Source organism: Gulosibacter sp. GYB002, assembly GCF_036577665.1.
GTDB lineage: Bacteria > Actinomycetota > Actinomycetes > Actinomycetales > Microbacteriaceae > Gulosibacter > Gulosibacter hominis.
Map to the genome: position 1 here is coordinate 115,344 of NZ_JARBDD010000016.1, position 44,095 is coordinate 159,438.

Sequence of the window (44,095 nt, forward strand, 5' to 3'; positions counted from 1 at the left end):
CGCTCATCGTGCTGGTGGTGTGGGGCATCACCATCGACTGGCTATCGGCGGTGCTGCTACTGGTATTCGTGGCACTCGTGCCGGTGATCATCGTCGCTGCCGGCAAACTGCTGCGCGGCTCCAACGCCGAATACCGCCGCCGCGAAGCCGCCGCCACCGCCCGCTACCTCGAAATGCTTGAGGGCATCGGCACTTTCAAAGTGCTCGGTGCCACCGACCGCATGATCGCCGCGTTCGCCGCATCCGCCCGCGAATCGATGCGCGAACTATCGCGATTGCTGGTGCGCAACCAGCGGATGATCATCGTCAACGACATCGTGTTCAGCTGGTTGATGGGCGTCACCGCGGTGGCGCTACTGCTTTGGCGGTTGCTTGACGGGGCGATCGATATTGGTGCCGCCTTCGCGGGCCTGCTGTGCATCCCGCTGCTGCAAGAACCGATCGACCGCGTCGGCCGCAGCTTTTATGTGGGGCTTGCCGGCCGCGCGCGACGCGATCAGATCGCATCCGTACTCGAACAGCCACTCAGCGACGAGCCCACGGCAGACGTGCCCGCACACGTGCTCGATAACCGAGCCGGTCGAGAACTCGAATTGCGGGATGTGTCGGTGACGGTTGACGGCGAATCGCTTTTACGCGACATCAACCTCAAGATTCCCGGCGGTGCACATATCGCCGTGGTCGGGCCATCCGGGGCAGGCAAATCAACCCTGCTGCGGGTGCTTGGCGGGCTGCAAGATCCAAGTGCCGGAACACTGCTGCTCAACGGTCACCCGGTCACCCCGACCGTGCTGCGCGACCGCTCGTCGACGGTGTCACAGCAGCCGGGGATGCTCGCCAGCACCATCGCCGACAACCTGCGCTTCGCCAAACCCGGCGCCGATACCGACGAACTGCAGCTGGCACTGCACCGCGCCGGGCTCGCCGACGAAATTGCCTACCTCCCCGACGGAATCGACACCGAGGTTGGCGACCGCGGCGAATTTCTCTCAGGCGGGCAGCGGCGGCGTATCGCCGTTGCGCGGGCGTTGCTTCGCGACCGCCCGGTGCTGCTGCTCGATGAGCCCACTGCCGACCTCGACCGCGTCACCGAAGCGCGCGTGCGCACGAGCCTCGCAGCCGCATCGGTGGGACGCACCGTGGTCACCGTCGCCCACCGGCTCGACACAATCATGGAGGCAAACTGGGTGATCGTGCTCGAAAACGGTGCCATTACCGCGCAAGGAACCCCCGCCGAACTGCTCGAACACAGCGAGTATTTCGCGACCGCGCTCGCGGCATCGCAGCAGCCGAACAAAACCGGTGTGGCCGCATCCGACAAGGTGGTTGAATGATGACCGCCAAAAAACATGAGGGTACCTGGCCACAGGTGCGCTGGCTGCTGCAATTTGCCGGCGCCGCCACGCGCCAGCTCGCCGGCTCAATTGCCGCACGAATCATCGGTCAGCTGCTGGCGGTATCGCTACTTGCGGTGCCGGCCAGGAAGCTCGGCGAAATCTGGGTGAGCGGCACCGAGCTTGCCGCCGGCGAACTGCTGCCCGTGGTGGTGACAGTGGCGCTGCTGGCGATCGTGAAAGCCGTCGCGCGCTATGTTGAACAGCTGCTCGGGCATCTTGCCGCGTTTTCACTCATGGCCGAGGTGCGGGTGTGGCTGCTGCGGCGGCTCGTGCCGCAAGCGCCGGCCATCACCGACGGCCAGGGGGCGGCGCGCATCCAAACAACCGCGATCCGAGACGTCGACCGCGTGGAGGTGTTTTTCGCCCACACGATCGCCCCGGCGGTTTCGCTCGTGGTGGTGCCGCTGGCGGTGACTATTGCCGCGGGCGTTTTGAGCGGGCCGCTGCCGGCGCTGGCCGTGGCCGTGGTGATGCTTGCGGGGGCAGGCATCCCGTTTTTGGCGCGCACCCGCGGTGCGGATGCGCGACGCACGGCACAGCTGCGGGCAGACACCGCCCAGCACATCGCCGACACACTGCGATTGCAAGAAGAGGTGCGCGCATATGCTGCCGCCGATTGGCGTGCCGACCAGCTTGCCCACATTGACGAACAGCTTGCTGACCAGCTGCGCACCGGTGGCCGCCGCACCGGCATCCGCAATGCGGCAACCTCGCTGCGGGTGTGGCTCGGTGCCACGCTGGTGGCGCTGGCCTGCATCCCGACGCTCGTCGCCGACCGCGCCAACCTTCCCGGTGTGCTCGTCACCGTTTCGTTCGTGTTCGGCACCGTCGGAGTGTTTGACACGGTTGAACGGTTGGCAACTTCGCTGCCGGCGGGGCTTGCCGCCACCCGCCGCATCCGCGAACTCGCCGGTGGCGAGCCCACCGTTATCGAGCCCCAAAAACTCACCCCGGTCGAGCCCGCCGGGAACTGCCCGCGAGTTGAACTGCGAGATGTGCATTTCAACTATCCGGGCCGGGATGCGGGAGCACTGCGGGGCGTATCGCTGCAGCTGCCGGCCGGCAGTTCGATCGCGCTCGTTGGCTCGACCGGATCGGGCAAATCGACGATTGGGCGGCTCGTGCAGCGTCACTACGACGTTGACCGCGGCGAGGTGCTCATCGACGGGCACCCGGTGGCGGCGCTCGGATCGGATGCGGTGGCTGCGCGGGTTGCGGTGGCCGACCAGCAGGGGTTCGTGGTGGACGGTACCGTCGCCGACAATTTGCGCGTGGCGGATGCGACGGCAAGCGACGAGCAACTCAGCTGGGCCTGCGAGATGGCCGAGTTTGAGCTGCCGCTCGACACGCCGGTGGGGCGGCGCGGCAGCCGCATAAGTGGCGGGCAGCGGCAGCGGCTCGTGCTGGCGCGCACACTGCTGCGGGCACGCAATGCGCCCGGCGGGCTACAGCAGGCGGTGCTGGTGCTGGATGAGGCCACGAGCCACCAAGACCCGCTCACCCAACAGCGGATGCTTGAACGCCTGGATGGCCTCGGGGTCACCACGCTCGTAATTGCGCACCGGCTCGAAACGCTGCGCAATGTGAACCGTATCTACGTGCTCGAGCGGGGAACCATTGTGGAGTCTGGCCAATATGCTGAGCTGGTGGCCGCGAACGGCCGCTTCGCCCAGCTGCTGGCGGCGACAACCGCGATCACCGACCGGTAGCGCCGCGGGGGAGCGAGCCTCACAGCTGCGGATGCGCAAGAATGACCTGTATGACCAATGCACTGCTGATTGTCGACGTCCAAAATGATTTCACCGAGGGTGGCGCCCTTGCCTGCCCGGGTGGTGCTCGAGTGGCGGGCGAAATCAGTGAATACCTGGCAGCGTGCGGCGCCGAATATTCGGTGATTGCCGCATCCCGCGACTGGCACGATGCCGATAACGACAATGGCGGTCATTTCTCGGCCTCGCCCGATTTCGTTGACACCTGGCCGGTGCACTGCGTCGCCGACACCCCGGGATCCGAGTACCACCCCGACCTCAACACCGAACCCATCGGTCTGCACATTCGCAAGGGCATGGGGCGTCCCGACTATTCGGCTTTCCAGGGCGTTACCGAAACCGGGCAGCTACTCGCGGATGCACTGCGGGATGCGGGCGTCACCCACCTGGATGTGGTGGGTATCGCCACCGATCACTGTGTGCGGGCTTCGGCACTCGACGCGAAGCGGGCCGGTTTTTCGGCGCGCGTGATCGTGCCGCTCACTGCGGCCGTCAACCCTGAAACCGCAGCGCAAGCGCTCGACGAGCTGCGCGCAGCCGGTGTTGACGTGGCCCTCGACTAGCTGCAGCCGTCGCTACTTGCCGGGCTCAAACTTGACTGCTGCGAGCGTTGCGGATAATTTTCCGCGCCATGAGTAGCAACGAAGTTGTGAACGCGAGAAGACCGCTGCAGGCAATCACCCATGCATAAATATCGGGTGCGACGTTGCCGTGGCCAACCGCACCTGAGATAGCGGTGGTGAGAGCAGCCAGTATCGTGCCCAATAGGGTGAAAATACCGCTGACCTGAACGAGGCGGGAATAAGCCCTTCCCGTTTTGGCGTGGTCAATATATTGCTGCAGGATGGGTCCTTGCGAAGCTCCGAAGACCCCGACCGTAATTCCTGTGAGTAGCATAACTAGCGTCAAGGTCAGCGTATTCGGGCCTAGGGAAAAAAGGACATAAAGCCCACCGCACACCAGTAAAGAGGTGTTCAAGACCGATGTGGCGCCGTGTCTATGCACGAGACGCGCACAGACTACCGCCCCAATAAGGCTGCCGACAGCGAAGGCTCCGGTCACTAGGCCAAATTGTGCAATCTCAATTGAACGTGTTCTCAGAACATACAGTGGCAGGGCCTGGCTTGTTGCTCCCGCTAGCAGACCATAGATGGACGCAAGCATGAAGAGCAATTTGACTGCATCATGCTGCGAGGCCAAGTCGAGTCGGTGCGATGAGCGAGAAGTCTGGGAATTAACGTGAAGTGAACTCGCGCGATGATGGTAATGCGGGAAATCCTTCCGAAGGAATCGCAGCGTTACCAGAATCGTTGAGATCTCAAGCACGCTGGCGCTGACCAGTACTCCGACTGCACCAGCGTGCTCAAATATCAGTGGCACCATCGCAGCCGCGATGATCCCCATACTGGATAAGGCAAACATCGACCAGGATGCAACTTCTGGACGGCTTCCTGCCGGGGTGAACGCCTGGGTGAACGCAGCGCGGGTGGCGTTGAAGAACTGCCCAATAGAGAAGCTCACAAAGATGGAAACCACCATGAAGCCACTAATGACTGCGACGTTGAGTGGCCAAATGAGTAATGAGAGAGTGAGAGCGATGAGAGAGATCGCTTTAATAATCGCTGAAATGACCAGCGTGTGATCTTTCCTGCCGAAATCGGCTCGGCGGCCGGCAGGGCCCTGAATAATAATCCGGGGCGCTGTCGAGGCAGCGGCGGCTGCAGCGATCGCCCACGAGGCGGTGGCGCCCGGAACCATGACTGTGATGTAGAGGCGTGCGACACTTTCAAGCAAGAACGAAGCCCCCGCACTACTTGCTTGAGCCAGTATGAGAAGAACGGCCCCTGCTACAGGGTGTCGCTCTTGCCCTTCTCTGGACGAATTCATCATTGAAAAACTACATGCTCATGAGCAGTGTTAGGCGACCCTGGTGCGCATGGGATGGAGACGGATGTGCGTGGGTCGGGAGCTTGAAACGCAATCCTGAGGAAATGGAGCGGGATGATGTCGTCATTGAGGCGGTAAATTTGCTGAGCTTTTGATTCGCTGATGGCTGGAGTCATTCGACATCTGAAGCCAAGCTGTGTGGCGTCGAGGACAATATTTTGGCAAATATTCCCGGCCGCTATTAATGCGGATGCAAATGCCAGATCAGCGGAGGTTGTTAAGTCGGCCATTGTGTAAACTTCGGAGTCGAAGCAGATTAGCAGGGCTAGGCCGGAACCATTCCCCCATGACTGTCCTTGAATTATGTCTGAAAATTCACGCACGTTACCATGCGTGTCTCTAAGGTGTCGGGGTTGGTGGAATAGTGTATAGGTGGAATCTTTCCAGCCTTCGACATTGGTGAGGCCGACGGAGATGCAGATTCCAGGGTGAGGCGTTATGTATTCGTAAATGGATGATAAGAGTGTGCGGAATTTTCCCTGCGGGATAATTTGCTCGGAGGGGACTGTTAAGCTGCGGCGACCTAGGGCACGTGTCGCGTCAAAACCGCTCACGATCGAACTTGATGGAGGGTTGTGTAGAGGAATTGGGTACTGGTCATTATCTATTTTGCTTAGAAATGAAAACGGTAGTTCCCAGTTGTATTTCTGCCAGAGGCTGGGCACGTTCGGTACTAGCGTGCCTGAGAAACTTGCCTGCATTTATCCTCCTCGAAGCTCTGCAGTTATTAGCCGGGGCAATGATTGTTCGGCTACTCCAAGGGTTGTGCCGAAGTTAAGTTTGACATTGATACTGCTGGAGTATTGCCAGTTGCAGTAGGCGGCGAATGTCGCGAGCTGTGCGTCTATATGGCCTATATCTATCAATATTGCTCGAAAGCTCCGTGGATCCCGGTATCTATACATCGCTCGCTGTACGGCAGAGCAGATGTGTAAAGTTGCTCTCCATGGGTGAGGGCTGGCTGAGCTTGTGTCCATTTGCTCTTGCTCAACTTGGTCAGTGCAGAATTTGTCTAGAGTGTTAGCTTTAACGTTGAAGTGATAAAACCCACGCTGAAAGCTCGATGACTGGTGGACTTGTATGAATAATTCAGAGGGATGTCTCGAGCCCCCAGATGGTACCGCTTTCCCGATCAGTTCCTGCTGCCAGTACTGTGTCGTCGGGTCTGTGAATGGGTGCTGGTGTCGCATTTCTCCAAATGCTGCGCCAAGGATATAAGCAAATCGGTAGGTGGGGTCATTGCGTAACTCGTTAATGCCTAAATCAGAGACATGCGGGATAGTGTATGTCTGCTGAATGAGGTCTGGTGGAAACACTTGGTACGGCGAGGGGGCCTGTTCGGTTTCCAGGTAATGGCGCATCAAGTCTGCATCATTCCGACGCGCTTTGGCTCCGGATGACATGTCGAGAAAAGGGTGATCTTTAGTAAGTCTATAGTATTCGCTTAGAGCTTCGTGAATTTGGTCTTGGTGTGTATGTTTTCTGGCTCATCCCAGTCGAGGGTGTAGACGGGGTCTGAACCCGCCGGTCTCGAGCAGGCTCCTGGCGATGTAGTTGGAGAGGTTGCGGAACCCAAGAGCACTGCCGCGGAGGTGTTCGAGGCGGCCGTTGATCGCCTCGGTCGGACCGTTGGACGTGCCGGGGCGGTCGAAGTAGGCGAGCACGTCGTCGGCGCGCTTCCTCAGCGTCCGGCCGAGTGTGGTGAGTTCGACCAGCGCCCTCGGGACACCGCTGCTGATCGAGGCAATCAGGTTGGCCATGAGCTCGCGGCCGTGGTGGCGGTCTTCGTGGCGGTAGGCGGCGATCATCCGCTGGTAGATCCCCCAGGTCGCCTCGACCTCGACATGCTCCTCGGCCCCGAACAACGTGCGGAGTCGAGCGGCCTGCTTGTCGGTCAGCAGCTCGGCGCCGGTGTGCAGGGTCCGCCGCGCGGCATACAGCGGGTCGCCCTTCATCCCGCGGTGGCCGTGGATGGCCTGCTGCACCCGGCGCCGGCACCGGTCGAGCGCGTCCCCGGCGAGGCGGACGACGTGGAACGGATCCATGACCGCCACCGCGTCGGGGAGCTCCTCGGCGGCGGCGGTCTTGAAGCCGGTGAACCCGTCCATCGCGACGACCTCGATCCCGTCGCGCCAGGTGTCGGGTCGGGCGGCGAGCCAGGTCTTGAAGGCCTCCTTCGAGCGACCCTCGACCATGTCCAGCAGCCTGGCGGGGCCAGTCTTGTCGCGGATCGGGGTCAGGTCGATGATCACGGTGACGTACCTGTCGCCGCGCCTGGTGTGCCTCCAGACGTGCTCATCGACGCCGATGACCCTCACGCCGTCGAAGCGGGCCGGGTCGTCGATGAGAACACGTCGGCCTTCAGCAAGCACGGCGTCGTTGGCGGTGTCCCAGGCGACGTCGAGTCCCTCGGCGATCCGGGTGACGGTGAGGTGCTGCACGACCAGCGCTTCGAGCGCCCACCGCAGCCCACGGCGCGAGAGCTTCGACCGCGGCTCGGCCGCACGGGTGGTGTCTTGGCGCCACACGTGCCCGCAGCCGGTGCAGCGGTAGCGACGCACCGCGACCTCCAACACCGTCGGTCGCCACCCCAGCGGCTCGTGCGCGAGCCGACGGATCACGGTGTCCCGAGCAGCGCCTTCGGCGCCGCAGCGTCGACACCACTCGTCCGGGGTCAGGACTCTGCAGGCGAGCACCGCGCGGTCGGGCTCGAGGCGCTGGCCGGTCACGACGAGGTCGAGTTCGTCGAGTCGGCAGAACGTTGTCAGGTCCGGGCGAGCGAAGCGGGCCCGAGCGGTAGCGACAGGCAACGACGTCAGACCTCCGGATGTCAGGCGTGGAACGTCATCTTCCGAAGACCTCGACCACGATCTAGCCACCGTCGCGCCGGAGTCGCTTCGATCAACGAGTACACCTCATCAGAAGCCCGTTGCCAAGGCCTTGCTCCGTTGTGAGCGACGACGTCGTGGGGATGGGGATCTCAGTCAGTGTAGGGCGCCGAGCTCGACGAGAAGAACGCCGGCGATGATGAGTGCGATGCCGCCCATCATGAGCGCGGTGAGCGGCTCCTTGAAGAGGGCTTTGGACGCGACGGCCGTTAGGGCAACTCCGGACGCTGCCCAGATGCCGTAAGCGACACCGAGGCCCAGGCCCTCATTAAGGGCGAGGGTGAGAAACGCGAAGGCCAGGAGGTAGCCGCCGGCGACGGCGGCGTAGTAGGCGCGGACGCCAGTAGCTGCCATGCGCAGCGAGAGGGCAGCGCTGACCTCGGCAATGATGGCTCCGAGGAGGAACAGGTAAGCCATCAGGCGGCTTCTTCGAGGTTCTTGACCGCGTGCTGGGAGCCGAGTTCGACGGTGAGGACGCCGGCAATGATGAGGACGATGCCGACGCCCATGAGTGCGGTGAGGGTTTCATCGAAGATCAGCGACGACATCACGGCGGTGGTGGCGACACCGAGGGCGCCCCAAATGCCGTAGGCGACGCCCAGCGCCATGCCCTGACGCAGAACGAGGGCGAGGAGAATGAACGAGGCGATGTAGCCAGCCGCGACGAGCACGTACAGTCCGGGTCGATCGAGTGCTCCCTTCAGCGACAGCGAACCGGTGACCTCGCTGAGGATGGCCCCCGCGAGCAGTAGCCACTTGGTCATGAGTTCTCCTGGATGAGGTGGTGTGCGAGTGCTCGAATGGCGTCGGTGTCCTCGTCGGATAGGGCGATGCCGTTGCCGGCGGTGTTGAGCCAGATGCCGTCGGCCAAGAGTCGGACGCCGTGGAGGCGGGCCTGCTGGTCGGCCGGAAGGGTCTCGGGGACGTCGACCCAGGCCCCCATGCGGCTGTTCCATCGCTCGGTGAGCGGCTCGCGCAGGCGGGGGTCGGTGAACATGACCAGGTCGCCGTAGTCGAACGGCCCGTCGCAAGCCCAGTCAACGTAGGCGGCGAGGCGTTCGCTGATCGTGGGTACGTTTGGGTTGGTGGTAGCCAGGCGGGCGGCCAGATCCCGCTCGTAGCCGTCGAGGAGGTGGTCGATGACGGCGGTCATCAGTGCTTCCTTGGTTGGGAAGTGGTACATCAGGCCAGCCTTAGTGATTCCTGCAGCGCGAGCTGCGGACACCAGGGAGACAGAGGCGCCAGTGCGGGCCCACGCAAGAGTGCTGGCGAGAACGCCGCCTCGCGCCGACGGTCGGTGGGCAGGTGCACTAGTACTCATATCGACAACTCTACCTACCGGTAGGGTAAGTAACAAACTCATGGTGAGCTGGGCCTCCCGAGCTGAGCGTCAGCATGCTAAGAGCGTGACCGCCCGGCACCTACGACGCCCCGGCCAAGGCGATCAACGGATGACTCGAACACCTCTGTGACTTCCGCGCGTGGGTTCCGAAACCTCATCAACTATCGCTAGGCCACTACTCAAAGCCGGCGACTTCCAGACCGCGACTACACCCTCGATTGGGATGAGCCTGTTTTCTCTTGAGTGCGTCCCATTGCAGTGCGGCCTGTTCTCCTTCAGTTATATCCGGAGGTGAACTCGTTGATGAGTATACTTTTATGGTGTTGCCATCATAGGTGCTAAAAGTCATTATGACGTTTCAAGAGGCAGGTTAGTTCTTTAAGTTACCTCGTTAACGGGTGGTTACTTGTTGATTGTGTTGATGATAAGTCGTTCGGGCTTAGGGGGTTGTGGCAGGTGTTGAGGTATGTCGATAAGATTGCACGTTGATTCCTGCAGAAGTGCAATGTGAACGTTAGTCATTGATCTCTCCTTTGAGGTGTGCTGTCCATTTGGAATAGCGTGCTTAATCAATTGATTGAGCACGTTTAAAGTTACAGAATGGCGTCCTGGGTGGCAAGGGGAAGGGGGGGATCTCCCAGACGGTTTACAGGATTCGTCCAAGCGGCTCTATATGGGTGTTTCCGGGCGCGATTGTGACGAGCGTTTGGGGTGAGAGTAGCGGGCAGGCGTCGCAGCTACGCCAGCAGCTGATGCTGGGCGAGTTCGCGGTATAGCGGCGTCGACTCAACGAGCTCCTCGTGCGTGCCGCGGCCGACTACGCGGCCGTGCTCGAGCACCACGATCTCGTCGGCGTCGATCACGGTCGACAGCCGGTGCGCAATCATCACCATCGTGCGGCCCTGGGCGGCGCGATCAAGTGCATCCCGCATCAGCGCCTCATTGCGGCCGTCAAGCGCCGAGGTCGACTCATCCAGCAGCAGAATCGGGGGAGCGGCCAGCAGTGTGCGCGCAATGGCGAGCCGCTGCCGTTCACCACCCGAAAGCCGCACGCCCGCCTCGCCAACGGCGGCGTCGAGGCCCTCGGGCGAGCGATCGAGCACCTCACCCAGGTTCACCGACCGCAGCGCCGCGGCGCACTCGTCATCGGATGCATCCGGCCGGCCCAGCAGCAGATTGTCACGCAGCGTGCCCGCGAGCGTGGGCGAGTTCTGCTGCACATAACCCAGCTGCGCGCGCAAATCGGCGCGGTCAAGCGAACGCAGATCGGCGCCACCGAGGCGGATCGCCCCCGAGGTGGGGTCATAGAACCGTTCGATTAGCGCGAGCATGGTCGACTTACCGGCACCCGAAGGGCCAACCAGCGCGGTCTTAGTGCCGCGCGGCACCGTAAACGACACCCCGTCAAGCACGAGCGGTGAATCGACCGGGGTCGACTCATCAATTTCAAGCAGCACTTCGCTCGCGCTGCGTGCCCGGCGGCCCGTCTGGCTCACATAGCGATCAAAACGACCGGATGCATCCGCCCGCGCCCGCGCGGCCCGCACCACCCGCTCGGGGTAGCGGAACGACACCTCCGCAAACTCCAGTGCCGGTGCATCCGGTGCCGCATCGGCATTCGCCGGTCCGACAACTGTGAGGCGCGGCTGGAACGCATCATCTGCCGCATCCTCATCGGGCAGCTTCGTAATTTCTTCGATGCGGCCCAGGGCCCCCAGCGCTGAAGCGATCGCCGAGATCGCACCGAAAAACAGCCCCATCGGTACCACCATCATGAACAGGAACATGATGAAGGTAACCAGGCCCGACACCGCCAAATCACCGGCGGCAACCCGCACCCCGCCGATGCCGAGTACCAGCACCAGCGAAAGCTGCAGTGCCAGCGTCGAAACCGGCACCATCACCGCCGAAATCGCCGCAATATCCAGGCCGCGACGGTACGCCTGTTCAGTATCAGCCTCGACGCGCCGCTGTTCGCGCTCGATCGCGCCCGAAGCGCGCAGCGTGCGCATCGCCGAAATGGCGCGCTCGGTGGCGGCAGTCAAATCGCCCACCTTCTGCTGTGCCGCAGCCGACGCCCGCATCACCTGGCGAGAAAGCAGCAGCACCACCACCAGCGAAACCACAACGCAGCTAAACGTCACGAGGAACAGCACCCAGTCGAGCAGCAGCATCGCAATAATTGCGCCGATAAAGGTGATTGCGCCACCGACCGCCTCGATGAGTCCCTGCGTCAACACCGCCCGCAGCATCGTGGTGTCGCTACCGACGCGCGACACCAGATCGCCCGTGCGGCGCGCATCAAACTCGGCGATCGGTAGGCGCATGATTTTTGCGATCAGCGTTCGCCGCGCGCCCAGCACGATGCGCTCACCGGTGCGCTGCAACAAAAAATGCTGCAGACCGCTCAACCCGGCGTCAACAACCACCACGGCCACGAGCACCCAAACAATCCAACCGCTGAGCTGCCCAGCCTCAACCTGCTGGATGAGCATCCCCATCAGCACCGGCTGCGCCAGCGAAAACAAACTGCCGATAATCGAAATCGCGATGATCACGGCCATCATGCCGCGGTCGGCAAAAAGATACGGCCACAACTGCCGCAGTGAGGCGCGCGGGGTGCCGTCCGGGTTGCGGTCGCGTCGACGCCGACCCGATTTGCGTGGCGGCTCACTGCCGGCATGGTGTGCCGAGCCGGCAGAACCAGCGGGCTCGGCGGCAAAATTTTCGGGTACAGCGTCGGATGCAGTCACCCTGCCATTCTCGCCCATGCGAGCAGTCGTTGCACTCGGCGGTACGGGATGCGGGCGCCACGGCCTGGCGGGGAATGCGGGCTGGCGGGGAACAAAAAGTGCCCGCCGACCCAAAAACGGGTCGACGGGCAACCAAGACTCAGCGAGGCGCTAGCTCCAGAGCACCGCGATGCAGATATTGAGCAGTGCGAGCCCACCGACGAGCCAGAGCGCCCACTTCGGCGCGCGCTGCTCGGGCTTGTTACGGAAAGCGAGCAGCAGCACAAAAATCGCCACCAGCACGAGCAGCTTGATGCCGATCTTCATGTGGTTCACCATGCCAAGCTCAGCGCTCATCTCGGTGATCCCAACCAGCAGCACGCCCGAAACCAGCATCAGACCGGCACCGTGCAGCATGCCCGGCAGCATCCGGCCCTCGCCGCGAACGATGTCTTTAATCTGCGAGAACCACACCCCAAACAGTGCGGCGAGACCAACAAAGTGCAGAACGAGCAAGATGCCCTTGAGAATCAACATGCTCGAATTCTATCCAATGCGGGTGTCGGGCTAGCCGTCGAGCAGGTGACCCATCCGCTCGGCCTTCACCCGCAGATACTCGTCATTGACCTCGTTCCGGCCAACCTCGAGCGCAACCCGCTCGCTGACGGTGATGCCATGCTCATCCAAATACTTCGTTTTTTCGGGATTGTTTGTTAGCAGCCGCACCTTGCGGACCCCGAGCTCCATCAGCATCCCCGCAGCCGCGCCATACTCGCGCGCATCAGCGGGCAAACCCAACTCGAGGTTCGCATCCACGGTGTCGAAGCCGTCTTCCTGCAGCCGGTAGGCGCGCAGCTTATTCAGCAGCCCGATACCGCGGCCCTCCTGACCGCGCAGATACAGCACCGCACCGCCATGCTGCTGCACGAGCGCCAGCGCCGCGTGCAGCTGCGGTCCGCACTCGCACTTTTGCGAACCGAATGCCTCACCGGTGAGACACTCCGAGTGCACCCGCACGAGCATCCCATCGTGAGGTTCGCCCACGCACCAAGCCATGTGCAGCTCGCCGGTGGCGAGATCGCTATAGGCACGCACCTCGAACATCCCCAGCTCGGTGGGGATATTTGTGGCCACTTCAAATCGAACGCGTTCCGCAGGTGACACGATCAGCCACCTAACGGCGCGTGGTCAGCGCGACCACGCCACGGGCCCGGTAGCCGATACCCCAGGCCAGCACCCGCCACATCGCCTCAAAAATAATCGATGACGACATTTTGGATGCACCCAGCTCGCGTTCCCGGAAAGTGATCGGCACCTCCACCACGCGGTAGCCGAGCCGTTCAAACATCCAGGCCATTTCGATCTGGAAACAGTAGCCGGCCGAACCGACACCGCCCAGATCAACCTCGCGCAGCGCCGCAGCGCGATAGCCGCGGTAGCCGGCGGTGATGTCGCGGATTTTTGACCGCAACAGCACCCCCGCATAGATGGATGCGCCGCGCGAGAGCAGCTGGCGCGACAGCGGCCAATTTTCGGTGTCGCCACCGCGCACATAGCGCGAACCGATCACCAGATCGGCACCGCCATCCAGCTCTTCGATCATGGCCGGCAAACGCTCGGCAGGATGCGAACCATCGGCATCAAACTCAAACAGATACGCATAGCCGCGCTCATGACCGATCTCAAAACCCTGCAAATAGGCCGAAGCCAGCCCCAGCTTGCCGGTGCGGTGCAGCACCGTGATGCGGTCATCCTGTGCCGCCAGCTCATCAGCCAGTGCACCGGTACCATCGGGCGAACCATCGTCAACCACCAGCACGTCCACGCGCTCACTCTGTGCCAGCACCCGGCGCAGAATAGTTTCGAGGTTTTCCCGCTCGTTATAGGTGGGAATCACCACGAGCGTGTCGCGGCTGATCGGCGCTGCGTGGCGCCCGGTAGTGGAATTGGACATCGTTTCCTTGATTTTGGGGACAGTTCGTTAGTGCGACGACTTCGGGAAGCCGATGCGCTCATGCACGAGTTCAAGCGTTTTATTAGCTCGCTCGGCAGCGCGGTCGGCGCCATCGCGCAGCAGCCGCAGCAGCTCACCGCGGTCGTCGAGCAGCTCGGCCGTGCGGGTGCGGATCGGGTCAAAAGTTGCTTCCACAACCTCGGCAAGCCCCTTCTTCAGGTCACCGTAGCCGCGACCCGCATACTCGGCCGCCACATCATCGACCTCGCGGCCAGCAAGCACCGCGTAAATCGTCAGCAGGTTCGACACCCCGGGCTTTGCCTCGCGGTCGAAACGAATTTCGCCGTCGGTATCGGTGACCGCGCGCATAATTTTTTTGCGGGTCACCTTCGGGTCGTCAAGGATGCGCAACAGCCCCGCATCCGAATCTGCCGACTTCGACATCTTCGAGGTCGGGTCTTGCAGATCGTAAACCTTTGCGTTTGCCTTCGGGATGAATCCCTCGGGAATCGTGAACGTCTCACCAAAACGCGAGTTGAAACGCTCGGCAAGATTGCGGGTGAGCTCGATGTGCTGGCGCTGGTCTTCGCCCACCGGCACCTGCTCGGCCTGGAAGAGCAAAATATCGGCCGCCATCAGCACCGGGTAGGTGAACAGCCCCACGGTCGTTGAATCCGATCCGAAGCGCTGCGATTTGTCTTTGAACTGGGTCATCCGGCTTGCCTCGCCGAACCCGGTGATCGTGCCGAGAATCCATCCCAGCTGCGCGTGCGCGGGCACATCCGATTGCACATACAGCGTCGACTTTTCAGGGTCGATGCCGGCGGCAATGTACTGGGCCGCGGTCGCGAGCGTGCGCTCACGCAGCTGCTCGGGGACAAATTTTGAGGTGATCGCGTGCTGGTTCACCACGCAGTACACCGCATCCGCGTCATCCTGCATCTTCACCCAGTTGGTTAGCGCGCCCACATAGTTGCCGAGGTGGAGCGAATCGCTCGACGGCTGCATGCCCGAAAACAGAACTGGTTTGGTCATAGGTGACGACTTTCTCGTGATGACTCTCGAGTGTGGGTAATCTCACCCATACTAGTTCGCGCACGTTACGAGCGCCGACTTCTGCCGGCCCGGCAGCTCCCAGAGGTTCATACAATGGTGCGCATGACCAAAATTCGTGTGGCTTCGGTGAATGTGAACGGTATCCGTGCCGCAGCTCGTAAGGGGATGCTCGAATGGCTTCCCGAGCGGGGTGTGGATGTGCTGGCGCTACAGGAGGTGCGCGCATCCCACGCCCAGCTCGAAACCGCGCTGGGCATCGAAGCCGTCGACGACGGGATTTTCCGAGCCGCCGACGGAACCCAGTGGCACATCGCCCTCGACGAGTGTTCGGCGAAGGGGCGCGCCGGAGTTGCCGTGCTCAGCCGCATCCCGTTCGCTGAGGTGCGCACCGGCATCGGACCCGACGACTTTGACGCCACCGGCCGGTGGATTGAAACCGACCTGCGAGTGGGCGACGCCGAGCTCACCGTGATCAGCTGCTATGTGCACTCGGGCGAGGCCGAAACCCCCAAGCAGGAAGAAAAGTGGCGCTTTCTCGACGCTATGGCCGAGCGTATGGGCCAGCTGCGCGCCGAACGCGAACTGGTGCTGGTGGTGGGCGACTTCAATGTCGGCCACACCGAACGCGACATTAAAAACTGGAAGGGCAACGTCAAACGGGCTGGCTTCCTTCCCCGAGAACGCGGCTATTTTGACCGGATGTTTGGCGAACTCGCCGCACCGATCGACGCGGTTGACGGATCGGGTGGCGAGGGCCTCGGCTGGGTGGACGTGGGGCGCGCCGCCGCGGGCGATGTTGACGGGCCCTACACCTGGTGGTCGTGGCGAGGCAAAGCCTTCGACAACGACACCGGCTGGCGCATCGACTACCACGCCGCCACCCCGGCGCTGGCCGAGCGTGCATCCAACTACGCGGTCGATCGCGCCGCCGCCTACGACCAGCGCTGGAGCGACCACGCGCCGGTGTTGGCCGACTATCAGCTGTAACAACCGCTGCGGCCCGGTGCCTTCAAAGCCCGGGCCGCAGTGATGTTTGTGCGGGGTTATGGCCGCTCGGCGTTTGATTTGTCGGTGTTCGCTTCGGTGTCGCCTGCTTCGGCGGCGCGATAACCGAGCGCCTCGAGCTCAATCTCTCGCTCTTCACGGTCGAGCGCATGCTGCCGGGCCACAATCTGCTCGTATTGGCGGCGTAGCTTCCGTCGCCGCCAGCGCGGTGTGGTGCTGAGCTCATGCTTCACCTGGATGCTCTGGGTCGCCAGCCGCTCACGAAGAGCCTGGCGCTCAGTGGCGCGAGTGATTTTCTCGGCTTCCTCCACCGTGACCAGTCGCGGCGAAACCGCATTGTCATCCATCGTCACCTTCACCCAGGACGCCGTGATCAGCAGCACCATGCAGGCGAAATTAAAGAAAATCAGCACACCCAGCAGCGCCGCGAATGTTGCTAGAAGCGGGTTCGACGACGCCCCACCGATCAGCATCGAACCGGCCTGCTTCAACAGCTGCAGCAGCACCGCGCCGATGAAAGCACCCTGCCAGAGAATCGGTGCCGGAACGCGCAACCGGCACATCACCTGCAGCACCATCGCCACGATGACCGCATCGAACGCGATACCGATGAGCAGCGAGAGCACACGCACAATGACCCCGATCGCAGCCCCCACATCCAGCTGCAGCACCTCGCGGAACAGCCAGGTGGTGAGGTCAGAACTCGCGGCGGTAAGCACAGCCGAAACCGCGATCATCAGCCCGAAACCGAGCATGAGCAGCAGGTCAATCAGCTTCGTCACCACGAAGTTCGTTTTCGGCTGCGCGGGAAGCTCAAATACGGCGCGGATCGACATGCGGGCACCGTTGAGGAAGTTCATTGCCGTCCAAAGCCCCGAAAGGAGGGCGATCACACCGGCAACAGTGAACGAAGCACTCAAACCGGTGAGCGCATCCGCACTCACCACGCCGTCTTCACCGATGAGCCCCGGAATTGAGTCGGCCAGCGACTCGATAATGGCCTCGGTGAGATCGGGACGATTCGCCAGCACGATACCGGCAACCGAAAAAAACACCAGGATGCCCGCAAAGAACGAGAACAGCGCGGCATAGGCCATACCTCCCGCCAGCAGCGCGCCTTGCGAATCAGTCCAATGTTTCAGGGTGCGCAGCGGGCGCGATGCCTGTAACCAGCCGGCGAACGCCTGCATCCGCTGGATGAATGTCGTGTCGTCAGCAACTTTCGGGAACGCCGGAAAAATAGGCGTGCGAGGTTTGCGATGCGTGCGGTTATCTGTCGAATTCTGTTCGGCCACTCAGACAGGTTAGGCGACGGAGTCAATAGGCTGGTGTAAATAGCATCCCGTCATCGGAAGGGAAACAAAAATGCAACTCAATGGTTATGGAGTGGGAACCCGCACCGCAATCGGCACCGTCGTTCGGATGCCCGACCCGCTTCCGATTCCCAGCGAAGCACCCTTCACCGGAAACGCCGATGAAGAGCAGCAGCGCGTGCGCGACGCTGCGACCCGAGTGCGGGATGCGCTCACCGAACGCGCGGCAACCGCGGCCGGCTCGATGCGGGAGGTGCTCGAAGCGCAGGCAATGATGGCGGTCGACCCGTCAGTACTGCAGCTGGTCGACCGGACGATTGCCGCTGGGCGCAGTGGCGAGCGCGGTGTGTACGAAGCGTTCGCGCAGTATGCCGAGGTGCTGCGCGGAATGGGTGGCTACATGGCAGAACGCGCAACCGACCTACACGACGTGTCGCAGCGCATCCGAGCCGACCTTGCCGGTGTGTCGGTGCCCGAAGTACCGCACCGTGAAGAACCGTTCGTGCTGGTGGCGATTGACCTCGCACCCGCCGACACCGCGAGCCTCGATCTCGACCGCGTGCTGGCCTTCGTCACCCGAGACGGCTCACCGAAGGCGCACACCGGCATCATCGCGGCCGAGCGCGGGCTGCCGGCCGTGGTGGCCTGCAACGGCGCCGACGAGATCGCCGAGGGCGACACCGTGATCGTGGATGCGGCCGCCGGAACCGTGGTCGTGGCGCCCGATGCCGAGCAGCTCGCCGCCGCGCGAGAACGTCTGCGTGAACAGGAGCAACTGGATGCTGAACCAGCTGCGCCCGGTGAACTCGCGGATGGCACCGCGGTGCAGATCCTCGCCAACGTGGGGAAGCCCGGAGATGCCGAGCGTGCCGCGGCAGCCGGTGCCGAGGGCGTGGGGCTATTCCGCACCGAGTTCATGTTCCTCGACCGAGACCAGGCGCCGAGCTACGATGACCAGCTTGCTGACTACACCGAAATGATGCGGCCGTTCGCGGGACGCAAAGTCGTGGCGCGGGTGCTCGACGCTGGCGCCGACAAACCGCTGCCCTTCCTCAACGATGCCGACGAACCGAACCCGGCACTCGGGATGCGGGGGATTCGCATCCTGCGCGAGCGCGAACCGCTGCTCCGCGACCAACTGCGGGCCCTGCACGAGGCTGCCGAAGCGACGGGCGTGGAACTGTGGGTGATGGCACCGATGGTGGCGGATGCGGGCGAAAGCGAATACTTCACCGCGCTCGCGCGCGAAATCGGGATTGACGTGGCCGGGTCGATGGTAGAGGTTCCGTCGGCGGCGCTGCTGGCCGACCAGATTCTCGAATCGAGCGACTTTGTTTCGCTGGGCACCAACGACCTCACCCAGTACGCGCTCGCGGCCGACCGGGTGCTCGGGACGGTGGCGAACTTCCAAGATCCGTGGCATCCGGCGGTACTGCGGCTGATTCAAGCAGCGGGTGAGGCCGGGCTTGCGGCGCAGAAGAACGTTGGGGTGTGTGGCGAGGCGGCGGCCGACCCGCAACTCGCAGTGGTGCTCGTGGGGCTCGGCGTGCGTTCGCTGTCGATGGCACCGCCGGCGATGGCAGCGGTGCGTGCCGCGCTGCGCGAGGTGACGCTCGAGGATGCTCGTGCTATTGCGGCGCGGGCGCTGCGGGCGCGCTCGGCGCAGCAGGCCCGCGAACTCGCCTTCCCCGCGTAGCCCCGCGAGCTCGCCTTCCCCGCGCAGCCCCGCTGCATCCCGGCAAGTGACCCTGTTACCGGCAAGTGACCCTGCTATGGGAGGGTCACTTCGCAATAGCAGGGTCATTTGGTGGTGAAAGTGGTGAGCCGGCAGCCGCCGGTGCGGCGCAGCACGGGCCAGTGCCCCGCACCAGAGCCCCGCACCAGAGCCCCGCACCAGAGCCGCCCGCGTCCCGCATCCAGGGCTTAAGGTAGTCAGGATCCATGCCACCATCCCGCCCACTTTGGAAAGCAGCGATTGGATACGAACCTCACCGCCTCTAAAAGGTCCAACTTGGCTGCGGAACCGAGCCAGCGCTCAGCCCGCATCCGATTGTGGCTGCCTTTCGCAAGCGCGGTCGTGAGCGCAGTAATCTTCTTTCTGCGAACCCCGAGCGCCGCACGCGATGTGATCTGGGCCGAAGATGGGCGCAACTTCATGGTTGGCCACCTCGTTAACGGTTACAGCGGAGTATTTGAGCCATACCAGGGGTACCTGCACGTGGTGCCGCGGCTGCTCGCGGGCATGGTTGTCGATCTGGTATCACCGGCACAGGTCGCGCAAGGGATGACCGTGGCTGCATCCCTTGTGATCGGTGCGGTCTCGGGTGCGCTCGTTTGGTATGCCGCGATGGCGACCGAACGCATCTGAGTTCGCGCGCTCATCGGGCTGGTTCCAGCTCTTGTGCCGACCGGGCCACTCGAAATGGCCGGTAACCTCGCCAACCTGCACTGGTATTTTCTTTTGCTCGGGTTCTGGATGTTCTTGGCCGTGCCACACAATTGGGTGATCAGCTGGGCCGTCGCGGTTGTGGTGCTACTCATGACTCTCAGCGAGCCGCAGCTGCTCATCGCGCTGCCACTCTTTGTTCGCAACATCCGTGAACGTCGCACCTGGCCGGTCGCCAGCGCCGCGGTGATCGGCGCTGGTATTCAGCTCGTGATCTCGGCTCTTTTCCCGCGCCAGCTCCACACCGGTGGCGCGAAACTTGACATGAATGACGTGGTCATCGGTTACCTGTTTGAACCGTTCGCGGGCAGTTTTTGGTGGGACACAGCGCGCGTTGCGCCCCGAGTTGAACTGATTGGTCAGTGGACGATTGTGCTTGGTTTTGCGCTGGTGGCTGTGACGGTCATCCTCGCGCTCATTGCCGGGCGCAACGTGAACCGGTGGCTGATTGCTGGGCACATCTTGGGCAGTGCGTGCATTTGGACGGCAGCGCTGCTGCTGAACCCCGCCGAGTCATTTCAGTTTTCGTTCGATACCTCGGTGTTTGTGGATCGCTTCCAAACCTGGCGCTATGTTGGGGCGAGCTCAATGCTGGCGCTTGTTGGTCTGGTCGTTGCGGCGGATGCATTGCTTTCGTGGGGCAGGATGAAGTACCTCGGCGTCGCTGCGGTGGCGGTTGTGGCTGCCAGTTTGCTCGTGAATGCGGCTGCTGTCGATCCTGCTCGGGCGCCGCGCGTGGGCGGGCCAAACTGGCCTGCCGAGATTGAGCGGGTAGCTACCGTTTGCGGGCGAGCACCGCTTGATGAGGTGCAGGTGAGTACTTTCCCGCGCCACTGGGAAGTGCAGGTTCCCTGCAACTGGGTGGAGCCCTCGCAGTAGCTGGGTCCATGGGTGGGGTAGTGCTAGTGGCGCACCCCGCGCGTATCCCTGGGGTCCGCACCGGCATCCACCCACCCCCCACTGCCCCGCACCGGCACCCGCTGTGTCAGCATCGGCAAGTGACCCTCTTACTGGCAAGTGACCCTCCTATAGCAGGGTCACTTCGCAATAGCAGGGACATTTGGTGCAAAGTGCCGGGTGGCGAGCTGCCCCGCGTCCCTCACCCCCGCATCCCTCACCCCTCATCCCCGCATCCCTCACCCCTCACCCCCCGCACTTCGCCACCCACACCCCTCACCCCGGCAAATGACCCTGTTATTGGCAAGTGACCCTGCTATGGGAGGGTCACTTCGCAATAGCAGGGTCATTTGGTGGTGAAAGTGGTGAGCCGGCAGCCGCCGGTGCCGGGTGCGGGGCGCTCAGCGCTACCTGTTCAGGCGGTCTATGCGATGCCGAGCGCCGGATACGGAGAGTCAGCAGCAACACCGAGTAGCGTGCTGAAATCGCGGGGCTGAAATCTTTGCGCTACACCCAATTTCCAGTCACCGCGCGGACTCGGTAGTAGAGCCGCCCGCTGCATGTCGGCGTGGATGCGCGACTGAAACCGCCATGCATCCTGCAAATCTGCCCAAACCGCTCGAGTCACCACCCAACCGAGATCGAGCAGTGCGCGCTCGCGCTGTTTTTCACGCATCACCGCATCCGCTGGCGACTCGCCGGGCCGCAGATGCTGCTGGTATTTGACCGCACCGTCGAACTCAAAGCACACGCCCAGCTCGGGCCAAGCCTTATCTACCCGACCAACGAACCTACCCGCAGCATCAAAAATGTCCACTTGCAGCAACGGCTGTGGCAACCCCGCTCCTGCCATCAAAGCTCGGCACCAAGACTCGGCGAAGCTCTCGGAGCGGCCAGACGCATGCTCTTTTATCCAGGCATAGGTGCGACAATGCCGTCCGGTCGCGGGCAACAATTCGGGATTAAACCCCTGCTGCATTGCCGCATCCGTTGCGGCCAAGAGTTCATAGGCATCGACCTGTTCCGCAAGGTCCATTAGCGTCCGGCGGGCGGAAGTCACCCGCATCCCGTACCGTGTCTCAATTTCGTCATCGGAGATTGGTGACCGGCGGATGCGCAACCCGGCGCCCGGCGTACCACGATACTTTCGGGTGAGCACCACATCCCCTTCGAGTCGTTTGCGAAGTAGCGGGAACCCATGCAGATTCGCCGCGCTCACACCGCTGACGACCCCGGCGTTGCGTTGCATCACTGCGAATGTGCGGCAGGCGTGAAGATCTTCAAAAGTGAGCCGCTCGTTTTCGGCGCACCTGGTGTCGAGATAGGCGCCGCGATAAAGCCGGATGCAGTGGGTGCCGAGCGTGGCTTGGAGTTCGCGTGCGGGTGGTGTTCCCGGGTGCGCCGAGGTTGTGAGGTGCATTTGCATGCGAATCAGTTTCGGTGCGCCCGGTCATGGGATGCGCTGCGCTGCGGGGACTCTGTGGATAAGTAACTTTCCACAGCAGTCGCGGTCTGCTGCTTGGGGATGTACCGGAGAGTGGGCTGGGTGCGGCGGGCCCCAGCCTGCCTCGTGCCCGGGATTTGTGGCTGCTCTTGGGATCGGGCCTCACTCGAGGCCTGCCTCGCGCGAGAAATGACCCTGTTGTCAGCAAATGACACTCCTATAGCAGGGTCATTTGCCGGTTTGAGGGTCAGTTGCTGGTGGGGATGGGTGCTGCAGGCTGGGAGGGTGCTGCAGGCTGGGAGGGGCGGCGGGCCACTGGGTTGCTTTATGCCCGCTCCCACGCCTCTCACCCGGGAAATGACCCTGTTGTCAGCAAATGACACTCCTATAGCAGGGTCATTTGTCAGTTAGAGGGTCAGTTGCTGGTGGGTGGGTGAGGGGAGAGGAGAGAGGGGGAGAGGGGGAGAGGGAGGGGGAGAGGCGGGGAGAGGAGGAGAGGGGAGCGGCGAAGGCTAAGCGGCCGCGGCGCCCGCCGCCGCGATCAGCGGCGCACAAAAAAAGGGGTGCATCCGAAAAAAATCGGATGCACCCCCGAGCCGCGGCTAGCGCGCCACGCTCAGCTGCGGTTCGCGGTTAGCGCTTCACGCCACCGCGCAGAACTGCCTGCTTGACCTCGGCGATTGCCTTGGTCACCTCGATACCACGCGGGCACGCCTCGCTGCAGTTGAAGGTGGTGCGGCAGCGCCACACACCTTCCTTGTCGTTGAGGATGTCGAGACGAGTGCTACTTGCTTCGTCACGCGAGTCGAAGATGAAGCGGTGAGCGTTCACGATCGCTGCAGGGCCGAAGTACTGGCCGTCGGTCCAGAACACGGGGCACGAGGTGGTGCACGCCGCGCAGAGGATGCACTTGGTCGTGTCATCGAAGATCGCCCGGTCTTCGATCGACTGGATGCGTTCCTTCTCGGGCTTGTCTGATGCCTGCAGGAACGGCTGCACCTCACGGTATGCCTCGAAGAACGGTTCCATGTCGACGTACAGGTCGCGCTCGAGCGGCAGACCCTTGATCGCCTCGACCGTGATCGGCTTGCTGCGGTCGAGGTCCTTGATCAGCGTTTTGCAGGCGAGGCGGTTGCGGCCGTTGATGCGCATCGCATCCGAACCACAAATACCGTGCGCGCACGAGCGACGGAACGCCAGGGTCGAGTCTTGCTCCCACTTGATGTGGTGCAGGGCGTCGAGGATGCGGCTGGTCGAGTACATCGGCACCGTGAACTCTTGCCAGTACGGCTCCGAGTCGGTTTCGGGGTTGTAGCGGCGCACCCGAACGATGATGTCGAAGGGCTTCTCAGGCTCTTCAGCTGCGGTTTCCGACGCGGTTGCGTCGACTGCCTTAGTTGCGTCAGTCATCTTTGCTCTCCCTTCGATCCCTAGTACTTGCGTTCCTGCGGCACGTAGTGCGTCATGCGCACCGGCTTCTTACCGAGCGTGATGTGGTCGGACGGGTCGGCCGAGCGACGGTCGCCGGTGAGGTACGCCATGGTGTGGTGCATCCAGTTTTCGTCGTCACGCTTCGGGAAGTCGTCACGCATGTGGCCGCCGCGCGATTCTTCACGGTTGCGGGCACAGTAGGTGACCACTTCGGCGAGGTCGAGCAGGAAGCCGAGTTCGATAGCCTCGAGCAGCTCGGTGTTGAAACGGTGCCCCTTGTCGGCAACGTGGATGTTGCGGTAGCGCTCGCGCAGCTCGTGAATCTTGTCGGTTGCGTGGGCGAGCGTGTCGTCGGTGCGGAACACCTGGACGTTGGCGTCCATGGTCTCCTGCAGTTCACGACGGATGGCCGCAACCGACTCGGTGCCGGTGGCGTTGCGGAGGTTGGCGACCAGTGTGCGCACGAACTCGTCGGCGTTGTCGGCCACCTCAACGTAGTCGGCCTGCTGCGCGTATTTCACGGCCTGGCGGCCGGCACGCTTACCGAACACGTTGATGTCGAGCAGCGAGTTGGTGCCCAGACGGTTCGAGCCGTGCACCGACACACAGGCACACTCACCGGCAGCGAACAGGCCGGGAACGACCTCGTCGTTGTTGCGCAGCACCTCGGCATCGTTGTTGGTGGGGATACCGCCCATTGCGTAGTGCGCGGTGGGATACACCGGAACCGGTTCAACAACCGGGTCGACGCCCAGGTAGGTGCGTGCGAACTCGGTGATGTCGGGTAGCTTGGTTTCGAGCACCTCGGCACCGAGGTGGGTGCAGTCGAGGTAGACGTAGTCCTTGTGCGGGCCGGCGCCGCGGCCTTCCTGCACTTCTTGCACCATCGAACGGGCCACGATGTCACGCGGCGCGAGGTCTTTAATGGTCGGGGCGTAGCGCTCCATAAAACGCTCGCCCGAGTCATTACGCAGAATCGCGCCCTCACCACGCGCACCCTCGGTGAGCAGGATGCCCAGGCCCGCGAGGCCGGTGGGGTGGAACTGGTAGAACTCCATGTCTTCCAGCGGCAGCCCGTTGCGCCAGATGATGCCGACGCCGTCACCGGTGAGGGTGTGTGCGTTCGAGGTGGTCTTGAAAATCTTGCCGAAACCACCGGTGGCGAACACGAACGACTTGCCTTGGAACACGTGCAGGTGCCCGGTCTTGAGCTCGTAGGCGATGATTGCGCTGGGGCGCTTCACACCGTCAACCTCGGCGAACGCGAGGTCGAGTGCGTAGTACTCGTTGAAAAAGCGGATGTTGTGCTTGACGCAGTTCTGGTAGAGCGTCTGCAGAATCATGTGGCCGGTGCGGTCGGCCGCGTAGCAGGCGCGACGCACGGGGGCTTTACCGTGGTCGCGGGTGTGACCACCGAAGCGACGCTGGTCGATTTTGCCCTCGGGCGTGCGGTTGAAGGGTAGACCCATGTTTTCGAGGTCGAGAACGGCGTCGATGGCCTCTTTCGCGAGGATCTCGGCCGAGTCTTGGTCGACGAGGTAGTCGCCACCCTTGACGGTGTCGTAGGTGTGCCACTCCCAGTTGTCTTCTTCAACGTTGGCGAGTGCGGCAGCCATACCGCCCTGTGCTGCACCGGTGTGCGAGCGGGTGGGGTAGAGCTTGGTGATGACGTCGATGCAGGCACCGGTGCCCGCGGTTTCGGCGGCTTCGATTGCCGCGCGCATGCCAGCGCCACCGGCGCCGACGATGACGATTTCGTTGCGGTGGTAGTGGACGGTTACGCCGTCGATTACCTTCGTCTCGTCTTTGAGCTGTTCTGCAGCCATGAGTGGTTTTCTCCTAAATCGTTAACGCCGGTTACGCGCAGATGTTTGCCGAGCCGGCGCCTGCGATGCAGGGCTCGACGGCGAAGACAATGAGCACGATGAGACCGAGCACGATCTCAACGACGCAGGCGACCCAGAGCACGGTGGTGAGGGCCTTACGGGTGCCCGCCTTGTGCACGTAGTCGTTGACGAGGGTGCGCATCCCGTTGGTGCCGTGGATGAGGGCCAGCACCAGCAGCAGTGCATCCCAGATCAGCCAGAAAGGAACCGAAAACTTGTTGTCGACAACGTAGCGGTATTCGATCTGGCCGACGCCCTGGCCAGCAACGAGGTTCGAGTAGAGGTGCACGAATACGAGCACCACCAGCAGCACGCCCGAGATGCGCATGTACTGCCAGCCGACGCGCTCCCAGTTCACGCCGCCCTGTTTGCGTTCCGACAGCGGGGTGCGGGGGTATTCAACGCTCTGAATAGTCATAGTTACTGCACTCCCTTCCTAGTGTGAGAACACGTTCGACAGGTGGACAATTGCGAAGGGCACCATCACGAGCACGCACAGCGCGATGACGCCCCAGAACAGGCCGCGCTGGATGCGGGTGGCTCCGGGCACGAAGTCGACGATGATGATGCGCAGACCGTTGAATGCGTGGTAGCAGATGGCTGCGACAAGACCGAGTTCGCCAATACCCATGATCGGGGTCTTGTAGGCGCCGATGACCGCGTCGTACACCTCGGGGCTCACGAGCGTCAGTGCACCGTCAAGCACGTGCACGAGCAGGAAGAAGAAGATTGCAACACCGGTGATGCGGTGTAGCACCCACGACCACATCCCCTCGTTACCGCGGTAGAGGGTGCCACCCATGGCGGCCTTCTTTTTCGCGGTTTGGGGTGGGGTGGGGGTGCCGGTCTGAACAGCTGACACGGAACTACCCTTCTGTTGTTTGGCCCCGGCGCCGTACCGGTCGCACGGGTGGTTTGGTCGAATGCGAGTTCGCAGTCGGCACGCAATGCACTCCCAGGTTACCCCCTTATGGGGATGAGCTGGAAACGTGGTCGATTCATTTGGGATGCTTCGGGTGCGGTCGCGCTATGAGGCTGCTGTTGTGATTGCGGCGGGGACGCAAACGGCTCGGTAGTGGTCGACAAGTTCATCGCACACGCTCTCCCACGAGCGGTCGAGCACCCGCCGTCGACCAGCCTCTCCCATGCGTGCTCGCAGCGGGGCGTTTTCAACGAGTCGCTCAATGTAGTTGCGCATGCTGTCGGGGCCGCCGTCGATCGAAGGATCAAAGAGGTAGCCGTCGGTGCCGTGCGTGATCAGGTCGATCGGGCCGCCAGCCAGCGGTGCAACTACCGGTAGGCCGGTGGCGTGCGCTTCCTGCAGGGTTTGACCGAACGTTTCTTCGGTGCCGGTGTGTACAAAAACATCGAAGGCCGCGTAGGCGCTTGAAAGTTCGGCGCCCGTGCGGCGGCCGAGGAACACCACCGGAAGTTCGGCAAACTGGGCGCGCAGTGCCGGCTCGCTGGGCCCATCCCCAACAATGGCGATGCGAATCCCGGGTAGCCCGCGCAGCTGCGCGAGCCGTTCCACCTGCTTTTCGGGAGCCAGGCGCCCCACGTAGCCGATCACGGTTTCGCCGTTGGGGGCCAGTTCGGCACGGAGCCGCCTGGTTGCTGCATCCTGTCGGTGTTGCGGGTGGTATGCCTGCAGATCGACGCCGCGACCCCAGCGCTCGACGCGCTCGATGCGGTTGCGGGCGAGGTCGCGAATCGAGGCCGTAGAGGGGGCGAGGGTGCGGTCGGCCTGGTTGTGCACATAGCGCAGCACCGACCAGGCCAGTTCGCGCATCAGGCCAACGCCATTGCGTGCGGTGTAACCGGCGATATCGGTCTGGAAGATTGCGACGGCGGGGATGCCGCGCCGTTTGGCCGCCAAAATAGCGTGGCCGCCGAGCAGCACGGGCGAGGCAGCGTGCAGCACATCGGGCGCAAAATCGTCGAGGATGCGCTGTACGGCGAGGTTGGGTAGCCCCACCGGGAACTCGCGCACGGCGACGGCCGGCACCTGGTGCACTTTAAAACCGGCGTAGCTTTCGGGTGCATCCGCGGCGGGGCAGATGACGATGGCCTCGTGGCCGCGTAGCGCCAGATGGTCGAGCACTTTTTTCACGCTATTGGTGACCCCGTTAATAGTGGGGAGAAAGCTCTCGGTAACGACGGCAACTCGCATAGTGCCCTGACTATAGGTCGGGCTGGTGGCGTACGAGTAAATCCGGGTGTCGCGGTGGTGAATACGAGGCGAACAGGTGCGGATGTACGGGTCAGCCGAGCGGATGGTTTTGCGTGCCGTAGCGCGGGTGCTGGGCCTTCGACAAGTACGGTGGAACTCATGTCACCGAATCTCGACAACTTCTATGCCGTTATTCCAGCCGGGGGAGTGGGTTCGCGTCTGTGGCCGCTGAGCCGAGCAAATCGGCCCAAGTTCCTGCACGATATTGCCGGAACCGGCGAGACGCTGCTGCGCTCAACCTGGCTGCGGCTGGTCCCGCTGTGCACCGAACAGCGCATCATGGTGGTCACTGGCGAAGCCCATGCCGGTGAGGTGTGCGAGCAACTGCCCGAACTTGGTGGCGAAAATATTGTGCTTGAACGCAGTGGCCGCGACTCATCGGCCGCCATCGGGCTGGCAGCGGCAATTTTGGAGCAGCGCCACCCGGGCGCGCTGCTCGGTTCGTTTGCTGCCGATCACCTGGTGCATTCGGATGTGCGCTTCCGGCGTGCCGTTCGCGAGGCGGTTGGGGCTGCCGAGGATGGCTATATCGTCACCATCGGGATCCAGCCGGTTGAGCCCTCCACTGCCTTCGGATATATCCGCGCTGGCGACCCGCTTTCGATTGCGGGGGCACCGTCGGCGCGGGCGGTTGAAGCGTTTGTTGAAAAGCCGAGCCTCGGCACCGCGCGCCGCTATGTGTCGTCGGGTGAGTATCTCTGGAATGCCGGCATGTTCATTGCTAAGGCGGCGCGTCTGCTCGAGGTGCTGGCCGAGAATGCGCCCGAGCTTGCCGCCGGGGTGCGGGAGATCGCTGCGGCATGGGACACCGACCAGCGGGATGCGGTGGTCGAACGGATCTGGCCGACTCTCGACAAGATTGCGATTGACTACACCGTTGCCGAACCTGCGGCGAAACAGGGCGCGCTCGCGGTCATCCCCGGCTTTTTCGGTTGGGATGACGTTGGCGACTTTGCATCGGTTTCGCGAGTGCATCTCGAAGCCGATTCGGACGCGGCAATTACGGTGATCGGGGATGCTGACCGGGTGGTGTCGCACGATGCGACCGGGCTGGTCGTGAACCGCACCGATCGGGTGATTGCCGTTGCTGGCATCCCGAATGTTGTTGTGGTCGATACCGAGGATGCGCTGCTGGTCACCACCTGCGCTCGTGCGCAACAGGTTAAGGAGCTCGTTGCCAAGCTTCGCGACTCTTCGCATCCCGAAGTGTTGTAGATCGCAAACAATTGCCAAACTTTTGGCGAACAGCCTCGGAAAATCCAAGTAGGATCTATCTGAGGAATTCGCGCTGTAGCGAATCAACCAAGGAGGAACCCGGTGACTTCGCGTAACAAGAAGATTCTTTCGGCATTTGGACTTTTGGCGACCGCTTCGATGGCGCTGACCGCCTGTGGTGCTGCCCCCGGTGGGCCCGGGGCAAGCGGTGCCGCCGGTGACAACTCGGACTACCTGGCCTGCATCGTTTCGGATGAGGGTGGCTTCGACGACCGCTCGTTCAACGAGCTCTCGTACGCCGGCTTTAAGCAGGCCGAGACCGAGCTTGGCATTCAGACCCGCGAGGCCGAGTCGACCACCGAGGGTGACTACACCGAGAACCTCAACGCCATGATTGGCGCCGGCTGCAACATCATCATTCCCGTCGGCTTCAAGCTGGCTGACGCCACTCAGGAGTCGGCTGACGCGCACCCCGACGTGCACTACGCAATCGTTGACGTTGACTGGCTCGAGGGTGAAAACATTCTCGGCCTGAACTACGACACCGCACAGGCTGCGTTCCTCGCGGGTTACGCAGCGGCAGCGAAGACCGAGAGCGGCACCGTGGCCACCTACGGCGGTGCGCAGATCCCCACCGTGACCATCTTCATGGACGGTTTCGATGCGGGCGTTCGCTACTACAACGAGCAGAAGGGCACTGATGTGAAGGTGCTCGGCTGGAACATCGACGACCAGAAGGGTTCGTTCGTTGGTGACTTCAGCAACCAGGCCAAGGCCAAGCAGATCACCGAGGGCTTCCTCGCTCGCGGTGCCGACATCATCATGCCTGTTGGTGGTCCCCTCTACCAGGGTGGTGTTGAAGCTATCAAGGACGCCGGCAGCGACGCGCTGATCATCGGTGTTGACAGCGACCTCGCCAAGCAAGACCCGTCGATCGCCGACCGCGTGTTCGTTTCGGTGCAGAAGGGTCTCGACGTGACCGTGTTCGACGCCATCAAGTCGGATGTTGAGGGCAAGTTCGAAAGTGGCGCCTACACCGGCACCCTCGAAAACGAGGGCGTGGGCCTTTCGAGCTTCGGTGAGTTCGAGAAGGACCTGCCCGATGGTCTGACCGATGAAATCGAGCAGCTCAAGCAGGACATCATCGACGGCAAGATCGAGATCAACTCGCCTGCCTCGCCGAAGCCTGCCCAGTAGTAATCGGGAGCTGTAGCGATAGTCCAGCGGTGAGCCCGCCGAACGGCAACGTTTGGCGGGCTCACTTGGCAGAATGGGCTGTAGTTTCTGGCAATGCCACCGCGAGATGACGGCAACCGGGGCCCGCAGCCGCGGGTAAATCGACGAGGATGGACCTATGAAACTCGAACTGCGCGGAATCACCAAGCGATTCGGTGACTTTACCGCCAATGACAACATCAATCTCACCGTTGAGAGCGGTGAAATTCACGCGCTGCTGGGTGAGAACGGTGCCGGCAAATCGACGCTGATGAATGTGCTCTACGGCCTTTACCACGCCGAAGAGGGCGAGATTCTGCTCGACGACCAGGCGCAGAACTTTGATGGTCCCGGGGATGCGATGCGCGCGGGTATCGGTATGGTGCACCAGCACTTCATGCTGATCCCGGTGTTCACGGTGGCCGAAAACCTCATCCTGGGTCACGAACCGACTCGCTTCGGTGGTGTGCTCGACCTGGATGCGGCCCGCCAGCGGGTGCGCGAGATTTCTGATCGCTTCGGGTTCGACATCGACCCGGATGCGAAGGTGGAAGATCTTTCGGTCGGTGCGCAGCAGCGGGTGGAGATCATCAAAGCACTCTCGCAGGACGCCAACATCCTCGTGCTCGATGAGCCCACTGCGGTGCTAACGCCGCAGGAGACCGATGAGCTGATCGAAATTATGAAGCAGCTGCGTGAACAGGGCACCTCGATTGTGTTCATCTCGCACAAGCTGCGCGAGGTGCGCGCCGTTGCCGACAAAATTACGGTGATTCGCCGCGGCAAGCTGGTCGGTAGCGCCGACCCGAGCGCATCCAATGAAGAACTGGCCGAACTCATGGTGGGTCGCGCCGTTGACCTCACGGTTGACAAAAACCCGCCGAAACTTGGCGAAGAAGCATTCCGGGTGCGCGGGCTGACCGTGTTCGGCCCCGACAACTCGATGCGCATCAACGATCTCTCGTTCTCGATTCGCGGGGGCGAGGTGCTGGTTGTTGCCGGTGTGCAGGGGAACGGCCAGACCGAATTGGCGGAGGCGATTTTGGGTCTGCAGCCGCAGGTGAAGGGCTCGATCGCACTCGATGGGAAGGAGCTGCGCAACCAGTCGGTGCGCCGCACCATCGACGCGGGTGTGGGTTTTGTGCCCGAAGACCGAACCAAGGACGGCTTGGTGGGCGAGTTCACCATCGCCGAAAACCTGGTGCTCAACCGCATCGACCAGGAACCGTTTTCAAAAGCTGGTGGGTTGCGGCTGGGGGCCATTCGCAGCAACGCCGAGGTGGCGATCGAAGAGTTTGACATTCGCACCCCGTCGATCGAGACGCATGCCGGGCGGCTTTCGGGCGGTAACCAGCAGAAGGTGGTGCTCGCGCGTGAACTCGGCCGCGATCTGCGCATGCTGATTGCCTCGCAGCCCACGCGCGGCCTGGATGTGGGTTCGATCGAGTTCGTGCACGAGCAGATCATTGCGGCGCGCGACTCGGGTATCCCGGTGCTCATCGTTTCGACCGAGCTCGATGAGGTGGTTGAGCTGGCCGACCGCATCATGGTGATGTACGGCGGACGCTCGATGGGCATTGTGCCGCCCACCGTTTCGCGCGGTGACCTCGGCCAGATGATGGCCGGTATCCCGGCTGAAAAAATTGACGCGCTGCGAGAGGGCGTCACCGAAGGCGATGCAGAAGGAGTGGTGGCATGAGCGAGGCAAACCTCACCCCAACCCCAACGGCGCAGGCGAGTGAAAAGCAGCTCGATAGCGTCGAGCGCAGCCCCTGGCATGAGGTTTGGCGCGACATTCTCGGCGGCAATGTGATCCGTTCGATTCTCGCCGTGCTGCTGGCCATTCTCGTTGGCTCACTGATCGTGGTGTTCACCGACAACCGCGTCGGACAGGCGATGGGATACTTTTTCAGCCGTCCCGGTGACACCTTCACAGCCATGGGTTCGGTGATCGGCTCGGCCTACCAGGCCATGTTTGAGGGCGCGATCTTTAACCCGCGCACCGGTTTTAAGCCGCTGCTGAGCACCCTCACCTTCGCCACGCCGCTGATTGCTGCCGGTTTGGGGCTGGCGGTTTCGTTCCGTGCCGGCCTGTTCAACATTGGTGGTCAGGGCCAGATTCTTGCGGGCGCGTTGCTGGCTTCGTGGGTTGGTTTTGCGATGCCGATGCCCGTCGGCCTGCACGTCATCGTGGCGATTTTTGCGGCGATGGCAGGTGCCGCGATCTGGGCCGCGATTGTCGGCTGGTTGAAAGCGCAGACCGGTGCCCACGAGGTGATCCTGACGATCATGCTCAACTGGATTGCATTTTTCGGGATCACCTTCCTGCTCAAGCAGCCGCTGTTCAACAACGACCGTGCATCCGGTAACCCGAAGTCGAAAGCGATTCTCGAAACCGCGGTGCTGCCGAACATCGGCGGTGTGACGCTCGGGTTTTTCATCGTGATCCTGGCCGCGGTGGTGTTCTGGTGGATTTTTGACCGCTCAACAATCGGGTTCCGCATCCGCGCCGTTGGTATTAACCCGAACGCCGCCCGCACTGCGGGTATCAACGTGAACATGGTCACGATCATCACCATGGCGATCTCGGGTGCCTTCATCGGTATTGCCTCGGCAACCCAGGCGCTGGGTATGTTCCCCTCGGGCTTCACACCGGGTGTGGATGAGGGCATCGGCTTCAGCGCAATTACGGTGGCGTTGCTGGGCGGTAACCACCCGGTTGGCGTTGTGTTTGCCGGTCTGCTGTTCGGTGCGCTCCGTGCCGGTGCCGCGGTGATGGAGGTTAACGCGGGTATTTCGCGTGACATCATTCCGGTGATCCAGGGCATCATCGTGCTCTTTGTTGCTGCTCCGCCGCTGATTCGCGGCATCTTCCGACTGCCCAAACCCACCGGCATCCGGATGGCTGACCGTTTTGCCGCATTCCGTGGCAAGAAGGTAACCGCCACGACCGCCCGGACTAACGAGAAGGTTGAAGCGTAATGACTACCGCAACTACTGCAGTTGAAAACACCGCCACGGTGACCGCTGAAGTCGCTCCTCGCAAGTGGAAGGGCACGGTGCTGATGGGCGTTATGACGCTCATCGCGCTGCTGGTTTTTGTGGTCAGCGTGCCGACCACTGCCGTCACGAGCATCAACGCGGTCGGTGACCACAACCCCGATTTTTCGGTGCCCACTTTCACGACCAACCTGGTGCTGCTGCTGGTCATGGTGGCCGTCACCGCACTGGCCGGTTTGCAGGCCTGGCGGCGCGCCAAACTCAGCCCCTGGCTGCTCGCGCTATTCGGGTTCTGCTGGGTGATCGCGCTGATCCTGTGGATCGGCACCGATTCGATGGTGCCGTTCACCTGGCTGCTCACCAGTACCGTCGCGCTGGCAACGCCGCTCGTATTCGGTTCGATGGCGGGTATTGTCTCGGAGCGTTCGGGTGTCGTCAACATCGCCATCGAGGGTCAGCTGCTTGCCGGTGCTTTCACCGGTGCGCTCGTCAGCTCGATCACCCAGAACGCGCTTGTCGGTCTGCTCGCCGCAATGGTCGCCGGTGCGCTGGTGTCGCTCATTCTGGTGGTGTTCGGTATCCATTACTGGGTTGAGCAGGTGGTTGTTGGTGTGGTCATCAACATGGTCGTTATCGGCCTCACGAGCTTCTTCCTCAAGGGATTCATGGCCGCCGACTCGGCCACTTTCAACAGCCCGGTGAAATTCCAGCGACTGCCGATTCCGCTGCTCGCCGACATTCCGGTGCTTGGGCCGCTGCTGTTCCAGCACACGATCATCACCTACCTGATGTTCGTCGCGGTACCGCTGCTCACCTACGCGCTATTCCGCAGCCGCTGGGGTTTGCGCACCCGCTCGGTTGGTGAGCATCCCAAAGCTGCAGACACGGTGGGCATTAACGTGGTGGCAAACCGCACTCGCGCGGTGCTGCTCTCGGGTGTCATCGCCGGCGCCGGTGGTACGTTCTACACCCTCGGCGAGGTGGGTGCATTCACCGATAACATCACCTCGGGTCACGGCTATATTGCGCTGGCCGCGGTGATCTTCGGTCGCTGGCACCCGGTGTATGCCGCCGGTGCGGCGCTGCTATTCGGCTTTGCCAACTCGACCGCCGAGCTCGCCAACCAGGTTGGCGCGAATGTGCCGAGCGAGATCATGCAGATGGTGCCGTACATCGTCACGCTGCTCGCAGTTGTCGGGTTCGTTGGTAAATCACGCGCACCGGCAGCCGACGGTGTGCCCTATGTGAAAGCTGACTAGTGGTCGAGCAGCCAAACTGGGACGAATTGCGCGCCGCGGCAAGATCGGCGATGCGGCAGGCATACGCGCCCTACTCGAACTATCGGGTGGGGGCGGCCGCGCTGGTCGATGACGGGCGCATCGTCTCGGGTTGCAATGTCGAAAACGCGAGCTATGGATGCGGTCTGTGTGCCGAATGCGGGCTGGTTTCGGCACTGCAGGCATCCGGTGGCGGCCGACTGGTGGCCTTCACCTGCTGTGACGGTGAAGGCAATGTGCTGATGCCGTGTGGACGTTGCCGGCAGTTGCTCAACGAATTCAAAGCACCCGAAATGCTCATCGACACACCGCGCGGCATCCTGTCGTTTGACGAGATCCTGCCGCAGTCGTTTGGGCCCGACCATCTTGCCGGGCGGGCCCCGGCTTAGCCACATCCGGGCATATTCCGGCTCATAGCCAAATCGCTGCCATGACGAAAGGGAAAAACATGACCGAACCGTATGCAGCTGTAGATCTGATTCGCCGCAAGCGTGACGGTGGTGTGCTCACCACCGACGAGATCAACTGGCTCGTTGACCGCTACACCACCGGCTTTGTTGGTGATGAGCAGATGGCGGCAATGGCCATGGCAATTTTTTTGCGGGGGATGGAGCGCCACGAAATTCACGATCTCACCCAGGCCATGATCGCCTCGGGTGAGCGGATGGACTTTTCGTCGCTGAACAAGCCCACAACCGACAAACACTCCACCGGCGGGGTGGGCGACAAAATCACCCTGCCGTTGATGCCGCTGGTGGCATCGTTTGGGGTAGCGGTGCCGCAGCTTTCGGGCCGCGGGCTCGGGCACACCGGTGGCACGCTCGACAAGCTCGAGTCGATTCCGGGCTGGCGTGCTGAGCTGTCAAACGCTGAGATTTTGCAGCAGCTCGACGAGGTTGGCGGCGTGATCTGTGCGGCCGGTGCCGGCCTGGCACCGGCCGACAAGAAGCTCTACGCGCTGCGTGATATCACCGGCACGGTCGAGGCGATTCCGCTGATTGCATCCTCGATCATGTCGAAAAAAATTGCCGAGGGCACGGATGCGCTGGTGCTTGACGTCAAATATGGTGCAGGTTCGTTCATGGGTGCGATTGAGCGTTCGCGCGAGCTGGCAGAAACGATGGTGGCGCTCGGCACCGATGCCGGGGTGAAGGTGTCGGCACTGATCACCTCGATGGAGGCGCCGCTGGGCTACGCGATCGGTAATGCGAACGAGGTTCGAGAATCGGTCGAGGTGCTGGCCGGCGGCGGCCCCGCCGACATTGTTGAGCTCACAGTCGAAACCGCGCGCGAAATGTTGGCGTTGGTGGGCATCCCCGACGCCGATGTTGAGGGGCACCTGCGCGACGGTAAGGCGATGGATGTGTGGCGCAAGTTTGTGATCGCCCAGGGCGGCGATCCGGATGCACCGCTGCCGGTGGCGCCGGAACAGCACGAGGTGCGGGCCGAGCGCGACGGCGTTGTGATGGCGCAGGATGCGTACAAGTTCGGTGTGGGTGCCTGGCGACTGGGCGCGGGTCGGGCCCGTGCCGCCGACCCGGTGGTGCACAGCGCTGGTATCGACCTGGCGGTGAAGCCGGGCGATGCGGTGCGCAAGGGAGACCTGCTCTACACGCTGCACGCCGAGAACGCCGACCGTTTCGCGCTGGCACTTGACTCGCTCGATGGTGCGCTCGAGCTGGGCGAACCGGGCACCGAAGTGTCGGTGACGCCGCTCATTGCCGAGCGCATCCAGGCGAACTAGGTGGCCCGGACACACCTCGCCCGGGTGTCGCGGGCGGGGTGTGCATGCGACCAAAAATGAACCTCATTCAGTGTTGTTCTGCACGGCGAACCTTGGGGCGCCGCCGGATACGATGACAGTGTCGAAATGCAGACCAGCTGCGATTCAATGAGGAGGGTGGCGTAATGGCACGCATTGAGGTCGGTCGGCTGATGCTTGCTGACGGCATCGACGCCCGGGCGGTACCCAAAGTGCTGCTGCACGACCACCTCGACGGGGGCCTGCGCCCCGCAACCATCATCGAGCTTGCACGGGTAGACGGCATCGACCTGCCCGCTGAAACCCCCGAAGCGCTCGGCGAATGGTTCCACACCGCTGCCGACTCGGGATCGCTGGAACGCTATCTCGAAACCTTCGCGCTCACCGTCGCCGTTATGCAAAGTGCAGCGAACCTTGAGCGCGTCGCCCGCGAGGCAGTGCTCGACCTCGCCGCAGACGGTGTCGTGTACGCCGAACTGCGCTGGGCGCCCGAACAGCACCAGCAGCGCGGCCTCGACCTCGACGAGGCGGTTGCGGCGGTTCGTGACGGTATCACTGGCGGGATGCAGCTGGCCGCCGAACGCGGCCACGATATTCGCGTACAGCAGCTGATCTGCGCCATGCGCCAGGCCGACCGCTCAGCAGAGATCGCCGAACTCGCGGTGCGGCACGCCTCGCCCGAACCCGGCGGCGTGTGCGGCTTCGATCTCGCCGGCCCCGAAGCGGGCTTCCCGCCCTCGAACCACCTCGCAGCCCTCGACTACTGCTGCCGGCACTGGCTGCCCGCCACCTGCCACGCTGGTGAGGCTGACGGTATCGAATCGATCACCTCGGCGTTGCGGGATGCGCGCGCACTGCGGCTCGGACACGGCACCCGGCTGATTGACGACATCACGCTCTCGGATGGAGCGGCAGAGCTGGGTGCGGTGGCCCGCTGGGTGCGCGACCGGCGGATCACCGTCGAATCGTGCCCATCATCCAACCTGCAAACCGGTACGCCAAGCCTCGCCGCGCATCCATTCGAGCAGCTATTCCAGCTGGGATTCTCGATGACGGTCAACACCGACAATCGCTTGATGAGTGCCACGAGCGTGAGCCGTGAACTGGCGCTATTGGCAGCCGAGTTTGACTACACCCTCGACGAAGTCGAGCTGCTGCAGCTCAACGCTGCAGAGGGCGCCTTCCTGCCGGTAGCTGAACGGGAAGCACTCGCTGAGCGCATCACCCGACGCTGCGAACAATTGCGCCGCAGCTTTCAACCCCCGGCCGCGGCAACGGGCAGAGCGGAATAATGAGCAGCGACAAACGAATCCAAGTACATTTTGACGAGCAGCTGGTGCGGCTCGGCAGCCGAGCCAACACCTGGCAAGAGGCGGTCACCCAATCGGGTGATTTGCTCGTGCAGGCCGGATGCGCGCGGCAAGGCTACCAGCGGAGACTCATTAACGTGATCGACCGGTTCGGGCCCTATATGGTGATCGCCCCAAACCTGGCGCTCGTGCACGCGCAGCCAGGTCCAGACGTCGTACGTAACGGGCTGTCGGCGGTGACGTTCCCCGACGGCGTGAATTTTGAGCACCCGCACTTCGACCCGGTGGGACTTGTCGTGGGAATCACCACCACGAACTCGGCGCAGCATCTCGGAGTGATCGCCGGTGTGGCCACCGCGCTCGAAAACAACCCCGACCTGGTGGTGAGCGCGGTGCGCAGCACACAACCGCAAGACCTGGTGGCGCTGCTGCGCGCCGAACTGCCGATGCTTGAGCTGCAGCACTAGCGGCTCGTGTGGGTTGCACAAAGCACGGCCCCGGCTGCGGCGCAGTGCCGAGCCGGGGCCATATTGTTGAGCCGGGGGAGCGGGGCCGAGCCACTAGCCCAGTAGCACCGCCCGCATTGCCGCTGCCGCAGCATCCGCACGTTGCTCAGCCGACGCACGCCGCTGCGCAACCGAACCCTCACTCGAAGCCGCATCAATATACGACTTAATTTTTGGCTCGGTTCCTGAGGGTCGCACCATGATGCGGGTGTCGTCAGCGAGTCGGATGCGCAAAATATTTGCCGGTTCAGCCGCGGTTTCGAAATCAAAAAACTCGGCCACCGGCACGCCATCGATCTCGGTGGGCGGCTGCTCGCGCAGTCGGCTCATTGTCGCGCCCAGCTGGTTTGGTTCGTCAAAGCGCACCGAAACCTGTCGGGATGAAAACGCGCCGAATCGTTCCGCAAACTCGTCGTCGAGACTGTGTAGCGTGCGCCCCTCGCCGGCCAGCCAGATCGCAAGATCTAGCATCGCGACCGCCGCCGAAATGCCGTCTTTATCGCGCACCTTATTGGGGTCGACGAGATAGCCCAGCGCCTCCTCGTAACCAAAAATGATGCCGTCGGTGCGCGAAATCCACTTGAAGCCGGTCTGCGTTTCGACATAGTCGAGGTCGTATGCCTGCGCCACCCGCGACATCGCGGGGGATGACACCAGCGAGGTCGCCAGCGTGCCACCCGTGCCTGCAGCTTTTGCCGCCTCAGCAGCACGCCAGCCGAGGAATTTGCCGATATCGTTACCGCCCAGGCGCTGCCACTGGCCGTGCACATCCTGCAGCGCCACCGCTAGCCGGTCGGCGTCGGGGTCGTGGGCAATCACCAGATTGGCGCCAACCTCGTCGGCCTTTGCATAGGCGAGATCGAGCGCGCCCGGCTCTTCGGGGTTCGGGAAATCAACCGTGGGGAAGCTGCCATCGGGCTCAATCTGTTCGGCAACCACCGCTGGCTCAGGGATACCGCAGGCTGCCAGCACCCGGCGATAGGTGTCCCATCCCACCCCGTGCAGCGGGGTATAAACCACCTTGAAATTCGCGAGCTGTTCGGCATCGAACCGGCCACGCAAAACCTTCGCGGTTTCGGCCACATAGGCATCAATGACCGACTCGTCGGCAATCTGATAGCCGGCGTCGCGCGGCAGCTCGTTAACGAGCTGGTGGTTTGCAACCCGCTCGATGGCGGCAGCGATCTCGCCGTCGCTCGGCGGCACAATTTGCGAACCGTGGTCATCACCGCCCAAATACACCTTGTAACCGTTGTCCCACTTGGGATTGTGGCTGGCGGTAACCATGACACCGGCGGATGCGTTGAGGTGACGAACGGCGAAGGCCAGCACCGGAGTGGGCATCATGCGCGGCAGCAGCGTGGCATTAACGCCCGCCGCCTGCATCAGCTCGGCCGTATCATGCGCGTACACATCACTGTTGACGCGTGCGTCGTAACCGATCACGACCGTGGGTGTGCCGGTGCCGTCACGCTCGGCGCGAGCGAGCAAGAAGTCGGCGAAGCCGCGCGCTGCCTGCCCGACCGTCACCCGGTTCATCCTGTTGGGTCCGGCAGCCTGCCGGCCTCGAAGCCCGGCGGTGCCGAAGCTCAATCGCGTTGAAAACCGGTCACGCAGCTCCCGCCACGCCTGCGCGTGCGGGGTGTCGTCGTCCTCGGCGATCGTGATGCCGTGCGGCTCGATCGAGCCGGCCGCATCCAGCAACTGCCGCAGCTCGGCGCGGGTGTCGGGGTCGGGATCTTGTTCCAGCCAGCGCTGAGCCGCCGCGCGAATTGCGGTCTGGCTGACGCGGTGCAGTGGAATCATGGGCACTCCTATGCGTTCAAAATCGACTGCACGGCTCGAACGAGCAGCGCGGCCAGCTTGGGTTCGGCAGCCTTACCGGCGGCAATCACCTCGGCGTGGTTAAGCGGTGTCGGTGAAATGCCCGCGGCGGCATTGGTGATGAGCGACAGGCCCAGCACCTCCATCCCTGCTTCGCGAGCCGCAATCGCCTCGAGTGCGGTCGACATGCCGACAATATCGCCGCCAATCACGCCCGCCATGCGCACCTCGGCCGGAGTCTCGTAGTGCGGCCCGCGGAACTGCACATACACACCCTCATCGAGCTGGTCGTTGGCGTGCACCAGCGCCCGCAGGCGTGACGAGTAAAGATCGGTGAGGTCAACAAACGTCGCGCCCTCGAGCGGGGACGCGGCGGTGAGGTTGATGTGGTCACGAATCAGCACCGGCGTGCCAGGTGCCCACTCGGGATGCAGGCCACCGGCGCCGTTGGTGAGCACCATGACCTTCGCGCCGGCGGCAGCGGCGGTGCGCACCGAGTGCACCACCCGTCGCACTCCGTGCCCCTCATAAAAGTGGGTGCGGGCGCCGATAATGAGGGCGTGGCGGCCCGAATCCAGGCGGATCGAGCGCAGCGTGCCCGAGTGCCCCGCCACTGCCGAGCGGCTAAACCCGGGCACCTCTTCGGCCGGTATTACCGCGATGGTTTCGCCGAGTTCATCGGCGGCTTTACCCCAGCCCGACCCGAGCGTCAGCGCAATATCGTGCTGATCAACCCCGGTGCGTTCGGCCACCACACGGGCTGCCTGCTGCGCAATTTCAACGGGATCGGCTGCGGGATTGTCGAGCGGATTGGTGAACTGCTCATCTGTCATGCAATAAGCCTACGTAGTTGTGGGATGCACAATTTCGGAATGCGCTGAAGATTGCTGGCGCACGAAAACGGGGCGCCCGATCAGCAAAAAGTTAATCAGGTTCACCAATGCATCCGGGCATGGCAAAATGAACCCCATGTCGGCAGCAAAGTTCATGGAACGTAAACACCGGATTGTCGTTATCGGCGGTGGCCCCGGCGGCTACGAAGCCGCCCTGGCAGGCGCCCAGCTGGGTGCCGAGGTCACCATCGTCGAAGCCTCAGGAATGGGTGGCTCGGCCGTGCTCACCGATGTGGTGCCCTCAAAAGCACTCATCGCCTCGGCCGAAGCAGCCACCGCGATCAGCGACGCGGAGGAGCTCGGCGTGCAGTTCTACGTGCGCGACGACCACAACAACCCGCGCAGCAGCGAAGTGACCGTTAACCTCACCAAGCTCAACCAGCGCATCCTGCGCCTAGCACAAAACCAATCGGATGACATGCGCCGCAACCTCAAAGACCACGGCGTGCGCATTATCGAGGGCTACGGGCGCCTCGACCACGGCGGTGTTGCGGTAGCAACCTCGCCTGGCGGCACCGACTTCGACCGCCTCGAATATGACTACCTGGTTGTCGCGGTGGGCGCCTCGCCCCGCGAACTCGACTCGGCAAAGCCCGATGGCGAACGCATCCTCACCTGGAAGCAGCTCTACAACCTCAGCACGCTGCCAGAGCACCTGATCGTGGTCGGTTCGGGTGTCACCGGCGCCGAGTTCGCATCCGCCTACCGCGCCCTCGGATCGGAAGTGACGCTGATCTCATCACGCGACCGCGTGCTGCCCGGCGAAGACACCGACGCCGCCGACGTAATCGAAGAAGTGTTCAAGCGCGGCGGCATGAACGTGCTCTCGCGCACCCGCGCCGAATCAGTGGTGCGGGACGGTGACGAGGTGGTGGCGACCCTCTCAGACGGCACCGAAGTGCGTGGCTCACACTGTCTGATGGCCGTCGGTTCAATTCCCAACACCGAAGGCCTCGGTCTTGAGGATGCGGGAGTTGAGCTGACCGAATCAGGGCACATCCGGGTTAACCGTGTGGCGCGCACCAGCGTGCCAAATATTTACGCGGCCGGTGACTGCACATCGTTCTTCCCGCTCGCATCCGTGGCGTCAGCCCAGGGGCGCACCGCGGTGTTCCACGCCCTCGGTGACCAGGTGCGACCGATCGGGCTGCGGAACGTGGCCTCGAACATCTTCACTTACCCCGAAATTGCCACCGTTGGTTGGCAGCAAAAAGACATCGAAGAGGGCACCCGCGAGGGCAGCGTCTACAAGATCGACCTGGCCAGCAACCCGCGCGCCAAGATGCAGGGGTTCCGTGACGGTTTTGTCAAGCTGATCGCCGATAATAACCTTGGAACCATCATTGGTGGTGTGATCGTGGCGCCGCGCGCATCCGAGCTGGTGTTGGCACTGTCGATTGCGATCGAGCAGCGCTTGACCGTTGACGAATTTGCGAGCTCGTGGGCCGTATACCCGTCACTATCCGGGTCGATTGTGGATGCATCCCGTGCGATGCACGTGGTCGACCGCAACGCGTAGCACTCCGGCTGGTTGCGCTGATTGGCCTGCTGACGCCATTCAGCAGGTAGTCAGCGCATTCCCAGCCACAAACTAAGTGAACGGTGTTTATAATCGTTTGAGTGGCCGGATGCGGTCACGCCTGTCGCCGACGCCAGGCCGGTCGGATCGACACGAAACGAATCAAATTCGAATCTTTTAGCCGCAGGCCGGGCATGAAAGAGGAACTCTTATGGGTACCCCAATCAACGTCGAACGCATCGAAGAACTGATCAAGGTCGAGGAAGAGAAGCTCAACGCCGCAACGCAGAAGTCGAAGGAATTCTACGAGGCTGCACAGAAGCACCTCTCGGGCGGTGTCGCCTCGTCGTACCAGCTCCACGAGCCGTGGCCCATCTACGTCGAAAAGGGTGAAGGCCCCCGCATCTGGGACGTCGACGGCAACGAATACTACGACTTCCACAACGGCTTCGGCTCGATGGTGCAGGGTCACGCACACCCCGCCATCGGTAAGGCTGTTGCCGACCGTTACCCCATGGGTACGCACTTCGCTGCTCCCACCGAGGACGCCATCGTCGTCGGTGACGAGCTCGCCCGCCGTTGGGGCCTGCCGAAGTGGCGCTACACCAACTCGGGTTCGGAATCGACCATGGACGCGATCCGCATCGCCCGCGCCCACACCGGTCGCGACACCGTGATGAAGATCTTCGGTTCGTACCACGGTCACCACGACACCGTCATGGTTGACATCGGCTGGATCCCCGAGCAGGAGATTGGCCCCCGCGACAACTACAAGTCGATCCCCTACGGCGCCGGTGTGCCGCAGGCAACCGTCGACATGACCGTTGCTGTGCCGTTCAACGACGCAGACGTCATGGAGAAGCGCATCGAAGACCTCAAGGCTGAGGGCCGCCTCCCCGCCTGTGTGATCATGGAAGCCGCCATGATGAACCTCGGTGTGGTGCTGCCCGAGCCCGGTTACCTCGAGCGTGTGCGTGAGATCACCAAGAAGCACGGCATCGTCCTCATCTTCGACGAGGTGAAGACCGGTCTGTGCATCGCTCCCGGTGGTGCAACCGAGAAGTTCGGTGTGAAGCCCGACATGGTGACCCTCGCCAAGGCCCTCGGTGGCGGTCTGCCCGCAGGTGCCATCGGTATGAGCGAAGAGGTTGCCGAGGTTGTTGAGAACGGCTCGGTGTACCAGGTGGGTACCTACAACGGTAACCCGCTGACCCTCGCCGCTGCTCGCGCTTCGCTGCTCGACGTGCTCACCGACGACGCCTACGCGCACCTCTCTCACCTCAACGACCGCATCCTTGCTGGCTGTAACGACGTCATCAAGCGCTACGACCTGATCGCCTACACCGTGGGTATCGGCTCGAAGGGCTGCGTGGTGTTCTCGGACAACAAGGTTGTCGACTACGAGTCGTACATGGAAAACGCCCGCACCGGTGGCCCCCTGGCCGACCTCGCATGGGTGTGGAACATGAACAACGGCATCTTCATGACCCCGGGTCGTGAGGAAGAGTGGACCCTCTCGGTTACCCACGACGACGCCGCTATCGACGCCTACGTCGAGGCCTTCGACTCGCTCGCAGCTGCTCTGCGCGCGTAGTTCTCGCCTCTTCGCAGCGACCCCGCCGGATGCTTGCCGGCGGGGTCGCCCGCGTTTCCGGGGGTGCTGCGCTGCTGCTGGGCCGGCGGGGCGCTGCCGCCGCCCCGCGCGCTGGGCGCGGCGCTGCTGCCGCCCCGCGCCTTTCTTCGGGTACACCGCAATTGCTGGGGTACACCGCTATATCGGTGGCTTTGCCTGTTTTCGGTGTACCCGAGCGAGAGGCGAGGGCGCTCGCCCCGCCGC

At 62.8% G+C, this 44,095-nt stretch carries 38 protein-coding genes (1 of these 38 running past the window's edge); 18 read left to right on the plus strand and 20 right to left on the minus strand.

What is annotated here, in order from left to right; genetic code table 11:
* The 3 genes in view from PV375_RS10175 to PV375_RS10185 are tightly spaced (at most 50 nt apart) and all read left to right on the plus strand, a layout consistent with a single transcriptional unit that may run on beyond the window.
* Nucleotides 1-1,334: the 3' portion of an ATP-binding cassette domain-containing protein gene (locus tag PV375_RS10175; protein ID WP_332107211.1), read on the plus strand. 499 nt of this gene lie to the left of the window's left edge; the window shows 1,334 of its 1,833 coding nt (coding positions 500-1,833); its start codon lies beyond the left edge, outside the window; the stop codon is at nucleotides 1,332-1,334.
* On the plus strand, nucleotides 1,331-3,106 hold the full coding sequence (locus tag PV375_RS10180) for an amino acid ABC transporter ATP-binding/permease protein (RefSeq protein WP_332107212.1): 1,776 nt from the start codon (nucleotides 1,331-1,333) through the stop codon (nucleotides 3,104-3,106). Before PV375_RS10175 ends, PV375_RS10180 begins: the two co-directional genes overlap by 4 nt.
* 50 nt (nucleotides 3,107-3,156) lie before the next feature.
* On the plus strand, nucleotides 3,157-3,729 hold the full coding sequence (locus PV375_RS10185) for a nicotinamidase (protein ID WP_332107213.1): 573 nt from the start codon (nucleotides 3,157-3,159) through the stop codon (nucleotides 3,727-3,729).
* 25 nt (nucleotides 3,730-3,754) lie between these two features.
* Here PV375_RS10185 and PV375_RS10190 read toward each other — a convergent pair whose 3' ends face one another.
* From PV375_RS10190 to trpS, 11 genes are all read right to left on the minus strand, one after another.
* Nucleotides 3,755-5,056: an MFS transporter gene (locus PV375_RS10190; RefSeq protein ID WP_332107214.1), complete on the minus strand. Its 1,302-nt coding sequence runs from the start codon at nucleotides 5,054-5,056 to the stop codon at nucleotides 3,755-3,757.
* Nucleotides 5,053-5,814 (minus strand): hypothetical protein, encoded by a 762-nt coding sequence (locus tag PV375_RS10195; protein ID WP_332107215.1) that lies wholly within the window; start codon nucleotides 5,812-5,814, stop codon nucleotides 5,053-5,055. Before PV375_RS10195 ends, PV375_RS10190 begins: the two co-directional genes overlap by 4 nt.
* A gap of 786 nt (nucleotides 5,815-6,600) precedes the next feature.
* Nucleotides 6,601-7,923 (minus strand): ISL3 family transposase, encoded by a 1,323-nt coding sequence (locus tag PV375_RS10200; RefSeq protein WP_332107217.1) that lies wholly within the window; start codon nucleotides 7,921-7,923, stop codon nucleotides 6,601-6,603.
* A 174-nt stretch (nucleotides 7,924-8,097) separates the two neighbouring features.
* Entirely contained in the window at nucleotides 8,098-8,418 is a 321-nt protein-coding gene (locus PV375_RS10205) for a DMT family transporter (RefSeq protein WP_332107218.1), read from the minus strand.
* Complete coding sequence (locus PV375_RS10210) at nucleotides 8,418-8,765, minus strand: DMT family transporter (protein WP_332107219.1); 348 nt, start codon at nucleotides 8,763-8,765, stop codon at nucleotides 8,418-8,420. Before PV375_RS10210 ends, PV375_RS10205 begins: the two co-directional genes overlap by 1 nt.
* On the minus strand, nucleotides 8,762-9,184 hold the full coding sequence (locus tag PV375_RS10215; RefSeq protein ID WP_332107220.1) for a TetR/AcrR family transcriptional regulator: 423 nt from the start codon (nucleotides 9,182-9,184) through the stop codon (nucleotides 8,762-8,764). The genes PV375_RS10210 and PV375_RS10215 overlap by 4 nt, the downstream gene beginning before the upstream one ends.
* A gap of 896 nt (nucleotides 9,185-10,080) precedes the next feature.
* Complete coding sequence (locus PV375_RS10220) at nucleotides 10,081-12,096, minus strand: ABC transporter ATP-binding protein (RefSeq protein WP_332107221.1); 2,016 nt, start codon at nucleotides 12,094-12,096, stop codon at nucleotides 10,081-10,083.
* Between the two features lie 150 nt (nucleotides 12,097-12,246).
* On the minus strand, nucleotides 12,247-12,612 hold the full coding sequence (locus tag PV375_RS10225) for a hypothetical protein (protein WP_201518581.1): 366 nt from the start codon (nucleotides 12,610-12,612) through the stop codon (nucleotides 12,247-12,249).
* A gap of 30 nt (nucleotides 12,613-12,642) precedes the next feature.
* Nucleotides 12,643-13,239: a GTP cyclohydrolase II gene (gene ribA / locus PV375_RS10230; protein ID WP_332107222.1), complete on the minus strand. Its 597-nt coding sequence runs from the start codon at nucleotides 13,237-13,239 to the stop codon at nucleotides 12,643-12,645.
* Between the two features lie 10 nt (nucleotides 13,240-13,249).
* Complete coding sequence (locus PV375_RS10235; RefSeq protein ID WP_332107223.1) at nucleotides 13,250-14,029, minus strand: polyprenol monophosphomannose synthase; 780 nt, start codon at nucleotides 14,027-14,029, stop codon at nucleotides 13,250-13,252.
* Nucleotides 14,030-14,056: 27 nt separating this feature from the next.
* Nucleotides 14,057-15,064 carry a tryptophan--tRNA ligase gene (gene trpS / locus PV375_RS10240; RefSeq protein WP_332107225.1) on the minus strand — a complete coding sequence of 336 codons (1,008 nt, stop codon included), beginning with the start codon at nucleotides 15,062-15,064 and terminating at the stop codon, nucleotides 14,057-14,059.
* 123 nt (nucleotides 15,065-15,187) lie between these two features.
* On the opposite strand from trpS, the gene PV375_RS10245 reads away from it, so the two are divergent.
* Nucleotides 15,188-16,072 carry an exodeoxyribonuclease III gene (locus PV375_RS10245; RefSeq protein ID WP_332107226.1) on the plus strand — a complete coding sequence of 295 codons (885 nt, stop codon included), beginning with the start codon at nucleotides 15,188-15,190 and terminating at the stop codon, nucleotides 16,070-16,072.
* A gap of 56 nt (nucleotides 16,073-16,128) precedes the next feature.
* Here the strand turns inward: PV375_RS10245 and PV375_RS10250 are convergent, their stop codons facing one another.
* A complete protein-coding gene (locus PV375_RS10250; RefSeq protein ID WP_332107227.1) occupies nucleotides 16,129-17,385 on the minus strand; it encodes a YihY/virulence factor BrkB family protein in 1,257 nt (418 codons plus the stop codon).
* 70 nt (nucleotides 17,386-17,455) lie between these two features.
* Between PV375_RS10250 and ptsP the strand changes: the two genes are divergently transcribed.
* From ptsP to PV375_RS10265, 3 genes are all read left to right on the plus strand, one after another.
* On the plus strand, nucleotides 17,456-19,099 hold the full coding sequence (gene ptsP / locus PV375_RS10255) for a phosphoenolpyruvate--protein phosphotransferase (protein WP_332107228.1): 1,644 nt from the start codon (nucleotides 17,456-17,458) through the stop codon (nucleotides 19,097-19,099).
* 381 nt (nucleotides 19,100-19,480) lie between these two features.
* A complete protein-coding gene (locus PV375_RS10260; protein ID WP_332107229.1) occupies nucleotides 19,481-19,771 on the plus strand; it encodes a hypothetical protein in 291 nt (96 codons plus the stop codon).
* A gap of 54 nt (nucleotides 19,772-19,825) precedes the next feature.
* Complete coding sequence (locus PV375_RS10265) at nucleotides 19,826-20,728, plus strand: hypothetical protein (protein ID WP_332107230.1); 903 nt, start codon at nucleotides 19,826-19,828, stop codon at nucleotides 20,726-20,728.
* 442 nt (nucleotides 20,729-21,170) lie between these two features.
* On the opposite strand, the gene PV375_RS10270 is transcribed toward PV375_RS10265, so the two are convergent.
* The 6 genes from PV375_RS10270 to PV375_RS10295 form a co-directional block, all read right to left on the minus strand.
* Nucleotides 21,171-22,172, minus strand: a complete 1,002-nt coding sequence (locus tag PV375_RS10270) for a hypothetical protein (RefSeq protein ID WP_332107231.1) — start codon at nucleotides 22,170-22,172, stop codon at nucleotides 21,171-21,173.
* Nucleotides 22,173-22,823: 651 nt separating this feature from the next.
* Nucleotides 22,824-23,600, minus strand: coding sequence for a succinate dehydrogenase iron-sulfur subunit (locus PV375_RS10275; protein WP_201518852.1), 777 nt, complete (start codon nucleotides 23,598-23,600; stop codon nucleotides 22,824-22,826).
* A 20-nt stretch (nucleotides 23,601-23,620) separates the two neighbouring features.
* On the minus strand, nucleotides 23,621-25,447 hold the full coding sequence (sdhA, locus tag PV375_RS10280) for a succinate dehydrogenase flavoprotein subunit (protein WP_332107232.1): 1,827 nt from the start codon (nucleotides 25,445-25,447) through the stop codon (nucleotides 23,621-23,623).
* A 31-nt stretch (nucleotides 25,448-25,478) separates the two neighbouring features.
* Nucleotides 25,479-25,925 (minus strand): succinate dehydrogenase, encoded by a 447-nt coding sequence (locus PV375_RS10285; RefSeq protein WP_201518854.1) that lies wholly within the window; start codon nucleotides 25,923-25,925, stop codon nucleotides 25,479-25,481.
* 18 nt (nucleotides 25,926-25,943) lie between these two features.
* Nucleotides 25,944-26,309, minus strand: coding sequence for a succinate dehydrogenase, cytochrome b556 subunit (sdhC, locus tag PV375_RS10290; RefSeq protein ID WP_201518862.1), 366 nt, complete (start codon nucleotides 26,307-26,309; stop codon nucleotides 25,944-25,946).
* 225 nt (nucleotides 26,310-26,534) lie between these two features.
* Nucleotides 26,535-27,677 carry a glycosyltransferase family 4 protein gene (locus tag PV375_RS10295; protein WP_332107233.1) on the minus strand — a complete coding sequence of 381 codons (1,143 nt, stop codon included), beginning with the start codon at nucleotides 27,675-27,677 and terminating at the stop codon, nucleotides 26,535-26,537.
* Between the two features lie 159 nt (nucleotides 27,678-27,836).
* On the opposite strand from PV375_RS10295, the gene PV375_RS10300 reads away from it, so the two are divergent.
* From PV375_RS10300 to PV375_RS10340, 9 genes are all read left to right on the plus strand, one after another.
* Nucleotides 27,837-28,952 (plus strand): mannose-1-phosphate guanylyltransferase, encoded by a 1,116-nt coding sequence (locus PV375_RS10300; protein ID WP_332107234.1) that lies wholly within the window; start codon nucleotides 27,837-27,839, stop codon nucleotides 28,950-28,952.
* A gap of 102 nt (nucleotides 28,953-29,054) precedes the next feature.
* Entirely contained in the window at nucleotides 29,055-30,149 is a 1,095-nt protein-coding gene (locus PV375_RS10305; RefSeq protein ID WP_332107235.1) for a BMP family lipoprotein, read from the plus strand.
* Between the two features lie 157 nt (nucleotides 30,150-30,306).
* Entirely contained in the window at nucleotides 30,307-31,866 is a 1,560-nt protein-coding gene (locus tag PV375_RS10310; RefSeq protein WP_332107236.1) for an ABC transporter ATP-binding protein, read from the plus strand.
* Nucleotides 31,863-33,149 carry an ABC transporter permease gene (locus PV375_RS10315; protein WP_332107237.1) on the plus strand — a complete coding sequence of 429 codons (1,287 nt, stop codon included), beginning with the start codon at nucleotides 31,863-31,865 and terminating at the stop codon, nucleotides 33,147-33,149. The genes PV375_RS10310 and PV375_RS10315 overlap by 4 nt, the downstream gene beginning before the upstream one ends.
* Nucleotides 33,149-34,426: an ABC transporter permease gene (locus tag PV375_RS10320; protein WP_332107238.1), complete on the plus strand. Its 1,278-nt coding sequence runs from the start codon at nucleotides 33,149-33,151 to the stop codon at nucleotides 34,424-34,426. Before PV375_RS10315 ends, PV375_RS10320 begins: the two co-directional genes overlap by 1 nt.
* Nucleotides 34,426-34,833 carry a cytidine deaminase gene (locus tag PV375_RS10325; protein WP_332107239.1) on the plus strand — a complete coding sequence of 136 codons (408 nt, stop codon included), beginning with the start codon at nucleotides 34,426-34,428 and terminating at the stop codon, nucleotides 34,831-34,833. Before PV375_RS10320 ends, PV375_RS10325 begins: the two co-directional genes overlap by 1 nt.
* Nucleotides 34,834-34,892: 59 nt before the next feature.
* Nucleotides 34,893-36,188, plus strand: coding sequence for a thymidine phosphorylase (locus PV375_RS10330; RefSeq protein ID WP_332107240.1), 1,296 nt, complete (start codon nucleotides 34,893-34,895; stop codon nucleotides 36,186-36,188).
* Nucleotides 36,189-36,352: 164 nt separating this feature from the next.
* Nucleotides 36,353-37,498 carry an adenosine deaminase gene (locus tag PV375_RS10335; RefSeq protein WP_332107241.1) on the plus strand — a complete coding sequence of 382 codons (1,146 nt, stop codon included), beginning with the start codon at nucleotides 36,353-36,355 and terminating at the stop codon, nucleotides 37,496-37,498.
* Nucleotides 37,498-37,983, plus strand: coding sequence for a PTS sugar transporter subunit IIA (locus PV375_RS10340; RefSeq protein WP_332107242.1), 486 nt, complete (start codon nucleotides 37,498-37,500; stop codon nucleotides 37,981-37,983). The genes PV375_RS10335 and PV375_RS10340 overlap by 1 nt, the downstream gene beginning before the upstream one ends.
* A gap of 93 nt (nucleotides 37,984-38,076) precedes the next feature.
* Here PV375_RS10340 and PV375_RS10345 read toward each other — a convergent pair whose 3' ends face one another.
* Both PV375_RS10345 and PV375_RS10350 read right to left on the minus strand, forming a co-directional pair.
* A complete protein-coding gene (locus PV375_RS10345) occupies nucleotides 38,077-39,828 on the minus strand; it encodes a phospho-sugar mutase (RefSeq protein ID WP_332107243.1) in 1,752 nt (583 codons plus the stop codon).
* An 8-nt stretch (nucleotides 39,829-39,836) separates the two neighbouring features.
* A complete protein-coding gene (locus PV375_RS10350) occupies nucleotides 39,837-40,679 on the minus strand; it encodes a purine-nucleoside phosphorylase (protein ID WP_332107244.1) in 843 nt (280 codons plus the stop codon).
* Between the two features lie 127 nt (nucleotides 40,680-40,806).
* Here PV375_RS10350 and PV375_RS10355 point away from each other — a divergent pair, with 127 nt between their 5' ends.
* Together PV375_RS10355 and PV375_RS10360 are read left to right on the plus strand one after the other, a co-directional pair.
* Nucleotides 40,807-42,258 carry an NAD(P)H-quinone dehydrogenase gene (locus tag PV375_RS10355; protein WP_332107245.1) on the plus strand — a complete coding sequence of 484 codons (1,452 nt, stop codon included), beginning with the start codon at nucleotides 40,807-40,809 and terminating at the stop codon, nucleotides 42,256-42,258.
* Between the two features lie 211 nt (nucleotides 42,259-42,469).
* Nucleotides 42,470-43,852: an aspartate aminotransferase family protein gene (locus PV375_RS10360; protein ID WP_332107246.1), complete on the plus strand. Its 1,383-nt coding sequence runs from the start codon at nucleotides 42,470-42,472 to the stop codon at nucleotides 43,850-43,852.
* The last annotated feature ends 243 nt before the right edge of the window (nucleotides 43,853-44,095 follow it).

Bases quoted from the DNA above. Each gene is read 5' to 3' on its own strand.
- PV375_RS10355 (WP_332107245.1), top strand. From the start codon at position 40,807: ATGAACCCCATGTCGGCAGCAAAGTTCATGGAACGTAAACACCGGATT.
- PV375_RS10180 (WP_332107212.1), top strand. From the start codon at position 1,331: ATGATGACCGCCAAAAAACATGAGGGTACCTGGCCACAGGTGCGCTGG.
- PV375_RS10340 (WP_332107242.1), top strand. From the start codon at position 37,498: ATGAGCAGCGACAAACGAATCCAAGTACATTTTGACGAGCAGCTGGTG.
- PV375_RS10205 (WP_332107218.1), bottom strand. From the start codon at position 8,418: ATGGCTTACCTGTTCCTCCTCGGAGCCATCATTGCCGAGGTCAGCGCT.
- PV375_RS10270 (WP_332107231.1), bottom strand. From the start codon at position 22,172: ATGCAAATGCACCTCACAACCTCGGCGCACCCGGGAACACCACCCGCA.
- PV375_RS10320 (WP_332107238.1), top strand. From the start codon at position 33,149: ATGACTACCGCAACTACTGCAGTTGAAAACACCGCCACGGTGACCGCT.
- trpS (WP_332107225.1), bottom strand. From the start codon at position 15,064: ATGACCAAACCAGTTCTGTTTTCGGGCATGCAGCCGTCGAGCGATTCG.
- PV375_RS10265 (WP_332107230.1), top strand. From the start codon at position 19,826: ATGGCCGGTAACCTCGCCAACCTGCACTGGTATTTTCTTTTGCTCGGG.
- PV375_RS10245 (WP_332107226.1), top strand. From the start codon at position 15,188: ATGACCAAAATTCGTGTGGCTTCGGTGAATGTGAACGGTATCCGTGCC.
- PV375_RS10195 (WP_332107215.1), bottom strand. From the start codon at position 5,814: ATGCAGGCAAGTTTCTCAGGCACGCTAGTACCGAACGTGCCCAGCCTC.
- PV375_RS10330 (WP_332107240.1), top strand. From the start codon at position 34,893: ATGACCGAACCGTATGCAGCTGTAGATCTGATTCGCCGCAAGCGTGAC.
- PV375_RS10285 (WP_201518854.1), bottom strand. From the start codon at position 25,925: ATGACTATTCAGAGCGTTGAATACCCCCGCACCCCGCTGTCGGAACGC.
- PV375_RS10235 (WP_332107223.1), bottom strand. From the start codon at position 14,029: ATGTCCAATTCCACTACCGGGCGCCACGCAGCGCCGATCAGCCGCGAC.
- ptsP (WP_332107228.1), top strand. From the start codon at position 17,456: ATGCAACTCAATGGTTATGGAGTGGGAACCCGCACCGCAATCGGCACC.
- PV375_RS10310 (WP_332107236.1), top strand. From the start codon at position 30,307: ATGAAACTCGAACTGCGCGGAATCACCAAGCGATTCGGTGACTTTACC.
- PV375_RS10335 (WP_332107241.1), top strand. From the start codon at position 36,353: ATGGCACGCATTGAGGTCGGTCGGCTGATGCTTGCTGACGGCATCGAC.
- PV375_RS10345 (WP_332107243.1), bottom strand. From the start codon at position 39,828: ATGATTCCACTGCACCGCGTCAGCCAGACCGCAATTCGCGCGGCGGCT.
- PV375_RS10275 (WP_201518852.1), bottom strand. From the start codon at position 23,600: ATGACTGACGCAACTAAGGCAGTCGACGCAACCGCGTCGGAAACCGCA.
- PV375_RS10210 (WP_332107219.1), bottom strand. From the start codon at position 8,765: ATGACCAAGTGGCTACTGCTCGCGGGGGCCATCCTCAGCGAGGTCACC.
- PV375_RS10225 (WP_201518581.1), bottom strand. From the start codon at position 12,612: ATGTTGATTCTCAAGGGCATCTTGCTCGTTCTGCACTTTGTTGGTCTC.
- PV375_RS10315 (WP_332107237.1), top strand. From the start codon at position 31,863: ATGAGCGAGGCAAACCTCACCCCAACCCCAACGGCGCAGGCGAGTGAA.
- PV375_RS10350 (WP_332107244.1), bottom strand. From the start codon at position 40,679: ATGACAGATGAGCAGTTCACCAATCCGCTCGACAATCCCGCAGCCGAT.
- sdhC (WP_201518862.1), bottom strand. From the start codon at position 26,309: ATGGGTGGCACCCTCTACCGCGGTAACGAGGGGATGTGGTCGTGGGTG.
- PV375_RS10215 (WP_332107220.1), bottom strand. From the start codon at position 9,184: ATGTACCACTTCCCAACCAAGGAAGCACTGATGACCGCCGTCATCGAC.
- PV375_RS10295 (WP_332107233.1), bottom strand. From the start codon at position 27,677: ATGCGAGTTGCCGTCGTTACCGAGAGCTTTCTCCCCACTATTAACGGG.
- PV375_RS10185 (WP_332107213.1), top strand. From the start codon at position 3,157: ATGACCAATGCACTGCTGATTGTCGACGTCCAAAATGATTTCACCGAG.
- PV375_RS10300 (WP_332107234.1), top strand. From the start codon at position 27,837: ATGTCACCGAATCTCGACAACTTCTATGCCGTTATTCCAGCCGGGGGA.
- PV375_RS10190 (WP_332107214.1), bottom strand. From the start codon at position 5,056: ATGATGAATTCGTCCAGAGAAGGGCAAGAGCGACACCCTGTAGCAGGG.
- sdhA (WP_332107232.1), bottom strand. From the start codon at position 25,447: ATGGCTGCAGAACAGCTCAAAGACGAGACGAAGGTAATCGACGGCGTA.
- PV375_RS10360 (WP_332107246.1), top strand. From the start codon at position 42,470: ATGGGTACCCCAATCAACGTCGAACGCATCGAAGAACTGATCAAGGTC.